This is a genomic window from Acinetobacter lwoffii, from assembly GCF_024129435.1.
Classification (GTDB): domain Bacteria; phylum Pseudomonadota; class Gammaproteobacteria; order Pseudomonadales; family Moraxellaceae; genus Acinetobacter; species Acinetobacter lwoffii_F.
In genome coordinates, this window is sequence record NZ_JAMXXN010000002.1 from 115,344 (window position 1) to 173,014 (window position 57,671).

Consider the following 57,671-nt stretch of genomic DNA (forward strand, 5'->3'; position numbering starts at 1 on the left):
ACCACGTGGAATACTCGCACCCAGACGTTTAAATTTGGTTGGATCTTTCAGGAAATCTACGATTTCAACGACTTCTTGCTTGGCTTCGTCACAACCAGCCACATCAGTGAAAGTGACTTTAATCTGGTCTTCAGACAGCATTTTGGCTTTAGATTTACCAAAACTCATTGGGCCGTTTTTACCACCTGCACCGCCACCCATGTTGCGCATAAAGAACATGAATAACAAAATGATTAAAAGTACAGGGAAACTTGCAATAAGCAACTGCATGAGCAAGCCTTGACGTTGTGGTGCTTCACCTTCAACCACAACATTATTTTTAATCAGGCTTGGCATCAGTTCAGGATCCTGAACTGCCGGACGGATACTTTCAAACTCTGAACCGTTCGATTTTTCGCCACGGATTCTTTCGCCGTCAATCACAACTTGTTTAATTTGGCCAGCATTGACCGCGGCAACAAACTCTGAGTAGTTCATTGTAGTCGGTTGATTGCGGTCACTGACGTTGCTGAAGATTAACACCAGCACACCCAGTATCACGAGCCACAATACGGCATTCTTAAAAAGATCGCTCAAAGCTTTATTCCCATTCCAATCTAATTTGATCATGCCCTGTTCAGGGTGACCTTAATACTTAAGCTGTAAATCAACTTACAATTATCTGAAAACGTACAAAATGCACAATTTTTAACGACTTGGCAAGTAGACTTATTTTAAAGCCTTCTTACGTCCCTGCCCGATCAGGAAAACTTCCTTGGAGCGAGCACGTGATGCCAAAGGTTTAGATGTTTTCAGAACATCAAAACTATCAACCACTTGCTTACGGAATTCGTCAAAACCTGAACCTTGGAAAACTTTTACCACAAATTGACCTTTAGGGCCTAGCACCTTGTTGGCAAAATCCAGTGCAAGTTCACACAAGTAAATCTGACGCGGTTGATCTACAGCCTTATTACCTGATGTATTGGGGGCCATATCTGAAATTACAACGTCTACAGTACGACCATCTAAAATTTCTAACAATTGCTGGAAGACTTCTTCTTCGCGAAAGTCACCTTGCAAGAAAGTCACATCAGGTAATGCATCCATTGGTAAAATGTCAGATGCAATCAATAAACCTTTGTCGCCGACCAACTTACCGGCGATTTGTGACCAACTCCCGGGAGCTGCACCCAAGTCGACCACGGTCATGCCGGGTTTGATGATCTTGTACTTTTCTTGCATTTCTAAGAGCTTATATGCTGCACGCGCACGATAGCCGTCCTTTTGTGCCTTTTTCACATAAGGATCGTCTAAATGCTCTCTCATCCAATCACGACTACTTTTAGATAACTTTTGGTTGGTAATGCGTGTAGCCATAACTCTCTAAATAAAAAAACGTCTAATTATTAATTGTACGTGAAAAAGACATATTTTGCAGTATACATGTGTATCTAAATCGAGGAGTTTTGCTCGTTATGAAGAGATATTGGAAATGATTATTTCCTGATAATTTAAAGCGTTTGTTTTTTGCTTTTGCTATACTAAGCCGTTTTAAAATTCAGGTTATCTCTCATGGCGTCTTTATCTATTCAGGAACGTAAGCGTTTACGTCAAATCGGACATGCTTTAAACCCGGTCGTTATGCTGGGTGACAAAGGCCTGACTGAAAATGTCATCGAAGAATTGGCGCGTGCTTTAAACGATCACGAACTGATTAAAGTAAAAATCGTAGCTGAAGATCGTGAAGCGCGTGCAGCATTGATTGCTGAAATTTCAGAAGCGACTGGTGCCGAAGTAGTTCAAACTATTGGTAAAATTGCGCTGCTTTACAAGAAAGCTGCGAAACAAAACCAAAAATTGTCCAACCTTGTCCGTTTCGCTCATCTGTCTAACTAAGTACAGGACTTATGGCAAGTTACGAACTTAGCGCATTTGATCGCCGTTTTCAGGCCATCTCTCTGGTTGCCGCCATTGAACAGCAAGGCCCATGCAATTTAAATGTGGGCTTCTGGATCCGTGATCCCAATCAGTACATCTTGTGGCCCGACATGGTGACGGCACATCCCCGTCAGGATTTCCTGTGGGAACAGACCTGCTTTGAAATTTTTATTGGGGTTCAGGGCGAAGATTTTTATCGTGAGATTAATCTTTCCCCCTCTCAGGCCTGGCAGGCTTATCAATTTGAAGAATACCGTTATCCTGAAGATATGCCACCGCAAGCTGCGGATGATATTGAGCTGAATCAGCTCAAACGTACGCATTATGGTCTTAATGTCAGTGTGGATCTGACTGATTTTATGGCAACACATAAACTGAAATGGGAAAACTTGTTCCTGGGTTTATCTGCTGTTTTAAAAACCTCACAAGGTGATCAATACTATGCCATGCAGCATAGTAGTCCTCAGGCAGATTTTCATAATAAACGTGACTGGTTGCATGTGTTTTAAATAGATTGACGCTGTGCATCAACTATTTAAATGTGTGGCAGGCGAATACAACGTGAGACTTAAAGTCTCACGTTTTTGTTTGTCGCTCAACAATGATTGATCCTCTGTATAATTATTTTAGATTTTTTATTGTTTTCAACGTTCATATTTTAATGATGTAGATGATGCTGCTCCTGAATAGATTTCACAGCAGCATAAAGAATAAAAGCAAAAGTAATGATCATCAGAAGAATGGTCCCAAACACCAGTCCCAGCACTCCCAAACATAATACGATTACACCCAGATAAAGTATGCGCCCCAATCCGCTTTCCAGATTCAGTAGCATGATCAATATCAGTAAAATAAGTACACCTACAAAATGCTGTTGCATCGTGACCCCCCTTTAATTGTTATTGTGAGTCCGTTTTGCTGCATAAAGACAAAGGAGAACATTTGATTGTTCTCCTTTTTAAATAGCGGCCTTTCAGCGCAGCCTAACTTTTCAGCTCAGGACTTTTGTCCGAGCTCTCTGTTTTCACCACGGGTTTGACTTTTTTCAGTACTTCAATGGTACTGTCCTTAGAACGTTTAAAAGTATCGGTCAGATGTTCCTTATGCTTGGTCGAAATCTGACTGACATCCTCTTTCAACTCTTTACCCAGATTAGATAAGTCTTCGAAGACAGCGTTGAATTCTGTCTTGATAAAGCTTTTCAGTTCAGTTAATTCTTTCTGCGAACCGAAAATCTGCTCCTTCAAAGTATCAATACGCTGTAACACCTCCTGCTTAAATTGACGCAATTGTTCCTGCACAGTGTCGCTTAACTGCTTGGCTTCAACTTCAAGCTTTTCCTTACTTTCCTCGATGGTTCCAATTGCCTGATCTTTAGCCTCGACTGCTACTTTTTCAAGCTTCTCGGCAGTTTCAGTTACCACGCTCGGAGTGATTTTTTTAGATGTAGTAGATTTAGGTGCTGTAGCCATTTGTCTTGTTCCTATTGTTATATCGACTAAGCTATATTAGTAGATTTGATAAAAATTAAGATTTGATTTGTCTGACAATTATTAATTGCTTACATTTTTTCACATTGCTTACAAAACAGACTTCCATGCAAAAAGCAAGCCATTTATCTCATACTTTCGCTGCAAAGCCGTTGGACTTTAGGGGTCATTCTGCGTATAATGCCGTGTTAAGTTCAAGCGAGCAGACATAGGAGGGTAGGTTTAAAAAATAGCCTTCCTTTTTTTTCGTCTTCTCGCTTTTTTACAGCCTAAATTTCAGGAGCTTTGGTTTGAGCACCCCAGCAATTTTAGCCCTTGCCGACGGAACTATCTTTAAAGGTACTTCGATTGGCGCATCGGGTAGTACGACTGGTGAAGTCGTTTTCAACACTGCCATGACTGGCTATCAAGAAATTTTGACTGACCCGAGTTATGCACAGCAACTTGTGACACTGACTTACCCACATATCGGTAACACAGGCTGTAATGAAGAAGACGCTGAATCAGGTCGTATTCATAAGGTTTGGGCGAACGGATTGATCATTCGTGACCTGCCTTTACTGCACAGTAACTTCCGTTCAACCCAATCATTAGCTGAATATTTGGTACAACACAATGTTGTGGCAATTGCGGATATCGACACGCGTAAATTGACACGTATCTTACGTGACAAAGGTGCGCAAAATGGCTGTATCCTTGCTGGCGAAAATATCACTGAAGTTGAAGCGCTTGAAAAAGCACGTGCATTTGGTGGTTTAAACGGTTTAGACCTGGCAAAAGAATGTTGCGACCCTGAAGGTTTTGAATGGACTGAAGGCTCTTGGACATTAGGCAAAGGTTTCTCTCAACCAGAAGCTAAATTCCATGTTGTTGCATACGATTACGGTGTCAAAACCAACATCTTACGTATGCTCGCAGACCGCGGTTGTAAACTGACTGTTGTGCCGGCGCAAACTCCTGCTGCTGATGTACTTGCACTGAATCCAGATGGCGTGTTCCTGTCGAACGGTCCTGGCGATCCGGCTGCATGTGACTACGCAATTGAAGCTGTAAAAACAATTGTAGAAACTACTGAAATTCCAGTATTTGGTATCTGTCTGGGTCACCAGATCCTTGCACTTGCAAGCGGTGCCAAAACGGTGAAAATGCCTCACGGCCACCACGGTGCGAACCATCCTGTACAAAATCTTGATAACGGTACAGTGATGATTACTTCTCAAAACCATGGCTTCGCAGTCGATGAAAGCAATCTGCCTGATGTGTTGCGTGTAACGCATCGCTCACTGTTTGATGGCACCAACCAAGGTATTCATCGTACAGACAAACCTGCGTTCAGCTTCCAGGGTCACCCTGAAGCAAGCCCGGGTCCACATGACTGCGCACCATTGTTCGATCATTTCATCGAACTTATCGAAGCATCTAAGAAGTAATTAAGGAAGCATCATGGCTAAACGTACTGACATTAAAAGTATCTTGATTATTGGTGCTGGTCCGATTGTCATCGGTCAAGCATGTGAGTTTGACTACTCAGGTGCTCAAGCATGTAAAGCCCTTCGTGAAGAAGGCTACCGCGTTATTTTGGTCAACTCGAACCCAGCGACCATCATGACCGACCCAACCATGGCAGATGCAACTTATATTGAGCCAATTACTTGGCAAACTGTTGCAGCAATTATTGAAAAAGAACGCCCAGACGCTGTTCTTCCGACCATGGGTGGTCAAACTGCATTGAACTGTGCCCTTGCCCTCGATGAGCACGGCATTTTAGAAAAATTCAATGTTGAATTAATCGGTGCAACCAAAGAAGCGATTGAAAAAGCTGAAGACCGCAAACTGTTTGACCAGGCAATGCGTAAAATTGGTCTTGAATGTCCAAAAGCTGACGTTGCTGAGTCAATGGAACATGCTTTAGAAATTCAAGCACGTTTCGGCTTCCCAGTGATTATCCGTCCATCATTCACCATGGGTGGTTCTGGTGGCGGTATCGCTTACAACAAAGAAGAATTCATCGAAATTTGTGAACGCGGTTTCGATCTTTCTCCGACTAAACAATTATTGATCGATGAATCTTTAATTGGTTGGAAAGAGTACGAGATGGAAGTTGTTCGTGACAAAAACGACAACTGTATCATCGTATGTACGATTGAAAACTTTGACCCAATGGGCGTACACACTGGTGACTCAATCACTGTTGCCCCTGCTCAAACGCTTACAGACAAAGAATTCCAGTTACTACGTAACGCTTCTTTAGCTGTACTACGTGAAATTGGTGTTGAAACTGGTGGTTCTAACGTACAGTTCGGTATTTGCCCAAATACTGGCCGCATGGTTGTAATCGAGATGAACCCACGTGTATCACGTTCATCTGCCCTTGCTTCTAAAGCAACTGGTTTCCCGATTGCGAAAATCGCTGCGAAACTGGCTGTGGGTTATACGCTTGATGAGTTGAAAAACGACATCACTGGCGGTACAACACCTGCATCGTTCGAACCTGCAATCGACTACGTTGTAACCAAGATTCCTCGTTTTAACTTCGAGAAATTCCCACAAGCTGATGCGACTTTAACCACACAGATGAAATCTGTCGGTGAAGTGATGGCGATTGGTCGTAACTTCCAGGAATCTGTACAAAAAGCCCTTCGTGGTCTTGAAGTGGGTGCTTCTGGTTTTGACGAAAAAATTGAAGTGGGTGCTGAAGGTGCGCGCGACAAGATCTTGCAAGAACTTAAAGTGCCAGGTCCAGAGCGTATTTGGTACGTGGGCGACGCATTCCGTCACGGCTTTACTTTAGACGAAGTATTCGCTGCAACGAACATCGACCGCTGGTTCTTGATTCAAATCGAAGACATCATCAAAACTGAAAACCAAATCAAAACTTTAGGTTTTGGCGACTTGAATGCGGATAACATCCGTTCGTTCAAACGTAAAGGTTTGTCAGATCTTCGCATTGCGGACTTGATGGGTATTTCACAAAAGCAATTCCGTAAACACCGTTGGAACCTGGGCGTAACGCCAGTTTACAAACGTGTCGATACATGTGCTGCAGAATTCGAATCTGATACAGCCTACATGTACTCAACTTACGATGAAGAATGTGAAGCCAATCCGTCTGCGAAAGACAAGATCATGGTGATCGGTGGTGGCCCTAACCGTATTGGTCAAGGGATCGAGTTCGATTACTGCTGTGTACACGCTGCCCTGGCTATGCGTGAAGACGGTTATGAAACCATCATGGTGAACTGTAACCCTGAAACAGTTTCAACGGATTACGACACTTCAGATCGTTTGTACTTCGAACCGATCACGCTTGAAGACGTTTTAGAAATCGTGCGTATCGAGAAGCCTAAAGGCATTATCGTTCAGTACGGTGGTCAAACACCTTTGAAATTGGCTCGTGCTTTAGAAGAAGCTGGTGCTCCAATCATTGGTACATCGCCTGACGCAATTGACCGTGCAGAAGACCGTGAACGTTTCCAGCAAATGATTCAACGTCTACAACTTCGCCAACCAAACAACAGCATCGTAAAATCTGCTGAAGAAGGTATGGCTGAAGCGTCTAAAGTAGGCTACCCACTTGTCGTACGTCCTTCTTACGTCCTTGGTGGTCGTGCGATGGAAATCGTGTACAACGATGAAGAACTTAAACGCTACTTACGTGATGCAGTTCAAGCATCTAACGAAGCGCCTGTTCTTCTTGACCGTTTCTTAGATGATGCGATCGAAGTTGACGTGGACTGCGTATCTGACGGTAAAGACGTGGTGATCGGCGGTATCATGCAGCACATTGAGCAAGCGGGTATTCACTCAGGCGACTCGGCATGTTCGATTCCTCCTTACTCTCTATCTAAAGAGATTCAGGACGAAATGCGCCGTCAAACCGTGGCTATGGCAAAAGAACTTGGCGTAATCGGTTTGATGAACGTTCAGTTTGCTGTAAAAGGTGAAGACGTTTACATCCTGGAAGTGAACCCACGTGCATCACGTACTGTGCCATTCGTTTCTAAATGTATCGGCGAATCTTTAGCGAAAGTTGCTGCACGTTGTATGGCGGGTCAATCTCTAGAATCTCAAGGATTCACCTCAGAGATTATTCCTGAGCACTTCTCTGTCAAAGAAGCCGTGTTCCCATTCAACAAGTTCCCTGGTGTTGACCCGATCCTTGGCCCTGAGATGAAATCGACTGGCGAAGTGATGGGCGTTGGTAAAACATTTGGTGAAGCGTTCTATAAAGCTGTTTTAGGTGCAAACGAGCGTTTACCAGGTCTTCCAACTGAAGGCGAAGTGAAACACGCATTTATCTCTGTACGTGACTCAGATAAACCACGTGCAGCGGGTATCGCAAAACAATTGATTGACCTAGGCTTCAAGATTCTTGCAACTGATGGTACATTTAAAGTGATTAGCGATGCTGGTCTGGAATGTGAACGTGTCAATAAAGTGACTGAAGGTCGTCCTAACATCGTGGACCGTATTAAGAACGGCGAAATCCACCTTGTGATTAACACGACTGAAGGCAAAAAGGCACAAGAAGACTCATTCTCGATCCGTCGTTCAGCCCTTCAAGGTAAAGTGTATAACACAACTACATTGAATGGTGCGGATGCAGTATGCCAAGCTTTAGCAATTAAATTGCCGATGGATGTATATCGTTTGCAAGACCTAACTAAAGGTTAATTCGCTTCCAAGAAGTCCCGCTACCTTCTTGGTGGCGGGCTTTTTTTTATTTATAGATTTTATATCTTTCAACTGACTTTTGAGGGACAACATGCAACGTTATCCTATGACACCTGAAGGCAAAATTGCCTTAGAGAAAGAATTACACCAACTGAAAACAGTGGATCGCCCACGTATCACCGCTTCGATTGCGGAAGCTCGTGAACACGGCGACTTAAAAGAAAATGCAGAATACCATGCAGCACGTGAACAGCAAGGCTTCTGCGAAGGCCGTATTCAGGATATCGAAGGCAAACTGGGTGCAGCCCAGGTGATTGATGTCAAAGAACTTGAACAGAATGGTCGTGTAGTTTTCGGTGTAACGGTCACGATTGAAAATCTGGATACTGAAGAGCAGAAAACCTATAAAATTGTAGGTGATGACGAAGCAGACTTTAAGATTAACAAGATCTCTGTGAACTCGCCGATTGCACGTGGTCTTTTAGGTAAAAACGAAGGCGACGATGTGAAAATCAATACACCAAATGGTGAAGTTGAATACGAAATTGTGAAAGTTGAATATCTTTAAAATTTAAAGCTGTTTAATTTAAAGCCCCTCGATTGAGGGGTTTTTTGCCCTTATCTGCTTCCTACAAACGAATTAGCTCTGTGCTTCTTTTAAAAACCCTGATGCAAATAAATTAAATGCATGTAAAGCCTCAGGCAGTACCTGCTCAGGATATTCGCTAGAAGCCACCCAGAGTGCTGCATTCATTGCAGCACCATTTAAAAATACCGCAGCAGCTTCCGGATCAACTGTTTTAATTCGGTCTGCTACCAATAATTGTTCAACACATTCACGCGTGGACTGCAAACATCTGTTTTGGCTTGGCCAATGTGCAGGATCACCTAGCACAGCCGGCCCATCACGTAACACAATGCGCTGGAATTCCGGATTTAAGGCATTTTGAATATAGGTCCGCCCTTCCAGCATCAATCCTTCCCACAGATCATCAGGCTGCTCCAGATGTTGCTGCGCAGATGAAGCCATTTCCGAATCGATTTGATCAACTACCGCAGCAAATAAGCCTTTTTTATCACCAAAATGGTGATACAACGCTCCACGAGTCAGCCCCGCTTCTGCCGTGAGTTTATCCATTGAAGTGTCTGCATAGCCATATTCAGCAAATGTACGGCGCGCTACTTTTATCAGTTTCTTACGGGTTTCCGCCATTTTTTGTTCACGAACAGACATGAATTACTTTACCTCATCATCATAAAAATTTTAATTGACATACGCTCCGTATGTCAATTATGTTTACATACGATGCGTATGTGAAAGTTAAGTTGCTTTCACTCACTTATAAATTAGATATTGAATGAGAATAGACATGACTAGAACTGCGATATTTCCCCAAGACCGCCATGCCCTCTATGAACAGCATGGTTATTCTGCTGCGATCAAATCGGAAGACTTACTTTTTGTTTCTGGTCAGGTCGGTAGCCGTGAAGATGGCTCTCCTGAACCAGATTTCGAGAAACAGGTAGAACAGGCTTTTAAAAATTTAGCTGCGACATTGGCAGCGGCTGGTTGTACTTTCGATGATATCGTCGATGTCACCACATTTCACACTGACCCCGAACGGCAGTTTGAAAGTATTATGAAAGTTAAGCAACAAGTGTTTAATCAAAAGCCTTACCCAAACTGGACTGCGGTGGGCGTGACTTGGCTGGCAGGTTTTGATTTTGAAATTAAAGTGACTGCCCGTATTCCTCGTAGCACTTAAGCAAGGTCAGCACGTGCTTTAATATTCGATTCGCTGGCTGAATTAAGATTGTTGATTCAGCTTAAAGTGCAATTCGGTATAATGGTGCATTCCTTGTGGTTATAGCCTCCTCATGTCTGAAAAGTTAATTAATTCTCTTGTGAATCACTGGTGTGAATTCGAGTTCATCTCAAAAACGGTGAAGAATCCAAATATTCATATCAGAGGGAATTATTCGTATTATTCAGCCTATTGGGATCAGGGCTTTGAGCGCTGTGTGGTGCGTTATTTACATGACAAGCCATCTACGTCTGAAAAACCGATTGATCAGCTTTATATTGGCAATTTCGTCTGTTTCGGCGCTGAATGCGTAATCATGATGGGTGGCAATCAATTACATCGTACCGACTGGATTTCAGCTTTTCCATTCGATACACGCAGTTTTGTGCCTACGGGTGATACCATGATTGGTGATGGTTGTTGGATTGGTTCTCGTGCCATGATTATGCAAGGGGTGACACTAGGTGAAGGTGCTGTGGTTGCCACAGGTGCTGTCGTAACCAAAGATGTACCACCGTATGCGGTTGTCGGTGGTGTTCCTGCAAAAATTATTAAATACCGCTTTCCACAGGAAGATATTAAAAAATTGCTTTCCCTCAAAATGTACGACATTGATGAAAAGCAGTTTCTAAAAATGCGTGAGCAGTTGCAGACGGATGATATTAGTTATCTAGTAGAATTTTTAAGCAATTAAAACTATCATTAAATCATTAAAATTTCAAAAGATTAAGCATGCAAAGTATTCTGAGTTTTGTAAGTGAAAATCCTATTTTCTTTACCGTATTATTCACTCTTACGAATATCTTATGGTTGATCTTCTCTTTTTACCAAAAACATAAAAATGATAAAGCTCTAATTGACTACAAAGCTGAAAAAGATAAAGAATTAGAAGGCTTAAAACATAATTTCGGATTAGAACTTGAAAGGAAAAAGAAAAATTTCGGTATAAAACAAGAAGTTTATGGGGAGTTTTTTAACAATTTAGATAAATTTCAATCAAAAGCTCAAATTGATTCACAAAAATCAATAAACCTTTATATGCATAACTTTTTGATTGACTTTGTTACAGCTTCAGAAATAAATGATACAGATGCAATGGCTAAAGCAACTGGCGAATATCATCAAAACCTTCAAAGCTTTTTTGCAAATTTGTTTGATGAACTTAATACCCTACAAAATGAATGTAATCGTTTGAAATTTTTTGCCCCTGAAGAGATTCGGATAAAATTAAAAGAAATAACCATAAGTTATGAACAAATTTTCAAAATGACTAATCAGTATGTCAGCAATATTTCTAACTTATTTTTTGACGAATCAGCACAAAATGAAATAACTAAAAAATTTACAGCCGATATTCAACCTATTTCAGATAAATTAAAAACAGATATGGATAATATTGAAAATCTACTAAGATCAGATTTATTTTCATAATTTTTAGAAAACATAAAAAAACCCACTCAATCGGAGTGGGTTTTTTCAGAATATGGTGGCTATGACGAGACTTGAACTTGTGACCCCCGCATTATGAGTGCGGTGCTCTAACCAACTGAGCTACATAGCCTTAAACTGTGCGCGCATTATGGGATTTTCTGTAAATCACGTCAACCCCATATTGTGCTGTTTGATCAAAATTTGTTGAAGTGAGCCGATAAGCCGGGTTCTGTCGTGAACGATCATTCCTCTAGGCGCACAATCACTCATGCGCTCAAGCGACCTACCCGAATCCAGCATGGGCCATGCCTAATGGATTCCTATTTGGTCTTGCTTCCGGTGGGGTTTACCTCGCCATGAACTGTTACCAGCCATGCGGTGCGCTCTTACCGCACCCTTTCACCCTTACCTCCGATTCCGATTGCTCGAAAACATAATGAAGGCGGTCTTCTCTCTGCTGCACTTGCCGTCGGTTTGCACCGCCCAGGCGTTACCTGGCACCTTGCCCTATGAAGCCCGGACTTTCCTCCCCTGCTTCAATCACGGAGATTTCCACAGCAGCGATCGTCTGGCTCACTTCGAGCGGCATAGTATCAAATATCGAGACTAATTGCTTGATGTTTTTTGAGCAGTCAGTTTTTCATACTTGGCTTGCAGCTGTTCCTGCGTTTCGACATGATTCGGATCCAGTGGAATACAATCCACCGGACAGAACAACTGGCACTGTGGTTGATCATGATGTCCGACGCACTCTGTACATAGGTCTGGATGAATCTCATAAATGAGTTCACCCATATAGATGGCCTCATTCGGGCATACAGGTTCACAGACATCACAGTTAATACATTCATCGGTGATATATAAAGACACGCTACCAACCTTGTTGAAGTTTACGCTCGAAGGCAGCAACCACGTTTGGTGGTACAAACTTGGTCACATCACCTCTTAATCGAGCAATTTCACGCACCAAAGTGGATGAAATAAAAGAATATTGCTCTGAAGGGGTTAAAAATACCGCTTCAAAGTGGGAGTCCAGCTGACGGTTCATATTCGCCAACTGAAATTCATACTCAAAATCAGACACTGCACGCAAACCACGCAATACAGCAGTCGCCTTTTGCTCACGGAAAAAATTGACCAGCAAACCGTCAAAACCTACAAATTCAACATTGTCCAAATGACTCAATGACTCTTTTGCCAATGCGACACGCTCTTCCAGACTAAATACCGGATTTTTATGATGACCGATGGCAATCGCTACCACAACTTCATCAAACATTCGCGCTGCGCGGGTTACCAAATCAATATGTCCATTGGTAATTGGATCAAAAGTCCCCGGATAAATCACACGAGTTTTAGACATCCATTTGTACTCTGTTTGTTATGTAGAATCTTATTTTAGCAAAAACTTGTTTTTTTGGTGAATAATCCTCATTAATTTAAAAAACTTCACCTTATTTCTAGTTGCGGTACAATAGCAGCACGTTTGGAAGTATCAGATTATGGCGAAAGCATCTATTGTAGTAAAAAAAAATAATGGCGGTACCATTGCACTAAATAAACGTGCCCGCCACGATTATTTTATTGAAGAGAAATTTGAAGCGGGGCTTTCATTAAAAGGCTGGGAAGTCAAATCAATGCGTGCTGGTCGTATGACCATCGTAGAAAGTTATATTACCTTTAAAAATGGTGAAGCGTTCTTGTTTGGTGCACAGGTTCAGCCCTTATTAAGCGCTTCAACCCATGTGGTGCCTGAAGCAACTCGTACCCGCAAGCTGTTGCTGAATCGCCGTGAAATTGAAAAGTTGATGGGTGCAATTAACCAGAAAGGTTATTCCTGCGTTCCATTGGCCTGCTACTGGAAAGGTCCACATGCCAAGCTGGAAATTGCTCTGGTGAAAGGTAAGCAGCTTCATGACAAACGTGCCACCGAAAAAGACCGTGACTGGCAACGTGATAAGGCGCGAATTTTCCATAAATAATGAATTAAAAGTTGAATATAAAAAAACCTCCGCATTTGGAGGTTTTATTATAACTTTAAGCTTTACCGCCCAGTCTTGCCAGAGTCAGGGCAATATATTCCCCAAACCAGAACGCGGTTTTTAAATCGCCTTCAGGTGGAGTCACTTCTACCGGTGCGTTATCTGACTGGGTCATTAAACCCAAAAAGCTCGACATCCGGTTTAGATCAGTCACGGCACGACCTGTCGGCATTAATGGTAAGCCACTCCATAGCATACCGTGCTGCATGGCGAACAGATTGATCTGCTGTAACACTGCCAGCTTATCGCCACTAAGTCCGCCACCATTGGTAAAAGCCGCTGCCAGTTTTCCCTGCCAGGTACGTGCCAACCAGCGCTTGGAAGACTGTTCCATAAATAGCTTCATGGCAGAGGTCAGGCTACCCATATAGGTCGGACAGCCAAATATAATTGCATCGGCGGCATCCAGTACATCCCAGTCTATATGTTCGACATTCATCATATGCACCTGAACACCGGTTTCCCGTGCACCATCGGCAATAAAATTTGCCACTTTAGCCGTGTGTCCATAAGGACTGTGATAAACAATCGCAACAGATTTGGAAGATAGGGACATAACGCTCAAAAGCCAAAAAATTCAGTTAAGTTTAACATTTTCATGTCATAAACACGAATGTCGCCATACGCCCTGTTTTTGGCTCACGGCGATAAGAAAAATATTCATGTGCTTGACGATAAGAACACTGATCCCCACCCAATACGGTATTTATGCCGTGTTGCTGCAAGATATAACGCGCAATCGCATACAGGTCGGCATAATATTTACCTGCCTGTTCACCGGCCTGAAATGCACTGTCCAGTTCAGGATATTTACTACAAAAAGCAGCTTTTACTTCAGCGCCAATTTCAAAACATGGCTGACTAATGGCCGCCCCGAGCCAGGCCCAAGTCGGCGGAGTTTGCATGGCTACAAGGGTATTTTCAATAATCCCACCGGCCAGACCACGCCAGCCGGCATGCAAATTGGCAACTTCCGTACCTTTCGCATTCCCCATTACCACAGGTAAACAGTCTGCAGTCATCATCATCAAGGCATGCGCCTTGCGCTGCGTCACCAGACCATCTCCGACCAGTGCGGTAAATGGCATCTGCTCATTAATGCTATGACAAATGGTGCTATGCGTCTGGGTCATCCAGGTAATTTTATCTACGCCAAAGGCAGCGAAATCCTGCAATAAAGCCATACGATGCTGTTGTACCCGTAGCGCATTATCCTGCACATGCAAGGCCAAGTTAAAACCTGCAAGCTCAGGCTGTGCGGATGGCTGTACTTTCGCATGGTGAACGCGAGTCTGGCCGACATACACACCTTGTGGAAGTCCTGGTACAAATTGCATCTCGATTCCTTGCTTTGACGCGAGCTAAATAAAAAGATTAATAGGCTTTGTTTTCGGTACGCAGCACTTCAACCAGATTGGTAAAGTCTTCCGGCCACGGTGCTTCAAAGGTCATTTCTTCTTTGGTACGCGGATGGGTCAGACCGAGTTGTACAGCATGCAAAGCCTGACGCTTGAAGCCACGCAAAGTATCATCTAATAATTGCGATGCACCTGCAGGCATACGGACACGTGGCATATACACCTGATCGCCCACCAAGCCAAAGCCGATATAGCTAAAATGCACACGGATCTGATGGGTACGTCCAGTTTCCAGACGGGCTTGAACACGGGTAAAATGCTGGAAACGCTCTTTGACATTGTAATGCGTCACCGCGTCTTTACCACCTGGAAGTACGGTCATTTTCACACGATCCACCGGATGGCGTTTGATTGGTTCATCAATGGTACCGCCAGCAATAATATTGCCGTAAACCACCAAGTCATACAGGCGATATACTGATTTTTTCTCAAGCTGTTTGCTTAAGGCAAATTGTGCTTCCAGATTTTTGGCGACGACTAACAGACCGCTGGTGTCTTTATCGATACGATGTACCAGACCTGCACGCGCCAGTTCAGCCGATTTCGGATAGTGATGCAATAAAGCATTCACCAAGGTGCCAGAACTATTGCCAGCGCCCGGATGTACCACCATACCGACTGGTTTGTTGATGACCATAATGTCATCATCTTCATAGATGATGTCCAGTGGAATATCTTCCGGCAGACTGCGCGTTTGCGCTTCAAGCTCAACATTTAAAGTCAGGGTTTCAAAACCATCACTTTTAAATTTAGGCTTAACCGGTTGACCATTCACCAATAAATTGCCATCTTTAATCCATTGCTTTAATTTTTCTCGAGAAAAATCGCTCCAGACCATTGCGGCAATCTGGTCGATCCGTTGCCCGATATAAGTTTCATCCAGTTGAAATTGCAACGATAAACGTGTTGCAGTTGCTTCTGAAGTATGGTTATCTGCATCCTCGGAATCTTCAAGTAAATTGAAATCAGTATCAGGGATATTAGAATTGGAAGATTGTGCTTGACTCATTTGCTCATTCAGACAAAAGTGGTTTAATAGTGCAATTGTAGCTCATTGCCCGTATTAACAGAGGAATTTTTATGTCGCTACCACATTATAAAATGACAATGCTTGCTGTGACATTAGGCATTGCATCGGCAATGGTAGGCTGTAGCAGTAATCCAAAAAAAGAAGTCGTGGATAAAGGTCCGGAATCTAGCGAACAGGTTTATATTCAAAAAGCACAGAAAGCGCTAGATCGTAATCAATATACCGATGCAGCAAAACAGTTAGAAGCGCTGGAAACTTATTTCCCGACCAGTCAGTATGCCCCGCAAGCGCAGCTTGAACTGTTGTATGTGAAATTCCAGCAAAAAGATTATGAAGGTGCGGTTGCACTGGCAGAGCGTTTTATCCGTCTGAACCCGCAACATCCAAATGTCGATTATGCTTACTATGTACGCGGTGTCGCCAATATGGAACAGAACTATAACGGCCTGCTGCGTTATACCTCGCTGAAACAGTCGCATCGTGATGTCAGCTACCTGAAAGTGGCTTACCAGAATTTTGTTGATTTCATTCGCCGCTATCCATCGAGTACTTATGCAGTTGATGCCGCACAACGTATGCAGTTTATCGGTCAGGAACTGGCTGAGCATGAAATGAACGCAGCACGTTTTAACATCAAGCGTAAGGCGTATCTGGCAGCAGTTGAACGTGGCTTGTGGGTGATTGAACATTATCCTCAAACTCCGCAGATTCCAGAAGCACTGGCAACGGTTGCTTATGGCTATGCTCAGCTAGGTGATAAAGCGACTTCTCAGCAATATGTGGATGTATTAAAGCTGAATTATCCGAATCTGGTGAAATCAGATGGGACGGTGAACCTGCGTGCAGCGCGTAGTGAAGGCAGCTTCTTTAACCGCGCGACACTGGGTATTTTTGGTAAAGAAGCCAAAACTGTAACCGACACCGATGCACAATCGGATACGCCAGAAACTGAAAAGCGTAGTATCACCAATCGCATTTCATTTGGCTTGCTGGATCGTCCTAAGACGGCTGAATAAAGCTAAATAAGCCAGCAGCATCAGCAAATAAGACAGCGCTTTACAGGTGCATTTTCCCCAAGGGCAAGGTATCATACTTGCCCTTTTGCGTTGTCTGGCCCAGGCTTGAACAAATCGTGCAAAAGGTATACAAAGGAACTTGAAATATTCAATGTTCAACCAGACTATTTTCATTTTTTCAGTGATTTAGACCTTAGATACCAGCACGAGAAGCTTAGCAAACCATGGCCATTCCTCAACATACGATTGATCAGATTCTCGATCGCACCGATATTGTCGATGTGATTGGTCAATTCGTAAAACTAAAAAAAACAGGCCGTACTTATTCAGGCTGCTGCCCTTTCCATCAGGAAAAATCACCGTCTTTCCACGTCTATCGCGATAAACAGTATTTTCACTGTTTTGGCTGTCAGGCCAACGGTAATGCCATTCGTTTTTTAATGGACATTGGCAGCCGTAATTTCGTCGAAGTGATGAAAGATCTGTCCAGTCAGACCGGCATCGAACTGCCTAAAGACAATACCGATTCCAATAAATTAAAATATAAACGTGAAGCAGCCAAGCCCAAAATTGCGCCTGCTCAAGCGGTACCACAAGCTCAGCCGCAACAAAATAACGCCCCAACAGAAAATAATAGTGCTGCATCTACGGCGAGTTTTGACCCATTTGCAGAGTTTCAGGCATCCGAACAGGATTTTTATGGTGACCCTTTTGCTTCATTTGAACACCTGCCCATGGCTGAAGTTCAGCAAGACGGTAATCTCTACGATCTGCTGGAAAATATTGCACAGTTCTATGAACGCCAGTTACCCAACAGCCCGAGTGCCCAACAATATTTTAAGCAACGTGGTCTGACTGCGGCAACCATAGCCTATTGGCGCTTAGGCTATGCCCCTGAAGACTGGCAACATCTGGAAAAAGCCTTTCCTCAGGATATTGAAGGCCTAAAACTCCTCGGTCTGATTCGCACCAGCGATAGTGGCCGTGACTTTGACCTGCTGCGTGAACGAGTCATTTTCCCGATCCGTGATACCAAGGGCCGTGTGGTCGGCTTTGGCGGCCGTGCCCTGAATGACGAGATCAAGCCGAAATACATCAACTCGCCAGATTCTGAAGTCTTCCATAAAAACCAGTTGCTGTACGGCCTCTATGAGGGCCGCAAACAGAAAGCCCAAGAATGGCTGATGGTCGAAGGCTATATGGATGTGATTGCGCTTCAGCAATATGGCATTCATGGCGCAGTGGCGACTTTAGGCACAGCGAGTAATACCGACCACCTGAATATTCTGTTCAAGCAGAGCAACCGGCTGACCATTGCCTTTGATGGGGATGCTGCCGGTCAAAAAGCAGCGCGCCGTACCTTGGACATTGCCCTGCCCCTGCTGAATGATGGCCGAGAGCTGAAGTTCTTTGTTTTGCCCGCTGACCATGACCCAGATTCATTGATCCGCCGTGAAGGGATAGAAAACTTCAGACGCTTGCTGGATCAGGCACCGTTGATGTCGGACTTCGTGTTTGCCCATCTGACCCAAAATCAGGATATCACCACCCCAGAAGGCAAGAGTCAGGTTATGGGTGAACTAAAAAATCTGACCGAATTACTGCCCAAACACGGCTCCTTCCGTTATCTGCTGCAGCAATTTTTCCGCGAAAAACTGGGCTTTAATCGTAAATGGCAACCTAAGGTCAATACAGATGCATCTTTAAGCTTTAGTACCAAAATTGATGCTGAAGAATATGTGATTGCGATCTTGATGAATCATCCTTATCTGTATATTCATTTTGAACCACTGCGCGCGCTAGTAGCGGAAGATCAGTTGCTGTTTAAGATTTTGAATATTCTGAATGTGATTTTTGATGACTTGCCAGATGATCCTGAACTGTCGATCTATTATGTGCTCGGTGCCTGCGCAGCCCATCATCATGAACTGCAGCATATTCTGCAGCATGCCAATGTCAGCGATTACACCTCATCGCCGGAACAGGCCGATAAGCTCGCGGCTGATTTTTCAACCAAGCTGCAATATCAGTGTTTAAAAAACAAGATTAAATCCAAGAAATTTAACAGTATTGCAGAAATGAAAAACCTGAAAATGCAGATTTATGAGATTGACCGCAAACGCTCAATGACCCTGTTAGAAGATTAATTTTTCAAATTATTGATTCTTTTGAATCCAATGAAGTCACTGCTAGCTCACATTATTATTTATAATTTTCTCAAATAATCAGGCTGGGTTTTATGTTGAAGTACAAATCAGCAAAGAACCAAGCTTCTCATCATGCTGATTAAAACGAATGCCTGGATTTACGACGCTTCGCGACTACATTGCCCAGTTCTTCCTGTAACAGCTCAAAATAGGTAGGATCTTCCGCTTTGGCCGCCTCACGCAGCACAATAGAAGTTGGATGCAACAGTTTTTGGGTTAAACGATGTGAAAACTCGGCCAGTACCGTTTCCGCCTTTTCGCCCTTGGCAATACGCTGCATTGCCAGTGACAATTCTTCCTGACGTAATGTTTCCCCGTGGTCACGATAGGCATGAATGGTCGCCCCGGCCTGTTTGACCTTTTGCTGGGTCATCAGTTCTGTAGCCAGCTGATTGACCATGATCTCAGCCTCAACAGCCGCTTGACGGCGCTGTGCCAGATTTTCCTCAATCACGCTTTGCAGGTCATCGACCCCATACAGATAAACCCCGTCCAGGCTTTCTACTTTGGCATCAATATCGCGTGGCACTGCCAGATCGACCAGCAGCATCTGCTGGTAACGGCGTTTCTTTAATGCTGCCTTGATATCAGGATAGTGAATCACCTGATGCAAACTGCCGGTACAACTGGAAATGACATCGGCACGATGCAGATTTTCTGCAAGCTGATCAAAATCTATAATTTCGACTTCAACTCGATGTGCAATTTCCTGTGCCAGAATGTCTGCACGTTCGCGGGTACGGTTACAGATGATGATCTTGCCCACACCCATTTCTGCAAGATGCTTAGCCACCAGACTGTTCATCTCTCCAGCTGCCACCACCATAATGGTCAGCTTGTCCGGGTGACTAAACACTTGCAAGGCAAGTTGTGCTACCGCATAGCCCATCGAGACCGCATGACTACCGACAGCCGTTTCCGAACGCACACGTTTAGCGGCATAAAAAGCATATTCAAAAATCCGGTTGAGATTGCGCGACACCGTATGAGAGTCTTTGGCCAGAGAAAGTGCGGTTTTGACCTGCCCCAGAATTTGTGGTTCGCCCAGCATCAGTGAATCCAGACCACTGGCGACGCGCATCAGATGCGTCACTGCCTGGGCATTTTCATAACGATAGACATGATGTTGCAGTTGTTTGACATCCACCCCATTTTTCTGGGCGAGCCAGTTTAGCACCATGTCAGCATTTTCAGACATGGCGTAAACTTCGGTCCGATTACATGTAGACACCACCACCATGTCGTTCAGTTCAGGGTGTTGGCTTTGCTCGGCAAGAATGGCACTTAACTTTTCAGGGTTAAAAGCTACCTGTTCGCGCAGTTCTACAGAGGCAGTTTGATGGTTGACACCCAATGCAAAGAAAGACATATCAGGTCATCATTTCACTAAATTTATGCTATTGTGCAACATCGGTGTCATAAAAAGCATTACTTGGATCAAGAAAAAATTGCGTCAAACAATTAGCCGTATCAACGGCCCTACAATTAAGCAATATTCTACCACATTCCTACTGGTGGGTAGCATGGCTTCGACTGCACATCTCTATGCAGCGGAAGCAGTTTACCATGCAAATCAAAATTATGATGCGATAAAACAAAGTATGATGGCTGAGTTTGCCATCGCTGCACATGACATTCCGACCGCTTTGCACAACTATACGGTGCTAGCGATCAAGAGCAATTCCACTTCAGTCAAGCAACGTGCGCTGAATGTCGCGCTGGAACATGATGATCTTCAGGCAGCACTAGATATCTCCACGCACTGGGTGGTACAAGAGCCGCAAGATGTCCCCGCTTTATTTTATTTATCACATATTGCCCTGAAAGCACATGAATATGAGCTGGCCGCTGAGACCTTAGAAAAAATCCTGCAAATTGATGACAGCGCCGATCTGGAAGAAATTCTCGCAGGGATTTCACCAGAAGGTACAGAAGACCGTACTTATCTGATTCAGGCCTTAAGTACCACCAAAGCCAAGGACAACCCGTCTATTCTGGTGCTGGTGGCCGGTCTGGAAGCGCAAAATGGTCAGCTCGAACAGGCTCTAAATACAGTTAACCGTGCCTTAAAAAAACGCCCGAATGCGACTGGATATATCCTGATGAAAGCCAATCTGCTCAATGCACTCGGCGATACTCAGGCGACACTGCAATGGTATGAAAAATCCAGCCGTAAACACCGCAATAATCTGGATGTGCGTCTGGCCGAAGTCAAATATCTGGTCAAGCTGAACGAAGCGACTTTGGCGCTAAAAAAACTGCAAGACATTCTAAAAAAATGGCCGACTGCCGAAGAAGCCCTGTTTATTGCCGGACTAACCAGTATCGACCTGGAAGAATACGAGAAAGCCGAAAAATATCTGGTCGAACTGCGTTATTCTGCGCAGTATCAAAATGAAGCATATTATTATCTGGCAGTGAATGCAGAACGCAAACAGCATTATGAAACGGCTAAAGCTTATTATCGTCTGGTCGATGGCAGTCTTTACACCGTCTCACGTCGCAACATGATCTCGATTTTCGCCCAGCAGGATAAGCTGCATGATGCGCTGCGTTTCTTAACACAGGAAAGAGTCAATTATCCACAACATGCCAGCTTCCTCTATCTGGCCCAGGCGGATATTTTGACGCGTATGCAGAATAAAAAAGCTGCTATTCGCCTGCTGGAAGAAGCCAGCAAAAACCTGCCCGATGACCCTGAACTGGTTTATTCGCAAGTCCTGTTGCTAGATCCCCATCAGGATCGCATCAAGCTGGATGAACTACTTAGCACTTTACTTAAAATTGAACCGAACAGTCCGACCTATCTGAATGCCTATGCCTATACCCTGGCGATGCAGAACCGTCGTCTCGAAGAAGCACGCCGCTATGTCGAACAGGCACTGGAATATGCACCGGAACAGGCATCCATTCTGGATACCTATGGTTATATCTGTTATTTACAGAATGACTTCGCCACAGCTGCGGACGTGTTATACAAAGCTTATCAGTTGAATCCGAATGTGAAGATTGGCGTGCGTTATGCCCGTTCCTTGTACATGAAAGGTGATCTACAACACTTCCATCAAGTGTTACAACAATTACAACAAAACCATCCAAATGACCCAGAATTGAAACAACTTAATTCGCTATTGTTAGCACCACAAACCAAAACGAGTTAATTAATTTATGCGCAATTTGAGCCAATTGGGCTGCTGTGCCTTTGCAGCCACTGCTTTATTTTTAACTGGCTGTCAGCAGATGATCAAGCCTCAAGCGCCTGCCACCCCGTCTGTACAGGCAGAGAATCAATTTCAGCTGCAAGGTAAAATTGGCGTTCGTACCCCTCAACAGACTGGCAGCGCATTCTTTACCTGGGTACAACAGCAGGAAGAATTCGATATTGAGCTCAGCGGTATCTTAGGTGTCGGTAAAACCCAGATTTCTGGCACACCGGGACAAGTGACCTTAAACAGCGCAAAAACCGGTGTGATTCAGGCAGCCAGTGCCGAAGAATTACTGCAACGTGCAACCGGCTGGCAAGCGCCGATCAGTTATTTAGTCGATTGGGTACAAGCCCGCCCTGCTACCACGACTGCCAAATTACAAAAAGATGATACACAGCGAATTAACCAGATTATCGAACAGGGCTGGACGGTCGATCTCAATTATAATGCGCAGGCCAAAATGCCAAACCGTTTGATTTTAAAGCAGTCACTTGGAAATGGTGCAGAAAACCGTATTACAATGATCATTGAAAACCGTTAATTGACCTGATTCCAGCCCATGATGATTCGTGTTCCCTCGCCTGCTAAACTGAATTTGTTTTTACATATCACCGGTCGCCGTGAAAATGGTTATCATGAGCTGCAAAGTATTTTTCAGCTGATTGACCTGTATGACTGGCTGGAGTTTGAACCAAGCGCCGATGATGCGATTCAGATTGAAGGTCTGGCCTCCGTCGATCTGCAACAGAATCTAATCTATCGGGCGATACAGTTGTTGAAGCCTTATGCCCAAACGCCGTGCGGACTAAAAATTCGTCTGGAAAAAAATATCCCGATGGGTGCAGGTCTTGGCGGTGGGTCTTCCAATGCAGCGACGACCCTGATTGTGATCAACCAGCTCTGGCAGTGCGGTTTAAATGTTGAGCAACTGGCAGATCTCGGGGTTAAACTGGGTGCAGATGTGCCGATATTTGTGCATGGTAAAAATGCCTGGGCTGAAGGTATTGGCGAACACTTAACATTCATAGACTTAGATCAAAAAAAATTCATTGTGTTAAAACCTGATTGTTTTATCAGCACTCAACTGCTTTTTTCGCAAAAAGCATTGACAAGAGACACGAAGAGCACTAAATTTTGCGCCTATCAGGAAACGCCATCTGATTTTGGAAATAACTTTGAGCCACTGGCAAGAAGCTTATATCCTGAAGTCGATGAAGCAATGCAATATCTCGACCAGTTCGGAAAAGCAAAGCTTACAGGTACAGGTGCTTGTGTGTTTATTGAAGTCACTGAAAATCTGAATATCGAAGATATTCTTGCAAATGCACCATGTAAAGCTTACCTGGTCAACAGTTTACAAGAATCACCTTTAGTTCAGTTTAAAGTGTAGATAGGGGTATCGCCAAGTGGTAAGGCACCGGGTTTTGATCTCGGCATCCGTTGGTTCGAATCCAGCTACCCCTGCCATTCTTCACCTGTAGATGTACTGTATATTAGGGGTATCGCCAAGTGGTAAGGCACCGGGTTTTGATCTCGGCATCCGTTGGTTCGAATCCAGCTACCCCTGCCATCTTACAGTTCATCAAATTTAGGGGCGTCGCCAAGTGGTAAGGCACCGGGTTTTGATCTCGGCATCCGTTGGTTCGAATCCAGCCGCCCCTGCCATTTTCTCGAAAAAAGACAGAACACTCATTTGCTGTAAGACTGTTAATTTACCTTGACACTTTACCGCAAAAATATTAAAGTTCTGCCGCATTAGGGGTATCGCCAAGTGGTAAGGCACCGGGTTTTGATCTCGGCATCCGTTGGTTCGAATCCAGCTACCCCTGCCATCTATTCCCATATATCCCAACCGCCAAGGGTGCTTCATGCCCAATCTTGTCGTTTTTAGTGGATCTGCGCATCCACAATTCGCTCAAAAAGTCGTAAGTCACTTACATATTCCTCTAGGCGCTGCCTCTGTAGGTCAGTTCTCTGACGGTGAAATTGCTGTCGAGATTACTGAAAACGTTCGTGGTAAAGACGTATTTATCGTACAACCTACTTGTGCCCCAACTAATGATAACCTGATGGAAATCTTAGTGATGGCTGATGCTTTGCGTCGTGCAAGTGCGGGTCGTATTACTGCCGTGATTCCTTATTTTGGTTATGCTCGTCAAGACCGTCGTCCACGTTCAGCACGTGTTCCAATTACTGCAAAAGTTGTAGCAGACATGCTCACTACTGTAGGCGTTGACCGTGTTGTGATGATCGACTTGCACGCTGACCAGATCCAAGGCTTCTTCGATATCCCTGTAGACAACATCTACGGTACACCAGCGCTACTTGCTGACTTGCGTCAACAATCGCATCACAATCTGATGGTGGTTTCACCTGACGTAGGTGGTGTCGTGCGTGCACGTGCTGTTGCGAAACAAATGGGCGATATCGATCTTGCAATCATCGATAAGCGTCGTCAAAAAGCGAATGAATCACAAGTGATGCATTTGATTGGCGATGTAAAAGATCGTGATTGTGTCATCGTTGATGACATGGTAGATACTGCTGGTACGCTTTGCAAAGCTGCTGATGCATTGAAAACTTTCGGTGCTCGCAAGGTTGTTGCATATGCAACGCATCCAGTACTTTCTGGTAAAGCGCTTGAAAACTTAAAGAATTCTGTGATTGATGAACTGGTTGTGACTGATACCATTCCTCTTTCTGATGAAGCTTTAGCACTGGGCAAGATTCGCCAGGTTTCAGTAGCCAGCATGGTTGCCGAAACGATTCGTCGTATTAACAACGAAGAATCTATTAGCGCAATGTTCGATTCTTATCTATAATAGAGCGCTGAATTTTCAAAGCCCTGCCATTTGGTAGGGCTTTTACTCACCAGACTGGTCGCAAGTCTGGTTCATTTAACTTAAATAGGATGTCTATCATGGCAAACTTCGTATTAAACGCAGCAGCACGTGAAGAAGCAGTTCAAGGGAAAGGTGCGAGCCGCCGCCTTCGTCTTCAAGCTAAAGTTCCTGCAATCATCTACGGTGGTGAAGCTGCTCCTGTAGCAATTACTGTTGAGCTTCGTCAGCTTGTTAAATTCTTAGAAAACAATTCATTCTTTGAAGAAGTTATCGAAATTGATGTAGACGGTAAAGTTGAAAGCGTGAAAATCCAAGCGTTACAACGTCACCCAGCTAAAAACACACCAATGCACGCTGACTTCAAACGCGCATAAGTGTTAATGGTGTAATTAGTGTCAAATATTTCACTGATTGTTGGTTTGGGTAACCCAGGTTCTGAGTATGCCCAAACCCGCCATAATGCAGGCTTCTGGTTTGTAGAACGCCTTGCAGACCAATATGGCATTACCCTCAAAAAAGACCCAAAATTCAATGGATTTAGCGGTCGTGGCAATATCGAAGGTCAAGACGTCCGTCTTCTTCTACCGACAACCTTTATGAACCTTTCCGGTAAAAGTGTTGTTCCTTTCGCCAAATTCTACAATATCGCACCTGAATCGATCCTGATTGCCCATGATGAACTGGACATGAATCCTGGTGTCATTCGCCTGAAAACTGGCGGTGGTCACGGTGGTCATAATGGTCTACGCGATATCGTGCCGCATATTGGTTCAAACTTCCATCGCCTGCGTATTGGCATTGGTCATCCTGGTGCCAAAGACCGTGTTTCCGGTCATGTACTCAGTAAAGCACCAAGCAGCGAACAGAATTTAATGGATGATGCAATTTCTCATGCCCTCGCCCGCACAAAAATGCTGGTGAATGGTGAAGTACAGCAAGCCATGAATCAAATCAACGCATATAAGCCGAACTAAACGTTCAAAAATTGCTGGACAATTCCGCTTGCCAGAAAGTTTATTTAAGCGCAAAATGCGTTTGCTCGATTGTTCACCATACAGCAAGCAAGATTGATTTAATCAAATGATCAAACTCTTAGGTCAACTCAGGGGACGCTAGCCATGCTATCTCGTTTATTAAAATGCAAAATTCACCGCGCTCACGTTACACATGCAGAACTACACTATGAAGGTTCATGTGCAATTGATGGCGTTTTGATGGATTTGGCTGGCATTCGTGAATACGAAGAAATTCATGTGTGGAACGTGACCAATGGTAAACGTTTTGCAACTTATGCAATTCGTGGCGAAGATAATTCAGGCATCATTTCAGTGAATGGTGGTGCTGCGCATCAGGCCGATGTAGGTGATATCGTGATTATTGCAACCTTTGGCGATTTCACTGAAGCTGAAGCGAATGCCCATCAGCCTCGTTTGGTTTATGCTACCCCAAACAATACAGTCAGCCACACCGCCAACTGTATTCCGGTACAAGTCGCATAATCTGATCAGACCAGATACCCAAAAGCTCGCACATTGCGGGCTTTTTTAATACCCGAATATTGACCTATTTAACTGCCCTCTCGCCAGCTTTTAGAGCTTTCACAGTTTAAGGGTTTTAATTGTTGATCCAGCAAATCAAATAACAAGGCCTTGCCATTTTCCTTCACTTTCAGCTCTGCAAATTTGGCGTTACGATAACAAGGCTCCAGACCCTCGGGGAACATGAAACTGTTAGCAGCAGGATACAAAGCCTCAAAAGTATTGCGTGGGTTTTTCAGCATTAATCGGGCTACACGTTCCGATTGATTGAGTGCACTTCGATCAAAACTGGTTTTAATAACTCTGCGCTGCTGATCCAGCTGCACATAACTCATTACATGTGATTGATTTTTAAAATCCTCAATCTTTATGTCAGAAACAGGCTGTTCGGAACCATTCTCCGCTGCCACTGCGCTAAAATGCAGATCATAGTTCAGTACCATATAATCCCCTTGCAGGATCGAACGCGGATCGACTGGTGCCAACTCGACAAAGATACTGTCGCTTTTGGCCAGATGCCATTCATGCTGGACAATTAAACCTACGAATAAAGCAATACTAAAAATACTCAGGTGCAGCGCCATAAACTTTTTCATCATGAGACCACTCCTGCTTTCAGCTGGAACTTCGGTGAACTCAACACATAAGCCAAAAGCAACACCAGCACACCTGAGGCAAAAATACTGACACTTTTAAATAAAAAACTTAGTCCCAGATTGTAATACAGCAGCCATAACCAGAAGATCAGTAGCAAAATGCTCAAGGCTTGTATCAGTCGTTGTTGATTCACCATTGCCCAGGCCATAAACACCAGAATGATAAAAATTTCAAAGTAACCCAATACAATTAGCAGAATTCCCACTGCTGGAATGAGCCAGAGTTGAATCCATGAAAATTGCTTCAGATGAATCCCGACAAAACTCAGCAGCCATATCGCTGGCAAAATATAGAAAATAATGGCTTCATCTATACCGCGTGGCTGCAATTGCTGAACCACACCAAATTGCAGTAAACATTGAAAAATAGCCGTCACCACCAAAATACTAATCATCCATAAATTCATGCTTTTGGCATAAGCTGAAGCGAGCCAGTATCTCGCAGTAAGCAAAGCTCCTGTCAGAATGCTGTAATTCAGCAGCATGATCCACGTCAGCAGGCGCTGATCCTGAAAAAATGCATGTTGGTCGACCAGAACTGCAATTCCCAGTATATGTGCAAGTAACAACTGCAACAGCACCACCAGCCAATGCATACGACTCATGATAGTCAGCAGCGTAATGCCGACTTGTATCAGCCAGATTAGCAATAGACTCTCTGTGAGTAATTGAGTATGAATCAATACCGCGGCCTGACCGCAAACCCATAAACAATAAGCCAATTGCCGCATAAAAACTGAGGGCTTGCTACGAATCAACCACCAGGCGACTGCGATAAAAATGATTCCCATCAGAATCGAAAAACTTTTCCAATAGGTCAGCAACAGCATGGCCAAGATCACACCAGCAATCCACGCGCCCAGAGCCAATGGAATGACCGAAAACCGGCTCTTGGGCAACAGCTTGATCAGCAGACCTGTAATAGCTGCGAACCAGCTGAATATCAGCAAAGCTAGTATCAATAAGCCAGCGGCAGAATCCTGTAAATATTGCTGAGTGAGATCAAAAATGAGAACACTAAAACTCAGGGCCAGTCCTGCAACAAGCAAACTGGTTTCAAGCTGTTGCTTTCGGGTATAGAAATAAACACTGAATAAAATAGGCAGAACCAGCACCGAAGCCAAATACCAGATCGAATCCGAGTCGATAAACCGGAACATACTTACTACTGAAATAAGCACCACGACAGCGATAAACAGATAGCGCAAAACCGGATAATAACGTAAGGCATAGATCATACTTAGCCCGGTCAACAGATTCAGACCGAGCAGATAAAGAGTTTCAGCACGCACCAGCCAAAAGCTTTGTTTAAAATAAAAATAGAGTGCTAACTGGCTGACCACACAAAATAATGCAAAGATCCCAATATTCGGCCGATACAGCCAAGGCAGCAACAGCAAAGCCCAAAGCAGAAATAACTGATAACTGTCAGCACCAGTCTGATAAATCTGTCCAATCACGGCCAGACTTAAGCCCAGCATTAGACCCGATACAGTATCCAGACTTTGTCTTAACTTTTCCCGCGCAGTGAAACGCACACTCAGCAATGCCGAACCCAGCAATAAAATTTGAGGAATAAACAGCTGGACAAATTTAGGCAACATCCACCAGTTTGCCGCCAGTAAATACACGATACTGACAGCGATCAGCGCCAGCCCAATGATGTAAAGAATTTGAATTACAGCAGGTTGAATAAATAACAGCGGGGAAAATGGACGGTCTGGCGATGGTACTGTTCTAGACATACTGATCTGTTCAATTTTTATTTGATTTCACCTTAGCATGATTTTTGCAGGATATGCCAGGCAGGAACAGTCCAAGTATGCTGTACATTTTTAAATCAGGATTTGATAAATTCCGTACCCTGCAATCATGAGCAGAATCATGCCGCACAATGCCAGCAAATGTGGATAGAGCCGAGAATGGGATAAGCGGTTAAAACCCAAATACACCACAGACAACGTCAAAAAATCCAGGATGATCCAGCTCAAAATCAGAATGATTAAACTTAAATCAAGATCCGAGGTAATTCCGATAAATTGCGGGAAAAAAGCCGCAAAGAAAATAATGTCCTTAGGATTGGAAATACCAACCAGAAAACCTTGTCGAAAACCGCCACGCACAGGAACTAGATTCCCCTGAGCTTGATCCTGCAGCTTAAAAATAACTTCACGGAAAATCTGCCAGCCCAGATAGCCAATATATAAACAGCCCAGCAGCTTAATGGCATCTAGCCATTGCTCATTAATGATCAACAAACCTTTCAAACTTAATACGGATAAAGCAATTAACACCAGAGAGGCGAAATTGGTACCAAAAATGGTTCTTAAAGCTGCCGTATAGCCACCTTTTAGACCGGCACTGGCCACCAGTAACATCACTGGGCCAGGTGTAGCGATCATCACCACAACAGCCAGACAATATAAGAAATATTCACTGATATTCATGCTATTCCCTCAGCTATTGTTGTTTTTGTGCATAAAAAAAAAGAGGACTTAGTCCTCCTCTTGTATATGAATCAGATGCTGACTGATGCCATCTGCCCGCAGAAAAGCCAGATCATAACTGGCGGTAGCCAAAGCCAAGATACGGCGCTCAAACTCATCCCACAACGGACGCACCTGCTTATAATGGATGCCCAAACCACTATCGTCGGTAAAATGCCGATTTTTTTCACACAGCTTTAAAGCATGATACAGTTTGCGCCCTTTGGAAGCATCATCACGCAAGCGTACCCGTTTCGACAGCACAAAGGCCTGCACTTTGACAAGATCAGCATGTGGCAACAGCGGCACCAGAATCTGATCCAGCTGCGCATCCAGTCGTTGCCACACAGCTCGATGCTGCTCAGCACTATACGTATTCCAGTGGATCACTTCATGATTAAAACGGCGACAACCACGACATACCGCATCACCAAATACGGTCGAGCAACGCCCTGCACATGGGGTTAAAGACGCAATACGACGATCTGAACTCAAAACACACTCCAAAGATACTGCAACTTTCAGTATCTGCATCACTGCACAAAATCCTGGGCCGGGCATGACTATACACCCTCTCCCCCATGAATTGAAGCCTGTTAAAAGACTTGCGTTTTACTCGCTTATTCACTCGAATCAAGCTAAAATATGCGCCTTTCAAATTATCATGCTACGTTGGAGTATTCCATGAACGCTACTGTAGAACAGCTTGCACCTGTAGAACAGCAAGCGACGACTGGTTGGGTTGTTGCCGCACTTTATCAATTCAAAGAAGTTCAAGATCCTGCCGATCTTCAGCAACGTCTTTTGGACCTGGTAAAATCCATAAACCTTTGCGGTACTCTAATTGTGGCAGGTGAAGGCATTAACGGTACGGTTGCAGGCGACCGTGCATCGATTGATCAAATTCACCAGTTCCTTCTGAATGAAGGTTTTAACGAAATGGAATACAAAGAATCAGACAGTTCTGAAAAGCCATTCCGTAAGATGAAAATTAAATTAAAAAAAGAAATCGTAACTTTAGGCGTGGAAGTGAAACCGCGTGATTTAGTCGGTCACTATCTTGATCCAAAAGAATGGAACGAACTAATTGCACGTGATGACGTGATTCTGGTCGATACACGTAACGATTACGAATATAAAGCCGGTACTTTCAAAGGGGCAATCGACCCAAAAACTGAAAGCTTCCGCGAATTCCCTGAATACGTGAAAAATAATCTGGAACAGCACAAAGACAAGAAAATTGCCATGTTCTGTACTGGGGGTATTCGTTGTGAAAAATCCACTTCACTTCTTCTACAAGAAGGTTTTACCGAAGTGTATCACCTCAAAGGCGGCATTCTAAAATACCTGGAAGAAACCCCGGCTGAAGAAAGCATGTGGGAAGGTGAATGCTTCGTGTTTGACGGTCGTACTGCCGTGACACATGGTGTTGAAGAAGGCCAAAACACCAAATGTCATGCATGTGGCTGGCCTTTACTTCCAGAAGAAGTTGCACTCCCAAGTTATGAACATGGTGTCTCTTGTGTGTACTGTATTGACAAAACCTCGGAGAAACAAAAAGAAGGTTTCCGTATGCGTCAATCACAAATTTTAGCAGCAAAACGCAAACGCCTCTAATTTGGCCTTTTGTAATGAAATATATAAAAACCCTCTTCGGGGGGTTTTTTGTTTACATAAAAATCACAACAGTAATAAAACTCTTACCAATTCCTTACCAAGAACCTCATTTTTTTCCAAACAAGATTGTTAGTCTAATGATACGGTAATTTACAAGCTAAGTCTTTCATTATTAACTGAAATTTTTAATTGAAAAGGAATATAAAATGGCAGGCTCACTTGCTCAAGATTCAGACAATCTGGTTCAATTTCAACCTAAAGAAAATATAAAGTTGCAACGGCTTCATCAAATTTCTGAAGAGCTTGAACAGCAGTCACATCTGTTCGTCGTTATCTTGGGAACCGTTATTGGCGCGATCTTGGCGCTTTTCATTGGTTACCATATCAATACCAGCATCATGCATTTTATCCTGCTGAGTATTTTGCCAATCTGCTTGGCCTATTTCTTACGTAAAGTTTATATTTATACCCTGACACATAGCTGATTCTGTCTGATCATTTATATTCCAAGACTTTACCGCACAAAAAATACTGCTTAGGATACAGGCAGTATTTTTTATTTTGCCAATCATATGAATCTGACTGAATGGATTATTTCCGTCATGGAGCAACTGGGCTACTGGGGCATTGCCCTGCTCATGTTCCTGGATAATGTCTTCCCGCCAATCCCTTCCGAAATTATTATGCCTTCCGCGGGCTATTCAGCCTCTCAGGGCGAGTTAATACTCGTCGGAGTGATCATGGCCGGCTGTATCGGCTCCCTGCTGGCAGCCGCCTTGCTGTACTGGATTGGCTATAAATTTAACCATGATTCTATTTTTAAATTTGTCGATCGTTATGGCAAATATTTATTTATTAAATCAGAGGATGTAAAAAAATCACTCAGTTGGTTTGAGCATTATGGTCATCGGATTGTGTTCTTTGGCCGCATGATTCCTGCCGTCCGCTCGCTGATCAGCATTCCTGCCGGCATGAGTCATATGCCCTTCTGGAAATTCATGTTCTATAGCGCACTTGGAACCATCATCTGGACCACATTTCTGGCCTGTGTCGGATTTTATTTTGGCGAAAACCAGCAGTTGATGCAGCAAATTTTTAGTAAAGTCAGTTATGTGATTATTGCCATTGTTGCGGTAATTATTATCTGGATTTTCTACCGTAGACAGCAGCGTAAAAATCGTCCATCCTGAGGAAGATCCCTTAAGGAGATTAAAACGATGTCGCATTATCTTAAATATTTTGCCACCGTTTATCTGACCTTGGTTCTACTGGTAGGCATACTCATCTATGTATTCAATCTAGGCGTCATTCTGCTGATTCCTGCCCTGATTGCTTCCGCCTTTCTCAGTGCCCGATACTTTGTTAAAAAAGAACTTCGTTTGCCGACTCAGGAAGAGAAAAGCAAACTGGTCTGGGGCTCTACTATCATTGCCATGACATTCGGGTTTATCTTTTTAGTTGTGGTCATCTGGATGAACCCGCAGACAGATGAGATTTATAGAACCATAGCCTATACAGGAAGAGGAACAAATTCATTCCTAGTGGCTGCAAGCATTGCCTTACATGCCTTGCTGTTCCATATCGCTTACAATGCTTATGCCCGTTATAGTCTGGCGAAGCGAACAGGCTTGGAAAGAAAATAGGATCGAGTAAATCTCAAAGATGCAAAAAGGCCAAAGCTAAAAAAAGCACCCTGCGGTGCTTTTTTTATGAATTATTCTGGAGTGTGATACATCAGATACAATTCATTTAAGTTTTCTGGAATTTCTTCTGCAAGCTCGTCCATTAACTGGCCATTGCGACGGAAAGTTTCCATTTGTGGATCTTCATCATCGATGCCACTGAAGACCATGATTGGCAGGGTTAAATCCACCAGTTGTTCTTCAAATTCTTCAGTAAACCAAGCGTCTTCGTTCAGGAACATGGCGTCTACAAAGCCCACACTCCAGTCACCCAAGCTTGATTCAGTATCTGCTTCTTCAATTTCAAACGGGAATGTAATCCCTTCTTCATTGGCTAAGCTTTGACGAATAGACTCTAACCATGCTTGCACCTGAATGATGATTTCTGCAGGCACTTTCTTTTGATTATTATCAAAAAGTTCGTCTAACCATTTGTCGAATTTTGGGCCTACTGCAATAGCACATAAGAAACCATGGGTTGCTGCGAAATCTAGACCATGTTCATTTTGGTCACCATCTAGATATTCACTCAACAGGTCTAAATCTAAAGCACTCATCTAACATCCAAACTTAGAAAACCGAAAGGTTTAGCATAGCATTTATTCAGGCTATGCTAAATCCGAATTCGTTAATCTTCGTCATCAAAATCGTCGTCATCGTCGAAGTCATAGTCAAAATCTTTGAGTTCGCGCTCTAAACGACGTTGGGTCAGCAGATCATCGATCAGACGACGTTTTTCCAACGACTCTTTAGCACTGAGCTTGCTAGAAGCCTCATCGAAATTAACATCATCTTCACCGAAGTTATCATCTAGTTCAAAATCTGTAGAAGACACTAAAACTTCCTCATGAGTGAAAAATGTAAAAGGATTTAAGCGCTATTTATCGTGCCTAAAATAACAAGTCAAGTTTTATTTGGATTTTCTTATTTTTAATTTGTAATTAGGGGTTTTTTCTGTCTCAATTGTGTGCCATGATATAATCCACCCTGCGTCCTTATGTTTTTTGATTCTCCTTTTTTGAGTCATAAACAGACACGCATGGGATGAACTTGAAAACAACAAATTCACCCCCATCTTAAATTACTGAATTTCATTTTAAATATTTTATCAGACAGCTTTCATGCTGAATTCTCTGATGAAATATATAGGCTATTCACTAAATTTAACGAGCTTAAATCGTGCAGCATTGTACGGTTTTTTACTGCCACAGATTCAACGAAGAGTAAGCAAAAGATGAGCGATATGACTTCCCCTACTTCTCAAGTAGCGGCTCTGATTAGCCGAGGCAAAGAACAAGGTTATTTAACCTTCGCTGAGGTTAACGATCATCTGCCGGACTCCATCACAGAAAGCGAGCAGATTGAAGACATCATTCAGATGCTGAATGATGTCGGTATTCCGGTACATGATCGCGCGCCTGAATCTGATGATACGATGTTCGAAGATACTGCAGAAGCGGCGGATGAAGTTGCAGAAGAAGAAGCTGCAGCCGTACTTGCATCGGTAGAAAACGAGCCAGGTCGTACCACTGACCCTGTACGTATGTATATGCGTGAGATGGGTACAGTAGAACTTCTGACTCGTGAAGGCGAAATCAGCATCGCAAAACGCATCGAAGAAGGTATTCGTGATGTTTTGCACTCGATTGCTTACTGGCCGAATGCTGTAGAAGTGGTACTGCAAGAATACAAAGATTATGAAGCGGGCGAACGCCGTCTTGCTGACCTTTTATCAGGTTATTTAGATCCTGAATCAGATGAAGAAATTCCTGAAGTTCTAGAAGAAGAAGCGGTTCTTGCTGAAGATGAGACTGACTCGAAAAAATCGACCAAAGACGTAAAACTGGACGATGATGAAGAGGAAGAAGAAGCAGACTCTGATGATGAATCAGAAGCAGATTCTGGTCCAGATCCTGAAATTGCCAAAGCGCGTTTCACTGAACTGGAAAATGCGTGGCTGAATACCAAAGCAACCATTGAAAAACATGGTCGTGACAGCAAACAGGCTGAAGAAGCTCTTCAGGCACTTGCAACTGTATTCATGATGTTCAAATTTACCCCGCGTCTATTCGATATCATTTCTGAAATGATTCGTGGTACCCATGACCAGATTCGTGGTGCAGAACGTGAAGTGATGCGCTATGCAGTACGTCGTGGCCGTATGGATCGTACCCAGTTCCGTACCAGCTTCCCGGGTCAGGAATCGAATCCAGCCTGGTTAGATGAGCAGATTGCGAAAACACCTGCAGACCAGAAAGCTTATCTGGAAAAAGTACGTCCAGACGTATTGGCCTTCCAGCAAAAGATTGCCGATATCGAGAAAGAGCTTGGCCTTGATGTAAAAGGCATTAAAGACATTGCCAAACGTATGGCCGTCGGTGAAGCTAAAGCACGTCGTGCCAAGAAAGAAATGGTTGAAGCCAACTTGCGTCTGGTAATTTCGATTGCGAAGAAATATACCAACCGTGGCCTGCAATTCCTGGATCTGATTCAGGAAGGTAACATCGGTCTGATGAAAGCCGTAGACAAGTTTGAATACCGTCGTGGTTATAAATTCTCGACTTATGCGACCTGGTGGATTCGTCAGGCGATTACCCGTTCGATCGCGGATCAGGCACGTACCATTCGTATTCCGGTACACATGATTGAAACGATCAACAAGATCAACCGTGTATCTCGTCAGCTTTTACAGGAAATGGGTCGTGAACCGACGCCTGAAGAACTGGGTGAACGTCTGGAAATGGACGAAGTTAAAGTACGTAAAGTACTGAAAATCGCCAAAGAACCAATTTCGATGGAAACACCAATTGGTGATGATGAAGATTCGCATCTGGGTGATTTCATTGAAGACAGCAACATCACGTCACCAATTGATGCTGCAACGTCTGAAGGCCTGAAAGAAGCGACACGTGAAGTTCTGGAAAACCTGACTGAACGTGAAGCCAAAGTCCTGAAAATGCGTTTTGGTATCGACATGCCGACTGACCATACTTTGGAAGAGGTGGGCAAACAGTTTGACGTAACACGTGAACGTATTCGTCAGATTGAAGCGAAAGCGCTGCGTAAACTTCGCCATCCATCGCGTTCAGAACACTTACGTTCATTCCTTGAGAATGATTAAGATTTGATGCTTATTCTGGAGACTTGAAATTTGATCATCAGTCTCCATTTAAGTAGCCAAGACAAACCCAAACGCCTGCATGATTGCAGGCGTTTCAAATCAGGGGGACTACCATGTTAGACCGTACACCATCTCGTGAACTTCAAGAACATCTTTGGGTTTTCCCTATGGATTATCCGATTAAACTGATTGGCCTTGCGGGCGATGAATTGCGTCATGCTGTCATCGATATTTTTCTAAAACATTTTCCAGATTTTGAAGGTGATAGCGTTAGTGTTACGCCATCACGTACTGGCAAATATCATTCGATTACTGCCCAGCTGCGTTTTCTAGAACTGGAACAGGTGCATGCAGTGTATGCAGATTTAGCCGCCTGCCCGCTGATTAAAACCGCACTCTAATCAAAAATGAAAAAGACACGCTTTCGGGCGTGTTTTTTTATGCTCATTCAAAGCTGAGCTAACGCTTAAATATTGCTGATCTCGCCCCTATTTCATGCCGAAGTCATTATAATTATGATCAGTTTTTATAATTACCAAGGACACTCCCTGTGACTGATGTGCTGCAAAAGCCCGAGCTGATCATTCGTCAATATCACGACCTCACACCTTATGAAGATCGTTTTCTGGAAATGAAAACATTTACGGAAACCCGTGATGAACATAGCCCGGATCAATTGTGGATTTTGCAACATCAGGATGTACTGACTCAAGGTCAGGCAGGCAAACCGGAACATATTCTAATGCCGAGCAATATTCCGGTGATTCAGACCGATCGTGGTGGTCAGGTGACCTGGCATGGTCCCGGTCAATTGGTGGCTTACTTCATGTTTGACTTGAATCGTCTGGGCTGGAATGTGCGCACGCTAGTGTCTTATGCTGAAAACTTGATGATTGACTTGCTGAAAAAATATGGCATTGATGCCTATGCCAAACCGGATGCGCCCGGCGTATATGTGACTGAGCGCAAAATTGGCTCACTTGGTTTTAAAATTCGCAAAGGCCGTAGCTATCATGGTTTATCCCTAAATCTGGATTGTGACCTGAGCGGATTCAACACCATCAATCCTTGTGGCTATGCAGGACTGGAAATGGTACGCATGAGTGACCTGCTCGAGCAACCACCCCAATTCAGCCAGTTGTGCACTGAAATTATTGAAACTTTGCGTCACAGCGGGTACTTTAAGCAAGTAACTGTCGAGCAAAGATAAAGCCTTTGCATTTTACCCCCAAATAAATTAGAGTATTTACTCTAAACTAATAATATTGAGATAGGGATCATCACGTGATTGCGACTAAATCCGTAAAACCCGCTTTGCAGCTTGCCTATGTCAAACTCATGATGGATGTGATTGGCCGAGGTCTGGTCATGGCAAGTCAGGTGGATGAAGAAATCAAACAGGAAGTGGCCCATTTTCCAGAAAATTTCACTCTTTCCATGAAAGTCTTTCCGCATGGCCCGGCCTTTGTGGCGCGGGTCACTGAGGACAAACAGCTGGAACTGGTCAAAAATCTGGAAAAAGCACCTGATTTGATCATTACCTTTAAACATCTGCACCATGCCTTTTTGGTATTTTCTTTTCAGGAAAGTACCTCTCAAGCTTTTGCCAATGACCGTATGATTGCTGATGGTGATATTTCCAATGCCATTCGTCTGGTACGCTGCCTGAATAAAATGGAAGCGCTGATTTTGCCGAAAATGGTGGCACAACTGGCAGTGAAAGAATACCCAAGCAATCTGAGCCTAAAAGAAAAACTAAGCGAAGCGAGCAGCATTTATCTGAAAATCGCTCAATCCTATTTGAAACGGAGTGTATAACATGGCTAAACCTTATTATGAATTTTTCTGTCCGGTCAAAGTAATTGCCGGTCATGCCGCGTTAGAACATATTCCGTTTGAGCTTGCGGCTTTGGGGGCCAAACGTCCGCTGATCATTACCGACAAAGGCGTCCGTGCCAACAACCTGCTAGCACCGATTGAAGCTGCATTTGAAATGGCAGATGCTGCAATTGTAGCGATTTTTGATGACGTACCACCCGACTCTAGCTTGGGTACAGTACGCAGTGCGGCAAAGCTGTATCGCGAAAATCATTGTGATGCGATCATTGCTGTGGGCGGTGGTTCAGTCATTGATACTTCCAAGGCAACCAATATTTTGGTCTCTGAAGGCGGTGATGACCTGCTGAAATATTCAGGTGCTCACAACCTGCCTAAACCGCTGAAACCGTTTTTTGTGATTCCAACTACGTCTGGTACAGGTTCAGAAGTGACCATGGTCGCTGTCGTGTCGGACACTGAAAAGAACGTCAAAATGCCGTTCGCCTCTTATTACCTGATGCCGCATGCTGCGATTCTGGATCCCCGCATGACCCAGACCTTGCCGCCGCATTTAACCGCCATGACCGCAATGGATGCGATGACCCATGCGGTTGAAGCTTATACCTGCATGGCAGCCAATCCAATTTCGGATGCTTATGCGACTGCAGCAGTTAAGAAGATCAGTGCCCATCTATTTAATGTGCTGGACAACCCTTCCGATGCACAAGGCCGTCTGGAACTGGCACAGGCATCGACCATGGCAGGAATTGCATTTTCCAACTCGATGGTCGGCATTGTGCATTCACTGGGGCACTCATTGGGTGCAGTGGTACACCTGCCGCATGGTTTATGCATGAACTTATTCCTGCCTTATGTGCTGGAATATAACAAAGAGGTCAATGGCGATAAAATCGCAGATCTGCTCCTGCCTTTGGCGGGTGCCGATATTTATGCACAAACGCCAGCGCATCTACGTGCTGACAAAACCATTGCGACGATTCTGACCATGCGTGACCGGATTTACAGTCTGACCAAATTACCACGCACATTACGTGAAACCGGTAAGATTTCTGAAGCCCAGATCGATGAAGTGGCAGAGAAAGCCCTGAATGATGGTTCCATCATTTATAACCCGAAAGAAGCCACCCTGGAAGATTTAAAATCTATCTTAAAAAAGGCTTGGTAATTATTGAAAAATAAGCCAATATAGCCGAAATTCTAGCCTGATGTTTTTTTAAGCATCAGGCTTTTATCTTGCATAAGAAAAAATTCGATTTCTATTTTTGAATGGCACATTTTATGCAGGACAAAAGTCAAAAAATAGCTAGCAAAAGCCGTTCTTTTCAAGTAGATTGGCGGACTTTTATAGAAAACTGTAGGGGGGATCGTTCGTCTCAAACGATCCTTATAAATATGACTGATCCTTGATCAACGATTAAGAGGATAACGCCGTTGACTAATATCTCTGGGACTCAATCGGCAGCTAAACTGCAAAAAACGCTGGGACTCTGGCACATCATTATTATTGGTTTAGCTTATATTCAACCCATGACCTTGTTTGATACATTTGGTCTGGTATCTGAAGAAAGTAACTTCCACGTTCCCACCTCTTACATTTTTGCACTGATTGCAATTTTGTTAACCTCCTTGAGCTATGGTCATATGATTCGTCGCTACCCTTCTTCGGGTTCGGCCTATACCTATGCGCAAAAATCCATCCACCCGAACGTAGGTTTCATGGTGGGTTGGTCATCCTTGCTGGATTACCTGTTATCGCCAATGGTCAATATCATTCTGGCGGTGATTTATCTGGAAGCACTTTTCCCAGACATGAACCATTGGGTTTGGGTCATTGGTTTAACCGCCTTTATGACCGCGATTAACCTTCGTGGTGCGAGATTTGTTGCCAACTTCAACAGTATGATTGTATTCGTACAATTGGGCGTCATTGCATACTTCACCTGGATGGTTTACCAACTTCTGGAAGGTGGCGTAAATGCAGACGGCACACTGGTCGATGCAAAGTACCAACTGTGGAGTTTAGAGCCATTCTGGAATGAGTTTACTTCTGTTGCTGCCCTGATTACCGGTGCAACCTTACTGTGCTTCTCATTCACAGGTTTTGACTCCTTAAGTTCTCTTGCTGAAGAAACTAAAGATACCGAAAAAACCTTACCTAAAGCGATTTTCTTGACTGCATTATTGGCAGGTATCATCTTTATCATCAGTACTTACTTCATGCAGATCTTCTTCCCGAATGATCCAAAAACTTACTTTGAAGATATCGCTGCAACACAGCCGGATATTTTACAAGCTGTCGGTGGCGTGGCGTTTAAAACAGTCGTACTTTACTTCGCGATTGTGACAGTTATGGCTTCTGGTATTTCAGCACATGCGGGTGTATCACGTCTGATGTATGTAATGGGTCGTGATGGCGTAATCAACAAGAAGATCTTCGGTCATATTAGCCCGAAAAACTATACACCTTCATACAACATCTTAATCGCTGGTGCAGTGGCTTTAACTGCTGGCTTTATGGATCTTGATTTTGTGGTGTCGTTGATCAGCTTTGGTGCCTTAACTGCATTCAGTTTCGTCAACTTGTCGGTGATTTCACGTTATGCATTACGTGATGGTCGTACCAAGAGTGCTAAAGAGATCATGAACTTTGTCGTGGTTCCTTTACTTGGCTTCATTTCAGTCTTTGCTCTGTGGCTAGAAGTCGATGAAGCTTCGCTTAAATATGGTCTGATCTGGGCATTTGGCGGTATCTTGTACTTAGGTTATAAAACCAAAGGCTTCAAGCACCCTGCTCCTCAGCACAATGAATTTGACGATAAATAATATCGTTTTGCTTCAAATAAAAAAGGCGCTTCATGCGCCTTTTTTATGTCTGTCATGTTTCGATTTTACTAATGCAGATAGCAATCAAAACCCATCTGGGTATTGACCCGATTATTTTCATAACCCAGTTTCTCAATAAACAGACTGCGATTAGACAATAACTTTTGCTCTTCCGGACCTAAACGGGCTTTATTCTTGACGGCCAGTTGATACATTTCATCCACGACATCTTGAAAAATATCACAGACTTCCTCACGCTTGGCAGGCTTTAATTTACGCCCCCGCCAAGTCCATTGAAAATCATCTGAATTCAGGCTCTGCCCCCATTTTTCAATACGCGTATCTAAGCGTTTCTGCATGTTTAGCAAACCCTGCTGTATTTCCGCTTGAGTAATGGGTTGAACTTCCTTTGTTGCCGATGTGGCGGCACTGCCCTCTTCCGCACTCACGGAAGCCGCAATAGATCCAAGGCAACATGCGATGATAAGTTTTAATAGAGGCTTCAAGGCTGCACCTTTTGTTATATTTGATGAAGTTATAAACTCAAGCATACAATGAAGTGAAAAGCAGTTTATCTATTTGTTACACAAAATAAAAAAGCCACCCAAAGGCAGCTTTTAGAATTACTACAAATATCAGCTTAAAGCGTTTTAAAACCCTGCTGACGCCAAGCTTCATACACAATCACTGCTGTGGCATTCGATAGGTTCAAACTTCGGGAGTTCTCTGCCATCGGTAAACGAATCCAGTGCTTTTGCGGAAACATTAGACGAACATGTTCAGGCAGACCACGAGTTTCCGGCCCCATTAACAAGGCCACAGGACGGTTTAAATCCGAAGTATGCGGTGTTTCAGAACCTTTGGTGGTCAATGGATAGATTGCATCCAGACCAATGCCTTTACTTGCCAGATCAGCCAGACAGTCTTCGATATTTTCCCAAATCTGCATATTGGCATATTCGTGATAATCCAGACCGGCACGTTTCAGTTTTTTGTCATCCAGTTCAAAACCCAGCGGCTTGACCAGATGCAACTGTGCTCCGGTATTGGCACACAGACGAATGATATTGCCTGTATTTGCAGGAATTTCAGGCTCATATAAAACAACGTGGATCACAGCTTACTCACTTAATATATTTAATTCAGACACGACATTCGTCTTGCGCTCGGGCAAAGCAGTGCTTTGCTTATCCTCGCTCATGCCATTGCAATTGTTCACGTAAGCGTACAACTTCACCAATAATGGTCAAAGTCGGGGCTTGAATCTGATGTTCGGACACTTTGGATGCAATATCAGCAAGCGTTCCTACTACAACTTTCTGTTCAGGCGTCGTACCTTTAGAAACCAAGGCCACTGGCATGTCGGCTCGCTGACCATGAGCGATTAATTCTGCACAGATTTTCTCCAGTCCCACCAACCCCATATAAAGCACTAAGGTCTGGTTTTCATAGACCAACTCACTCCAAGGCAATTCTGGCGAACCTTCTTTTAAGTGACCTGTCAGAAAACGCACACTTTGCGCATAATCACGATGGGTTAAAGGAATGCCGGCATAGGCTGAACAGCCTGAAGCTGCGGTAATCCCTGGAACCACTTGAAAAGTGACACCTGCCGCAAAAAGTTCTTCAATCTCTTCACCGCCACGCCCGAAGATAAATGGATCACCGCCTTTCAGACGACATACCCGCTTTCCTTCATTGGCATATTTCACCAACAAGGCATTAATCCCGTCTTGCGGAACCGCATGATTGGAACGCGCCTTACCAACATAGATCTTTTCCGCATCACGACGGCACAGCTCCATAATTGGCGCTGAAACCAGTCGGTCGTAAATCACCACATCGGCTTGCTGCATCAAACGTAAGGCTTTTAAGGTCAACAATTCTGGATCACCCGGACCCGCACCGACCAAGTAGACTTCACCTTTTGGCTTTTGCCATTCTTGTAATGCTTGCTCGATCAGGCGATCTGCTTCCGCGATATTGTCGTTGAACACCTGTTCTTTTAGCGGACTGGCATATAAATCTTCCCAGAAAATACGGCGTTCATCCGGATTGACAATTTTAGCCTTAACCGCACTGCGCCATTTTCCTGAAAACTCGGCCAACTTGCCCATACCATGTGGAATAGCGGCTTCTAACTGAGTACGGATCTGCCGCGACAATACGGGCGACGTGCCATTCGATGCCACCGAAATGACCAAGGGCGAACGGTCAATAATCGCAGGCACCATAAACCGGCAATGCGGCGGATCATCAACGCTATTGACCAGGACATTTTCCGCTTCACACAGTTCAAAGACCTGACGATTGGTCTCTGCATCGTCAGTCGCTGCAATAACCAGTCGATATGGACGTAACGCAACTTCAGGATGAAAAGCCGCCTGCACATATTGTCCTTGGCTATTTTGCACAATTCTCAACAGACTCTCTTCAATTTCAGGCGCAATCACATGAATGATCGCACCTGCTTTTTGAAGTAAAAGTGCTTTACGGTATGCAATATGTCCACCACCGACAATCAGACAAGGTTGCTGTTGCAACTTTAACGAGATTGGAAAAATATCCACGAACTACCTCAAAATTATAAATCTGACTGTCTATGCAATTTTCATGCACATTTAGGGATGCTGAGATCGACAATTAGTCGATATAAGTCACACCACCCATATATGGACGTAATACTTCAGGAATCTCAATCGAGCCATCGGCACGTTGATAGTTTTCCATCACTGCAAGTAAAGTACGACCCACGGCCAGACCTGAACCATTCAAGGTATGCACAAATTCAGTTTTCTTCTGATCAGCACGGTAACGCGCTTTCATACGACGCGCCTGGAAATCACCCATGTTTGAACAAGATGAAATTTCACGGTAAGTATTTTGGCTTGGTACCCAAACTTCCAAGTCATAAGTCTTGGTCGCACCAAAGCCCATGTCACCACCACAAAGTAAAATTTTACGATATGGAAGTCCAAGTGCTTGCAAGATGCCTTCAGCATGGCCAGTCAATTCTTCAAGCACTTGCATCGAAGTTTCAGGCTTCACAATTTGAACCATTTCGACTTTGTCGAATTGGTGCTGACGGATCAAACCGCGGGTATCACGACCATAAGAACCTGCTTCACTACGGAAACATGGCGTATGCGCTGCATATTTCAGTGGCAGACGGTCTGCATCAATAATTTCATCACGTACGAAATTCGTCACTGGCACTTCAGCAGTCGGAATCAGATAAAACTCTTTTTCGCCCTGCAGCTTAAATAGATCTTCTTCAAATTTAGGTAGTTGACCTGTACCGCGCAATGAATCTGCATTGACCAGATAAGGCACATAGGCTTCAGTATAGCCATTTTGGTCTGTGTGTGTATTCAGCATAAACTGGGTAATGGCACGTTGTAAACGCGCCAATGGACCTTTCAATACACTGAAGCGTGAACCAGTTAATTTGGTCGCGGTTTCAAATTCAAGACCGCCCATCATTTCGCCCAGATCCGTATGGTCTTTGATTTCAAAATCAAATTCACGCGGTGTACCCCATTTCAGGATTTCCACGTTATCGCTTTCGTCTTTACCTTCAGGCACAGCTTCATCGGGCAAGTTTGGAATAGATAATAATTTTTCTTCAAGCTCAGCTTGCAGTTCAGCCAGTGCTGCTTCAGCAGCTTTGATTTCATCACCAATCGCAGACATGCGTGTCATGATTTCAGATGCGTCACCACCTGCTTTTTTAATTTGACCGACTTGTTTGGCACCGGCATTACGTTCAGCTTGCAGGGTTTCTGTCTTGGACTGAATCTCTTTACGGCGTGCTTCTAGGGATGCCCACTCTTCAACATTGAGTTGAACACCACGTTTTGCCAAGGCTACATTTACAGCCTCAATATTATTTCTGAGTAATTTCGGGTCGATCATAATCAATCTTTGCAGAAGAAAAAAACTGGCTATAGTGTAAGCTCTTAGCATTAAAAAATACAGTGACCAAGACCACGGTTGCGTCCTATTAGCACAATATTTAGGAAGCTGTCTGCTGCAAAATGGCTAAATATTCAGGGCGAATCACTTCATTTAAATCCGCATATGACACTTTTAATTCAGGCATTCCTGCTGCTGCCGGAGCTAGTTCGCCTGCCGGATACACCATCACCAGACCTGTTGTATCAAAATAATAGTTATCACTCAATTTTAACTGCTGTTGTTGAATACCCTGCGTATTCAGCCATTGAGTATTGGTTCGATACATCGCATTCAGCAGTTTCTGCTCACCGCCATTTAATAACAGTTGATACAAAGCCAAACGTTTGTTCTGTTTTAGATCAAAATTGATATATTCCACATGTTTCAGAGAAGCATTTTTATTCCTTGCCAGATTGGAACTTTTTAAAGCAAAAGTCGCCAGATGGGCACGCTGACCGACAAATTCCGCTTTGATAAAGCGCTGATCCAGATAATGCGGTTCATCGGCTTTTTTAGGATTTTTCTGGATAACTTTGGTGAATGCAACAGGTTCGGTATGCTGAATGCGCTCAATAAAATATTGATTAATCCAGTCAATATTGCTGTCCACCGTTTGTAGATCAAAGCGTACACAACCTTCTATTTCACATACCACTTTAGCTGCCCCTTTCACAGGAACGGTCTTGCCTTCAATCTGCACAACCCGATCTGTTTGCGCCAGCGTTGCCACTGAGCTAGATTGAGGCTGACAACCCAACATACCTACAGTGAGTAATAAAACAGCGTAAATTTCAGCAGTTTTAAATAGATTAATCTTCATCCTGAGCTCCCAAAATTTTGCAATTTCATTGACTCGACTTTTATTTATTCTAAGACGCTCTGCTGTCTAGATATAGCTGAACCTTGTAGCCTGTCCAAAACAATCCCGATGATTGGCAATAAAAAAGCAACCTCGAAAGGTTGCTTTTTCAGTTGGTTCATATTGATGCTTATTGATCAATGATGTCCGTACCTTTTGGTGGGGTAAAATTAAAGGTAGAGGCTGGAATACTGTTATTTACTTTTACATTGCTAAATTTGATATTGGTGGTTTGTCCCAATGAATCCTGCAAGATCATCAAGCTTGGTGCTTTGTTCGCGCCAAAGCTAATGGTCAGGCTTTCAAACACACCATCGGTATTTTTAGGATACAGCGTGTAATAGGTTTTGCCTTTATTTGGCTGAGTCACCCGGTAAGACTGCATAATCTGGCTGGTGTTTCCTGACAGCAATAAGGCCGGTGTATTAGCAACCTGCTCATCTAAGCTTTGACGAACGGCTTGTTGCAAGTCAGGATCATAAATCCATACGGTTTTACCCGTGGTTGCAATGACTTGCTTCGACGGTGCGGTCGTTTCCCAATAGAATTTACCCGGACGCTCAACTTTCATCACCCCTTTAAAGGTTTGATTCATATGTTGTGCGGTCAAACCTTTTTTCTGGGTCGCTCTTGGATTGGTTACCTTGGTACTTTGTTCGAAATTTGCCGTCATGCTACGCACATGATTGAGCTGTTTGACCAGACTGGCTGTTGCCTGTTGCTCCGAAGCTGCCACAGGTGCAGCAAACACGGTTGTACTCATCACCGGTGCTAAAGTCACTGCACCCAGAGCCATAGCACAGACGGTTTTACGAAGCATATTCATAATTTCACCCTTATATTTTGCTTGATCGCAATTTATTTGATAGCTCATCTTAAACGAAAATTAAAAGCTAAAATGATAGAAAATAAGAACTTTTGTATTGTTATTAATTCGAAACCGGTTTTTTTGTTCATCATTATGAAGATTTCAGGACAATTTTTACATTATGGAATGTCGCTTAATCTGCCTATTAATTTTCAGGCATAAAAAAACCCACAATAACTGTGGGCTTTTTTCTATCTCAGCGAATTACGCGTCAACAGATACGTAGCGACGGCCGAATTGACCTTTCACTTCGAATTTTACTACGCCATCAGCAGTAGCAAATAATGTATGGTCACGACCCATACCAACGTTTTGACCAGCGTGGAATTCAGTACCACGTTGACGAACGATGATGTTACCTGCAGTTACAGTTTGACCACCGTAAACTTTAACACCTAACATCTTAGGATTCGAATCACGACCGTTCTTAGTCGAACCACCGGCTTTTTTAGTTGCCATGTCTATTTACTCCTCGTAATTAGCCTGAAATAGCTGTAATTTTCAACTCAGTGAACCATTGACGGTGACCTTGTTGTTTACGGTAGTGTTTACGACGACGCATTTTGATGATGCGGATTTTGTCGTGACGACCATGGCTAACTACTTCAGCAGTTACAGTAGCACCAGCAACAACTGGAGCACCGATTTGAATGCTTTCACCGTTAACAAGCATCAATACGTCATCAAACGTAATAGTCGCGCCAGTTTCAGCTTTCAATAATTCTACTTTAAGGGTTTCACCCTCAACTACACGGTGCTGTTTACCACCGCTTTGGATTACTGCGTACATAATGTACTCCAAACAAGCCCGTGTCGTCGTGCCGATAAAGGAATATATCGAACTTAAGACGTACGCCACTGGGGGATATCTAAGGGCGAGGATTTTAAGGGATATTCAAAAAAACAACAAGCCATTTTACTGAAATAATAATGAGCAGGATGCGCTAATTATTTAACTATTAAATAATTTCTATCAAATCAAATACTCAAGATATATTCAGCAACAAAATAATACAGCAGAAATCCGGCCAGTTTGATTAATATACTCAGCCTGACGAATAGGGCGATGCCCTGACCTTTCCTGATTTTTTATGGCTCGAAATATGGATCGAATCTACATAATATCTATAAAAAGCTGATTTTTAGTGGAGTTTATGCATTTCTTAGGTTTCACTCATGTTATAAATTGTTAAACTACGCCCAGCGATTTACCAGACTAGAGGTTTTCTTTCACATGACCATCGACTTTAAGCAAGACATTCTCGCGCCTGTTGCTAACGACTTTGCTGCGATGGACACATTCATTAATGAAGGAATTACCTCAAAAGTTGCATTAGTGATGGCTGTCAGCAAACATGTGGTAGAAGCGGGTGGCAAACGTATGCGCCCGATTATGTGCCTTTTGGCCGCCAAGGCGTGTGGTGCTGAAAATTTAGAACCGCACCGCAAACTGGCTGCAATCATTGAGATGCTGCATACCGCAACACTGGTGCATGATGATGTGGTGGATGAGTCTGGCCTGCGCCGTGGCCGCCCGACGGCCAATGCGACCTGGAATAACCAGACTGCGGTTTTAGTCGGTGACTTTCTGATTTCACGTGCTTTTGATTTGCTGGTCGATCTGAACAACATGGTGTTGCTCAAAGATTTTTCGACCGGTACCTGTGAAATTGCTGAAGGTGAAGTCCTGCAACTGCAGTCCCAGCATCAGCCGGAAACCACTGAAGCGACTTATTTGAATATTATTCATGGCAAGACCTCGCGCCTGTTTGAACTGGCCACCGAGGGTGCTGCCATTTTGTCGGATAAAGATGAATTCCGTCAGCCTTTAAAAACCTTTGCCGGACATTTCGGCAATGCTTTCCAGATTATTGATGACATTTTAGATTACACCTCCGACGCGGACACGCTCGGAAAAAATATCGGTGATGATCTCATGGAAGGCAAGCCTACCCTGCCATTGATTGCGGCACTGAAAAACACCACCGGTGAGCAACATGAAATCATCCGTCGCAGTATTGCGACTGGCGGTACGGAACATCTGGAACAGGTCATTCAAATTGTCAATGAATCTGGTGCGCTGGATTATTGCCGTCAACGTGCTACAGAAGAAACTGAAATTGCAATTGATGCCTTACAGGCATTACCTGACTCCGAATATCGTCAGGCCCTGATTAATCTGGCCAAACTGGCCCTACACCGAATTCAGTAACTTTTAAACTCGCCTATGCATATTAATTTTCTAGATCTTTTTCAAAACATGCAACACCAGCTTGAACAACCTCGGGCGGTGCTGGATGAAAATCTTCTGATTGAACTGGTTGAAAGAATCAGACCAGAAGACAGCAGAAATACCGAAGAGATCGAAGCGAAATTCAATGCATTTATCCGGGCTTTATTACTCACCCCGAATGCGGTTGCCACGCTTCAAACCTTTACCCTGCGGATCATTAACCGCTATAAACAAACCGGTCTGTTTTCCGATACCGGTATTTTATCTCTGGATGGGTTCTGGAACCAGCTGAATCAGCGCCTTGGCGCGCATGTCTTACCGCTGATTCCCGACCATCAGCAACTCCAGGAATTATTCCGCAAGGTTTTTTATCAGCGTACCGATAAATACTGGCTAGATTATTTTGATGAAGATGACTGGCAACGTTTATTTTCAGTCCTGAATCAGGAACATTCCAATCAGCCTGAAAAAACCCGAATTAAAGACCAACTGATCAAGGCATTGACCATTTTGTCTTACCGGATCAGTGGTATTGGTCTGCACCCTGAATTTATTAATGCCCAGCCTGAACTGATGGAATATGAATCTCCTTTTCTGGTGCAGAATCGTGAGATTAACGAGTTTATTCAGGAATATAAAAAGCGCTATAACACAGTCACCCTGGTCGATTCGATCACGCCCCCCGATGCATCACAAGCGCTGGTGATGCTGGAACAATGTCATGATGTCGTGGCCAAGATTCGCCGTTCTACCAAGCGGACTGGCGTCAGTGTCAGCCTGACTTATATGCTGGCACTGCTAGAACAGTGTCTGGAACGGGTCGAAATCCTGCTCAATATGGTCATGGATGACGATGATCTGCGTTATCAATCCATTGGCCTATTTATGGCGGACATTACTGAAGCAATTTATAGCGAACGCAGTGTACGGGCTCTGCTGGCCACCAATAGTGAACTTTTGGCTTTACAGGTAACTGAAAATGCCAGCAAGACCGGTGAGCATTATGTGAGTACCGACAAACAAGGCTTTCTGGCCATGTATAAATCGGCTGCAGGTGCTGGTGCCATCATCGCGACGATGGCCACCTTAAAAGTTCTGATGACACGCCTCACCATGGCCCCTTTGATGCAGGCCTTTAGCTATAGCATGAACTATTCGCTAGGTTTTATGCTGATTCATGTCCTGCATTTTACCGTAGCGACCAAACAGCCGGCGATGACTGCTGCCGCACTGGCGGCTACCGTACAGCAGCGTAAAGGCTCGAAAATGGCTCAGATTGCCGAGCTGGCCGCGCTGATTGTAAATATCATCCGCACCCAGTTTGTCGCCATTTTGGGCAATATTTCTATTGCAATTCCCGTAGCAGCATTGATTACCCTGCTGTGGGATTTTGCGCTGCATGAACCTTTAATGAATCATGCCAAGGCTGCCAAAACCCTGCATGACCTGAATCCGTTTACTTCATTGGCGATTCCACATGCAGCGATTGCCGGAGTATGTTTATTCCTGTCCGGATTATTGGCCGGTTATTTTGACAATATGGCCGTTTATCGCAAAGTCGGCCCGCGACTGAAAGCCCATGTGCGTTTATCGCAGCTGATGGGGCAAGAGCGTCTTTACCGTTTTGCTGACTATATTGAACGTAATCTGGGTGCACTGGCGGGTAATTTTATTTTCGGGATCATGCTCGGCAGTATGGGCACCATTGGTTTTATTCTCGGTCTGCCACTGGATATTCGCCATATCGCCTTTGCCTCTGCCAACTTTATTCAGGGTCTAATTACGATCAATGGTCCCGATATCGGCTTGATCGTAGTGTCTTTTCTGGGTGTGTTACTCATTGGCCTGACCAACTTGTTTGTCAGTTTCACTCTGACGATTATTGTAGCCTTACGCGCACGCCGGGTGCGTTTTGAACAGTGGAAACCTTTGGCAAAACTGGTCATGACGCACTTCCTGACCCGACCTAGTGATTTCTTCTGGCCACCCAAGCAAAGCATTGAAATTGACGAAAATCATACATCGACAAAAACTCAAAACTGAGATAATTACACTATATTTAGCAACAAATTCCTTACGAAAAAAATGGAATTCGCATAAAATACGCACACTTGAAAAAAAGTGTACTGACAAGTACACTTTGGTTCAGACAATTGGCCGATCTGCGAACGGTTAAAAGGACAAGGATTTTTGGCATGCATTACTTGTTACTTTTTGTCGGTATTTTATTTTTAATTTTCAGTGTGTTGATCCTGAATATTCCCGCTTTAAACGAGCTCGACTTGCAAGCTGTGGAATGGATGAGTCTGTATCGCACCGAGTTTTGGAATCAAATTACTCAGTCCTTATCCTTAATAGGTGGCATGCCATTTGTATTATTTTTATCCACGCTATGGTGTATTGCATTGCTGTGGTATAAAAAGTATACAAACGCAATTTTTATATGTATCGGAATTATCGGAGGAATTCTCCTAGCTTGGCTGTTGAAATTTGCAATTGCCCGACCCCGACCACCAGAATCCTTGCATCTGGTTGAAAGCTTTGGAAGTTCCTTTCCAAGTGCCCATAGTCTATATGCGGCCTGTCTGGCTTGTCTGGCAATTTACATCCATCGGCAACATTCCCGTTATACCCTCATCGTGATCGGTGCAGTGGTATGGATGCTGATGATGGGGATCTCAAGAGTTTATCTGGGCGTACATTTTCCTTCAGATGTCATATCCGGCTGGAGTATCAGTTTTATTTGGATTTCGTTGTGGTATATGGTCTGGATCAGATATTGCGCGGCTCACAAATAAGAAAATTTAGATATAAATCTAATTAGAGGTGGAATAATGATGTCTGCAAAGCTTTGGGCACCTGCCCTGACTGCTTGCGCATTGGCAACAAGTCTTGCACTTGTTGGTTGTAGCAAAGATCCTAAAGAGGGCCAGCAAGCTGGTGCTCAACAACAAATGCCACCGACTGAAGTCGGTGTTCTTGTTGCACAACCGCAAAGTGTAGAGCAGTCTGTAGAGCTCTCAGGTCGTACAACAGCATTTGAAATTTCAGACGTACGTCCACAAGCCAGTGGCGTGGTGCTTAAACGCTTGTTCACGGAAGGCAGCTATGTGCGTGAAGGTCAGGCCTTATATGAAATCGATTCAAGCACCAACCGCACTACAGTAGACAATGCCCGTGCAGCGATTGCCCGTGCTGAAGCCAATCTGGGCGTATTGCGTGTGAAGGAAGGCCGTTACCGTCAACTGGTCGGTACCAATGCCATTTCCAAACAGGAATATGATGACATCGCGGCACAGGTCAAACTGGCTGAAGCTGATTTGAATGCCAATCGCGCAACTTTGCGTAATGCAGAAATCAACTTGGGCTATTCGACTGTACGCGCGCCGATTTCAGGCCAGACCAACCGTTCGTCTGTGACGGCGGGTGCTTTGGTAACAGCGAATCAGCCAGAGCCATTGGTAACGATTCAGCGTCTAGATCCCATCTATGTAGATATCAACCAGTCAAGTGCCGAGCTTTTACGTTTACGTCAACAGCTTAATCAAGGCAGCTTGAACAGCTCTAACAATACCAAAGTCAAGTTAAAGCTTGAAGATGGCAGTATCTACCCGGTTGAAGGCCGTCTTGCATTCTCTGATGCTAGCGTGAACCCGGAAACAGGTACCGTGACTTTACGTGCGGTATTCCCGAACAAAAATCATCTGCTTCTTCCAGGTATGTTTGCCACTGCGCAAATCGTACAGGGTGAAGTACCGAATGCGTTCCTGATTCCGCAAGCAGCTTTGACCCGTACCCCAACAGGTCAGGCGATGGCGATGCTGGTCGGTGCTGACAATAAAGTGACGCCACGTCCAGTGACTACCGTTGGTTCCCAAGGCAGCAACTGGATTGTGACCGAAGGTCTGAATCCAGGTGATAAAGTGATTGTGGATGGTATTGCGAAAGTAAAACCTGAACAGCAAGTTGTACCAAAACCTTATCAACCTCAAGCTGCTGCGCCACAAGGTGCTGCACCGCAACAGCCTGCAGCGAGCGAGAAAAAGGCAGATGATGCTAAAGAGAAACCTGAACAAAAACCTGCTGCAAATGCATAAGGAGTAATGGTTCATGGCTCAATTCTTTATTCATCGCCCGATTTTCGCTTGGGTGATTGCATTGGTCATTATGCTGGCGGGTATTTTAACCATCAGCAAAATGCCGATTGCACAATATCCAACCATCGCACCACCGACCGTCACCATTTCTGCGACTTATCCGGGTGCATCTGCTGAAACTGTTGAAAATACAGTGACCCAGATCATCGAGCAGCAAATGAACGGTATGGATGGCTTGCGCTATATCTCGTCTAACAGTGCGGGTAATGGTTCTTCGTCTATTTCCTTAAACTTTGACCAGGGTGTCGATCCTGATATCGCACAGGTTCAGGTTCAAAACAAATTACAGTCTGCGACTGCCCTGCTGCCTGAAGATGTACAGCGTCAGGGTGTGCGGGTGACCAAATCGGGTGCCAGCTTCCTGCAAGTTTTGGCATTCTATTCGCCTAATAGCAGCCTGACCGCAGATGACATCAAAGACTATGTTAACTCGAATATTGCTGAGCCTTTAAGCCGTGTGGCCGGGGTCGGTGAAGTTCAGGTCTTTGGTGGTTCTTATGCGATGCGTATCTGGCTGGATCCAGCCAAGATGGCCAGCCTGCAAGTAACGCCAAGTGATATTGCTACTGCAATCCGTACCCAGAATGCACAGGTTGCGGTAGGTCAGTTGGGTGGTGCGCCTGCAGTTCAAGGACAAGTGTTAAATGCGACGGTAACGGCTCAAAGTCTGTTACAAACGCCGGAACAGTTCAGCAATATCTTCCTGAAAAATGCCACTTCTGGTGCACAGGTTCGCTTAGGTGATGTTGCACGAGTTGAACTTGGTGCAGATAACTATCAGTTCGATTCTAAATTTAATGGCAAACCGGCTGGTGGTGTAGCTATTAAGCTCGCGACTGGCGCCAATGCCCTGGATACCGCACAAGCAGTTGAAGAGCGTTTAAAACAGTTACGTCCAAACTATCCACAAGGCATGGTCGACCAACTGGCGTTTGACACCACACCATTTATTGAACTGTCGATTAAGAGTGTAGTTAAAACCTTGATCGAAGCGATTATTCTGGTGTTCCTGGTGATGTTCCTGTTCCTGCAGAACTGGCGTGCCACCATCATTCCAACCATGGCGGTTCCAGTCGTCGTATTGGGTACTTTTGCCGTCATTAACATCTTTGGCTTCTCGATTAATACCCTGACCATGTTTGCCATGGTATTGGCGATTGGTCTTCTGGTCGATGACGCGATTGTTGTGGTCGAGAACGTCGAACGGGTCATGGTGGAAGAACATCTGGATCCGGTTGCTGCAACTGAAAAATCGATGAAACAGATTTCTGGCGCATTGATTGGTATTACCTCGGTGCTGTCGGCAGTATTCGTTCCAATGGCTTTCTTCGGTGGAACCACCGGGGTCATTTATCGCCAGTTCTCGATTACGCTGGTAACAGCGATGGTCTTGTCACTGGTGGTTGCCTTAACCTTTACTCCTGCCCTGTGTGCGACCCTGCTGAAACAGCATGATCCGAACAAGCCGGAAAGTAATGGTATTTTTGCGCGTTTCTTCCGCTGGTTTAATAGCAGTTTTGACAAGGTCTCTGTGAAATATCAGGGCGGCGTCAACCGCATGACCCACAGCAAGATTTTCTCTGGTGTGGTGTATGCCGTGGTACTGGGTATTATTGTGCTGTTGTTCCAGAAACTGCCTTCTTCGTTCCTACCGGATGAAGACCAGGGCGTGGTCATGACGCTGGTTCAGTTACCGCCAAATGCAACTTTGGAACGTACCGACAAAGTGGTCAGCACTATGACCAACTATTTCTTAGAAAGCGAGAAAGAGCATGTCGAGTCTGTCTTTAGTGTGGCAGGTTTCTCCTTCACGGGTGTTGGACAAAACGCAGGTCTGGCATTTATTAAACTGAAAGACTGGTCAGAGCGTCACAGTCCGGAATCTCAAGTCGGTGCCATTATTCAACGTGGTATGGCGCTAAACATGATTATCAAAGATGCGTCTTACATCATGCCACTGCAATTACCTGCAATGCCTGAACTGGGTGTGTCGGCTGGCTTTAACTTACAGCTCAAAGCTGCAAGTGGTCAAAGTCATGACCAGCTCCTGGCAGCACGTAATACGATTCTCGGTCTAGCAGCACAAGACTCGCGTCTGGCAGGCGTACGTCCAAACGGTCAGGAAGATACTCCTCAGTACCGTGTCATTGTGGATCATGCGCAAGCAGGTGCACTGGGTGTCAGCGTTGCCGAAATTAACAGCACCATGGGTATTGCTTGGGGCGGTTCATATATCAATGATTTCATTGATCGTGGTCGTGTCAAGAAAGTCTATGTTCAGGGTGAAGCTGGCTCGCGGATGATGCCGGAAGATCTGGATCAATGGTATGTGCGTAATAATCGCGGTGAAATGGTGCCATTCTCGGCATTTGCCACAGGCGAATGGACCTACGGTTCTCCACGTCTTGAGCGTTATAACGGCGTATCGTCCATGAACATTCAGGGTACACCTGCTCCGGGTATCAGCTCGGGCGATGCGATGGTGGCCATGGAAGAAATTGTAGCGAAGTTACCAGAAATGGGCTTGCAAGGTTTCGATTTCGAATGGACAGGTCTATCTTTGGAAGAGCGTGAATCTGGTGCGCAAGCTCCGTTCCTGTATGCCTTGTCACTGCTGATTGTCTTCCTGTGTCTGGCAGCCCTGTATGAAAGCTGGTCGATTCCGTTCTCGGTTCTACTGGTGGTGCCATTGGGTATTTTCGGTGCATTATTACTCACCTTTGGTGGAATGGTGCTGCTGCAAAATCCAAACCTGTCGAATAACATTTACTTCCAGGTAGCGATTATTGCCGTGATTGGTCTTTCTGCGAAAAACGCGATCTTGATTGTCGAGTTTGCGAAAGAATTGCAGGAACAAGGTGAAGAGTTATTTGAAGCGACCTTGCATGCGGCAAAAATGCGTTTACGTCCAATTATCATGACCACATTGGCCTTTGGTTTTGGTGTATTACCGCTTGCCCTGGCTTCAGGTGCAGGTGCAGGTAGCCAGCACTCAGTCGGTTATGGTGTACTCGGCGGCGTGATCAGCTCGACCTTGTTAGGTATCTTCTTTATCCCGGTATTCTACGTGTGGATTCGAAGTGTCTTTAAATACAAACCAAAACAACAAAATCAGGAGTATAAGTCGTAATGCAAAATGTATGGTCTATTACAGGTCGTAGCATTGCGGTATCTGCCCTTGCGCTTGCTTTGACGGCCTGTCAAAGCATGCGCAGTCCAGAGCCGGTTGCGCAGGCAGATATCCCGAGCAGCTATACCAATGCGTCTGGTACTTCTGTAGCAGAACAGGGTTATAAAAACTTTTTTGCCGATCAGCGCCTGTTACAGGTGCTGGATCTGGCATTAAACAATAACCGTGATTTGCGTATTGCTGCCCTCAATATTCAACGAGCTCAGCAACAGTATCAGATTACTGAAAACAACCAGTTACCGACGATCGGTGCCAGTGGTAGCGTATTACGCCAGGACACCATGAATTCCCAGAATCGTGGTGCAGTGACGACTTATAATGTCGGACTGGGTGTAACTGCGTATGAACTGGATTTTTGGGGACGTGTCCGCAGCTTGCGTGACAATGCGCTAGATAACTTCTTAGCGACCCAAAGTGCTCGAGATGCGACGCAAATTGCCTTGATTGGTCAGGTGTCTCAGGCTTGGCTCAGCTATTCGTTTGCCAATGCCAATCTGGCTTTGGCTGAACAAACACTAAAAGCTCAGCTTGAATCTTTCAATCTGAACAAGAAACGTTTTGATGTCGGGATTGATAGCGAGCTTCCAGTGCGTCAGGCGCAAATCTCGGTTGAAACAGCACGTAATGATGTTGCGAATTACCGCACTCAGGTAGCACAGGCACAAAACCTGTTAAACCTGCTGGTCGGTCAGCAAGTGCCTGCGAATTTATTACCAGCACAACGCGTGACCCGCATCACTTCAAATACTGCATTGGGTTCAGGCTTGCCAAGTGATCTATTGGTTAACCGTCCAGATGTTCGTGCAGCAGAATACCGCCTGTCTGCGGCAGGTGCCAATATTGCGGCAGCACGTGCGCGTCTGTTCCCGACAATTAGTCTGACCGGTTCAGCAGGTTATGCCTCTACTGATTTAGGCGACCTGTTTAAATCAGGTAGTTTTGCCTGGTCATTTGGTCCGAGTCTGGATATTCCAATTTTTGATTGGGGTACCCGTCAGGCCAATATCCGTATTTCTGAAACCGATCAGCAAATTGCCTTGTCAGATTACGAAAAGTCGATTCAGACTGCTTTCCGTGAAGTGAATGATGCTTTGGCGGTACGTCAGAATATTGGTGATCGTCTTGCAGCTCAGCGCCGTCTGGTCGAAGCAACCAACACCACCTATCGCTTGTCGCAGGCACGTTTCCGCGCCGGGATTGACAGCTATCTGACTGTACTGGATGCACAGCGTGCGTCTTATGCAGCAGAACAAGGTTTGTTATTGCTTGAACAGGCCAATCTGAACAATCAGGTTGAAGTCTACAAAACCCTGGGGGGCGGCTTGAAAGTCAATACGACGGATACCTTGCCGAATACACCGCCTGTATCTGAACAGCGCCGTGCGGCAGAACAACCAGCGCAATAAATTCCAGACAGATCAGGAAAAGCTCACTTCGGTGGGCTTTTTTTTATTGCATTTTCGAGGCAGTTTTCCTATTGTCATAGTCCAGCAATTTATTTAGAAAACATGCACATGTTACTTAGCAATCTGGAATCTGTACCGGGACATACCATTCGCCAGC

Annotated in this window: 60 protein-coding genes, 5 tRNA genes and 1 other RNA gene (2 of these 66 cut by a window edge); 39 read left to right on the plus strand and 27 right to left on the minus strand. The window is 44.3% G+C overall.

All coding sequences use genetic code 11. The features are described from left to right. Together ftsH and rlmE are read right to left on the minus strand one after the other, a co-directional pair. On the minus strand, positions 1–576 hold the 5' portion of the coding sequence (gene ftsH / locus NI455_RS01825; protein WP_004280565.1) for an ATP-dependent zinc metalloprotease FtsH. The gene continues 1,314 nt to the left of window position 1, outside the view; the window shows 576 of its 1,890 coding nt (coding positions 1–576); its start codon is at positions 574–576; the stop codon falls past the left edge of the window. 132 nt (positions 577–708) lie between these two features. Further along, positions 709–1,359 (minus strand): 23S rRNA (uridine(2552)-2'-O)-methyltransferase RlmE, encoded by a 651-nt coding sequence (gene rlmE, locus NI455_RS01830; protein WP_004645756.1) that lies wholly within the window; start codon positions 1,357–1,359, stop codon positions 709–711. Between the two features lie 195 nt (positions 1,360–1,554). On the opposite strand from rlmE, the gene yhbY reads away from it, so the two are divergent. Beyond that, positions 1,555–1,878, plus strand: a complete 324-nt coding sequence (gene yhbY / locus NI455_RS01835) for a ribosome assembly RNA-binding protein YhbY (RefSeq protein ID WP_004280569.1) — start codon at positions 1,555–1,557, stop codon at positions 1,876–1,878. 11 nt (positions 1,879–1,889) lie between these two features. Continuing rightward, positions 1,890–2,429, plus strand: a complete 540-nt coding sequence (locus tag NI455_RS01840; protein ID WP_004280571.1) for a DOMON-like domain-containing protein — start codon at positions 1,890–1,892, stop codon at positions 2,427–2,429. 149 nt (positions 2,430–2,578) lie between these two features. Here NI455_RS01840 and NI455_RS01845 read toward each other — a convergent pair whose 3' ends face one another. Continuing rightward, complete coding sequence (locus NI455_RS01845; protein WP_004280572.1) at positions 2,579–2,800, minus strand: hypothetical protein; 222 nt, start codon at positions 2,798–2,800, stop codon at positions 2,579–2,581. Positions 2,801–2,903: 103 nt separating this feature from the next. Continuing rightward, positions 2,904–3,392: a hypothetical protein gene (locus tag NI455_RS01850; RefSeq protein WP_044109436.1), complete on the minus strand. Its 489-nt coding sequence runs from the start codon at positions 3,390–3,392 to the stop codon at positions 2,904–2,906. A gap of 308 nt (positions 3,393–3,700) precedes the next feature. On the opposite strand from NI455_RS01850, the gene carA reads away from it, so the two are divergent. The 3 genes from carA (at position 3,701) to greA (ending at position 8,652) form a co-directional block, all read left to right on the plus strand. Further along, entirely contained in the window at positions 3,701–4,840 is a 1,140-nt protein-coding gene (gene carA, locus NI455_RS01855) for a glutamine-hydrolyzing carbamoyl-phosphate synthase small subunit (protein WP_253112134.1), read from the plus strand. A gap of 13 nt (positions 4,841–4,853) precedes the next feature. Then, positions 4,854–8,084 (plus strand): carbamoyl-phosphate synthase large subunit, encoded by a 3,231-nt coding sequence (gene carB, locus NI455_RS01860; RefSeq protein WP_253112135.1) that lies wholly within the window; start codon positions 4,854–4,856, stop codon positions 8,082–8,084. A gap of 91 nt (positions 8,085–8,175) precedes the next feature. Then, on the plus strand, positions 8,176–8,652 hold the full coding sequence (gene greA / locus NI455_RS01865) for a transcription elongation factor GreA (protein WP_004645764.1): 477 nt from the start codon (positions 8,176–8,178) through the stop codon (positions 8,650–8,652). Between the two features lie 72 nt (positions 8,653–8,724). Here the strand turns inward: greA and NI455_RS01870 are convergent, their stop codons facing one another. Continuing rightward, positions 8,725–9,318 (minus strand): TetR/AcrR family transcriptional regulator, encoded by a 594-nt coding sequence (locus NI455_RS01870; protein WP_253112136.1) that lies wholly within the window; start codon positions 9,316–9,318, stop codon positions 8,725–8,727. 136 nt (positions 9,319–9,454) lie between these two features. Between NI455_RS01870 and NI455_RS01875 the strand changes: the two genes are divergently transcribed. From NI455_RS01875 to NI455_RS01885, 3 genes are all read left to right on the plus strand, one after another. After that, positions 9,455–9,850 (plus strand): RidA family protein, encoded by a 396-nt coding sequence (locus NI455_RS01875; protein WP_253112137.1) that lies wholly within the window; start codon positions 9,455–9,457, stop codon positions 9,848–9,850. Positions 9,851–9,962: 112 nt separating this feature from the next. Further along, positions 9,963–10,583, plus strand: coding sequence for a CatB-related O-acetyltransferase (locus NI455_RS01880; protein ID WP_253112138.1), 621 nt, complete (start codon positions 9,963–9,965; stop codon positions 10,581–10,583). Positions 10,584–10,621: 38 nt separating this feature from the next. Further along, entirely contained in the window at positions 10,622–11,320 is a 699-nt protein-coding gene (locus tag NI455_RS01885) for a hypothetical protein (RefSeq protein WP_071850737.1), read from the plus strand. Positions 11,321–11,373: 53 nt separating this feature from the next. Here NI455_RS01885 and NI455_RS01890 read toward each other — a convergent pair. From NI455_RS01890 to coaD, 4 genes are all read right to left on the minus strand, one after another. Next, a tRNA-Met gene (locus NI455_RS01890) sits at positions 11,374–11,450 on the minus strand. Between the two features lie 72 nt (positions 11,451–11,522). Continuing rightward, an RNA gene (gene rnpB, locus NI455_RS01895) (RNase P RNA component class A) lies at positions 11,523–11,900 on the minus strand. 26 nt (positions 11,901–11,926) lie between these two features. Further along, positions 11,927–12,190: a YfhL family 4Fe-4S dicluster ferredoxin gene (locus NI455_RS01900; RefSeq protein ID WP_004280584.1), complete on the minus strand. Its 264-nt coding sequence runs from the start codon at positions 12,188–12,190 to the stop codon at positions 11,927–11,929. Between the two features lies 1 nt (position 12,191). Further along, positions 12,192–12,683 (minus strand): pantetheine-phosphate adenylyltransferase, encoded by a 492-nt coding sequence (gene coaD / locus NI455_RS01905; protein WP_004280585.1) that lies wholly within the window; start codon positions 12,681–12,683, stop codon positions 12,192–12,194. A 139-nt stretch (positions 12,684–12,822) separates the two neighbouring features. Between coaD and smpB the strand changes: the two genes are divergently transcribed. After that, on the plus strand, positions 12,823–13,302 hold the full coding sequence (gene smpB / locus NI455_RS01910) for an SsrA-binding protein SmpB (protein WP_004280586.1): 480 nt from the start codon (positions 12,823–12,825) through the stop codon (positions 13,300–13,302). A gap of 55 nt (positions 13,303–13,357) precedes the next feature. Here the strand turns inward: smpB and NI455_RS01915 are convergent, their stop codons facing one another. Genes NI455_RS01915 through rluD form a run of 3 tightly spaced genes read right to left on the minus strand, consistent with a single transcriptional unit; the run spans position 13,358 to position 15,789 of the window. Further along, on the minus strand, positions 13,358–13,918 hold the full coding sequence (locus NI455_RS01915; RefSeq protein WP_004280587.1) for a flavodoxin family protein: 561 nt from the start codon (positions 13,916–13,918) through the stop codon (positions 13,358–13,360). Positions 13,919–13,958: 40 nt separating this feature from the next. Next, positions 13,959–14,699, minus strand: coding sequence for a peptidoglycan editing factor PgeF (gene pgeF / locus NI455_RS01920; protein ID WP_044108723.1), 741 nt, complete (start codon positions 14,697–14,699; stop codon positions 13,959–13,961). 37 nt (positions 14,700–14,736) lie between these two features. Continuing rightward, positions 14,737–15,789, minus strand: a complete 1,053-nt coding sequence (gene rluD, locus NI455_RS01925) for a 23S rRNA pseudouridine(1911/1915/1917) synthase RluD (RefSeq protein ID WP_121979622.1) — start codon at positions 15,787–15,789, stop codon at positions 14,737–14,739. A gap of 71 nt (positions 15,790–15,860) precedes the next feature. Here rluD and NI455_RS01930 point away from each other — a divergent pair, with 71 nt between their 5' ends. Together NI455_RS01930 and NI455_RS01935 are read left to right on the plus strand one after the other, a co-directional pair. Beyond that, complete coding sequence (locus NI455_RS01930; RefSeq protein ID WP_153566840.1) at positions 15,861–16,826, plus strand: outer membrane protein assembly factor BamD; 966 nt, start codon at positions 15,861–15,863, stop codon at positions 16,824–16,826. Between the two features lie 224 nt (positions 16,827–17,050). Next, entirely contained in the window at positions 17,051–18,973 is a 1,923-nt protein-coding gene (locus NI455_RS01935; protein WP_253112139.1) for a DNA primase, read from the plus strand. Between the two features lie 139 nt (positions 18,974–19,112). Here the strand turns inward: NI455_RS01935 and hemA are convergent, their stop codons facing one another. Further along, complete coding sequence (hemA, locus tag NI455_RS01940; protein WP_253112141.1) at positions 19,113–20,402, minus strand: glutamyl-tRNA reductase; 1,290 nt, start codon at positions 20,400–20,402, stop codon at positions 19,113–19,115. A 79-nt stretch (positions 20,403–20,481) separates the two neighbouring features. Between hemA and NI455_RS01945 the strand changes: the two genes are divergently transcribed. From NI455_RS01945 to panD, 11 genes are all read left to right on the plus strand, one after another. Continuing rightward, positions 20,482–22,194, plus strand: a complete 1,713-nt coding sequence (locus tag NI455_RS01945) for a tetratricopeptide repeat protein (RefSeq protein WP_253112143.1) — start codon at positions 20,482–20,484, stop codon at positions 22,192–22,194. Positions 22,195–22,201: 7 nt separating this feature from the next. After that, positions 22,202–22,780, plus strand: coding sequence for a lipoprotein insertase outer membrane protein LolB (gene lolB, locus NI455_RS01950; RefSeq protein ID WP_004645779.1), 579 nt, complete (start codon positions 22,202–22,204; stop codon positions 22,778–22,780). A 21-nt stretch (positions 22,781–22,801) separates the two neighbouring features. Beyond that, positions 22,802–23,629 (plus strand): 4-(cytidine 5'-diphospho)-2-C-methyl-D-erythritol kinase, encoded by an 828-nt coding sequence (gene ispE / locus NI455_RS01955; RefSeq protein ID WP_253112220.1) that lies wholly within the window; start codon positions 22,802–22,804, stop codon positions 23,627–23,629. 2 nt (positions 23,630–23,631) lie between these two features. Then, positions 23,632–23,706: transfer RNA gene (locus NI455_RS01960), tRNA-Gln, on the plus strand. A gap of 28 nt (positions 23,707–23,734) precedes the next feature. Further along, positions 23,735–23,809, plus strand: a tRNA-Gln gene (locus NI455_RS01965). A gap of 20 nt (positions 23,810–23,829) precedes the next feature. Further along, positions 23,830–23,904: transfer RNA gene (locus NI455_RS01970), tRNA-Gln, on the plus strand. A 92-nt stretch (positions 23,905–23,996) separates the two neighbouring features. Next, positions 23,997–24,071: transfer RNA gene (locus NI455_RS01975), tRNA-Gln, on the plus strand. 36 nt (positions 24,072–24,107) lie between these two features. Beyond that, the gene (locus NI455_RS01980; RefSeq protein ID WP_005103975.1) at positions 24,108–25,061 is read left to right on the plus strand and encodes a ribose-phosphate pyrophosphokinase; all 954 of its coding nucleotides are present in this window, start codon (positions 24,108–24,110) and stop codon (positions 25,059–25,061) included. 98 nt (positions 25,062–25,159) lie between these two features. Further along, the gene (gene rplY / locus NI455_RS01985) at positions 25,160–25,456 is read left to right on the plus strand and encodes a 50S ribosomal protein L25 (RefSeq protein ID WP_004645781.1); all 297 of its coding nucleotides are present in this window, start codon (positions 25,160–25,162) and stop codon (positions 25,454–25,456) included. Positions 25,457–25,474: 18 nt separating this feature from the next. Further along, a complete protein-coding gene (gene pth / locus NI455_RS01990) occupies positions 25,475–26,056 on the plus strand; it encodes an aminoacyl-tRNA hydrolase (protein ID WP_004645783.1) in 582 nt (193 codons plus the stop codon). A gap of 144 nt (positions 26,057–26,200) precedes the next feature. Next, positions 26,201–26,581: an aspartate 1-decarboxylase gene (gene panD / locus NI455_RS01995; RefSeq protein WP_005265888.1), complete on the plus strand. Its 381-nt coding sequence runs from the start codon at positions 26,201–26,203 to the stop codon at positions 26,579–26,581. 68 nt (positions 26,582–26,649) lie between these two features. Here panD and NI455_RS02000 read toward each other — a convergent pair whose 3' ends face one another. The 4 genes from NI455_RS02000 to NI455_RS02015 form a co-directional block, all read right to left on the minus strand. Beyond that, complete coding sequence (locus NI455_RS02000; protein WP_253112222.1) at positions 26,650–27,216, minus strand: GDYXXLXY domain-containing protein; 567 nt, start codon at positions 27,214–27,216, stop codon at positions 26,650–26,652. Continuing rightward, entirely contained in the window at positions 27,216–29,021 is a 1,806-nt protein-coding gene (locus NI455_RS02005; protein ID WP_253112145.1) for a DUF2157 domain-containing protein, read from the minus strand. The genes NI455_RS02000 and NI455_RS02005 overlap by 1 nt, the downstream gene beginning before the upstream one ends. 90 nt (positions 29,022–29,111) lie before the next feature. Then, positions 29,112–29,723: a LysE family translocator gene (locus NI455_RS02010; protein WP_253112147.1), complete on the minus strand. Its 612-nt coding sequence runs from the start codon at positions 29,721–29,723 to the stop codon at positions 29,112–29,114. A gap of 48 nt (positions 29,724–29,771) precedes the next feature. Then, positions 29,772–30,257 carry a DUF1289 domain-containing protein gene (locus tag NI455_RS02015; RefSeq protein WP_005252584.1) on the minus strand — a complete coding sequence of 162 codons (486 nt, stop codon included), beginning with the start codon at positions 30,255–30,257 and terminating at the stop codon, positions 29,772–29,774. A 189-nt stretch (positions 30,258–30,446) separates the two neighbouring features. On the opposite strand from NI455_RS02015, the gene trhO reads away from it, so the two are divergent. From trhO to NI455_RS02035, 4 genes are all read left to right on the plus strand, one after another. Next, complete coding sequence (gene trhO / locus NI455_RS02020) at positions 30,447–31,379, plus strand: oxygen-dependent tRNA uridine(34) hydroxylase TrhO (protein ID WP_004645789.1); 933 nt, start codon at positions 30,447–30,449, stop codon at positions 31,377–31,379. 206 nt (positions 31,380–31,585) lie between these two features. Beyond that, positions 31,586–31,864 (plus strand): FUSC family protein, encoded by a 279-nt coding sequence (locus NI455_RS02025; RefSeq protein ID WP_253112148.1) that lies wholly within the window; start codon positions 31,586–31,588, stop codon positions 31,862–31,864. An 87-nt stretch (positions 31,865–31,951) separates the two neighbouring features. Beyond that, positions 31,952–32,569 (plus strand): DedA family protein, encoded by a 618-nt coding sequence (locus NI455_RS02030; RefSeq protein WP_253112150.1) that lies wholly within the window; start codon positions 31,952–31,954, stop codon positions 32,567–32,569. A 27-nt stretch (positions 32,570–32,596) separates the two neighbouring features. Further along, positions 32,597–33,022 carry an ABZJ_00895 family protein gene (locus NI455_RS02035; RefSeq protein ID WP_253112152.1) on the plus strand — a complete coding sequence of 142 codons (426 nt, stop codon included), beginning with the start codon at positions 32,597–32,599 and terminating at the stop codon, positions 33,020–33,022. Between the two features lie 71 nt (positions 33,023–33,093). Here NI455_RS02035 and NI455_RS02040 read toward each other — a convergent pair whose 3' ends face one another. Continuing rightward, complete coding sequence (locus NI455_RS02040) at positions 33,094–33,618, minus strand: YecA/YgfB family protein (protein WP_253112154.1); 525 nt, start codon at positions 33,616–33,618, stop codon at positions 33,094–33,096. A gap of 71 nt (positions 33,619–33,689) precedes the next feature. Continuing rightward, positions 33,690–33,896, minus strand: a complete 207-nt coding sequence (locus NI455_RS02045; RefSeq protein ID WP_004280622.1) for a PA3496 family putative envelope integrity protein — start codon at positions 33,894–33,896, stop codon at positions 33,690–33,692. Positions 33,897–34,247: 351 nt separating this feature from the next. On the opposite strand from NI455_RS02045, the gene rpoD reads away from it, so the two are divergent. From rpoD to NI455_RS02075, 6 genes are all read left to right on the plus strand, one after another. Beyond that, positions 34,248–36,182 carry an RNA polymerase sigma factor RpoD gene (rpoD, locus tag NI455_RS02050; protein ID WP_224215688.1) on the plus strand — a complete coding sequence of 645 codons (1,935 nt, stop codon included), beginning with the start codon at positions 34,248–34,250 and terminating at the stop codon, positions 36,180–36,182. A gap of 113 nt (positions 36,183–36,295) precedes the next feature. Beyond that, complete coding sequence (locus NI455_RS02055) at positions 36,296–36,583, plus strand: YbeD family protein (protein WP_253112155.1); 288 nt, start codon at positions 36,296–36,298, stop codon at positions 36,581–36,583. A 149-nt stretch (positions 36,584–36,732) separates the two neighbouring features. Beyond that, the gene (gene lipB, locus NI455_RS02060) at positions 36,733–37,392 is read left to right on the plus strand and encodes a lipoyl(octanoyl) transferase LipB (RefSeq protein ID WP_253112156.1); all 660 of its coding nucleotides are present in this window, start codon (positions 36,733–36,735) and stop codon (positions 37,390–37,392) included. 74 nt (positions 37,393–37,466) lie between these two features. Continuing rightward, positions 37,467–38,000, plus strand: a complete 534-nt coding sequence (locus tag NI455_RS02065) for a hypothetical protein (protein WP_005106305.1) — start codon at positions 37,467–37,469, stop codon at positions 37,998–38,000. A gap of 1 nt (position 38,001) precedes the next feature. Continuing rightward, the gene (locus tag NI455_RS02070; RefSeq protein ID WP_253112157.1) at positions 38,002–39,186 is read left to right on the plus strand and encodes an iron-containing alcohol dehydrogenase; all 1,185 of its coding nucleotides are present in this window, start codon (positions 38,002–38,004) and stop codon (positions 39,184–39,186) included. 266 nt (positions 39,187–39,452) lie between these two features. Then, on the plus strand, positions 39,453–40,844 hold the full coding sequence (locus NI455_RS02075; RefSeq protein ID WP_004280630.1) for an APC family permease: 1,392 nt from the start codon (positions 39,453–39,455) through the stop codon (positions 40,842–40,844). Positions 40,845–40,912: 68 nt separating this feature from the next. Here NI455_RS02075 and NI455_RS02080 read toward each other — a convergent pair whose 3' ends face one another. The 8 genes from NI455_RS02080 to rplU form a co-directional block, all read right to left on the minus strand. Continuing rightward, complete coding sequence (locus NI455_RS02080; protein ID WP_004645798.1) at positions 40,913–41,395, minus strand: hypothetical protein; 483 nt, start codon at positions 41,393–41,395, stop codon at positions 40,913–40,915. 89 nt (positions 41,396–41,484) lie between these two features. Further along, positions 41,485–41,961: a tRNA (cytidine(34)-2'-O)-methyltransferase gene (locus tag NI455_RS02085; RefSeq protein WP_004280633.1), complete on the minus strand. Its 477-nt coding sequence runs from the start codon at positions 41,959–41,961 to the stop codon at positions 41,485–41,487. 70 nt (positions 41,962–42,031) lie between these two features. Further along, complete coding sequence (cysG, locus tag NI455_RS02090; protein ID WP_253112158.1) at positions 42,032–43,414, minus strand: siroheme synthase CysG; 1,383 nt, start codon at positions 43,412–43,414, stop codon at positions 42,032–42,034. 73 nt (positions 43,415–43,487) lie between these two features. After that, complete coding sequence (gene serS / locus NI455_RS02095) at positions 43,488–44,759, minus strand: serine--tRNA ligase (protein ID WP_005106300.1); 1,272 nt, start codon at positions 44,757–44,759, stop codon at positions 43,488–43,490. Positions 44,760–44,859: 100 nt separating this feature from the next. After that, the gene (locus tag NI455_RS02100) at positions 44,860–45,621 is read right to left on the minus strand and encodes an RsiV family protein (protein ID WP_253112159.1); all 762 of its coding nucleotides are present in this window, start codon (positions 45,619–45,621) and stop codon (positions 44,860–44,862) included. 169 nt (positions 45,622–45,790) lie between these two features. Next, on the minus strand, positions 45,791–46,486 hold the full coding sequence (gene lolA / locus NI455_RS02105) for an outer membrane lipoprotein periplasmic chaperone LolA (RefSeq protein ID WP_253112160.1): 696 nt from the start codon (positions 46,484–46,486) through the stop codon (positions 45,791–45,793). Positions 46,487–46,732: 246 nt separating this feature from the next. Next, a complete protein-coding gene (gene rpmA, locus NI455_RS02110) occupies positions 46,733–46,987 on the minus strand; it encodes a 50S ribosomal protein L27 (RefSeq protein WP_004280639.1) in 255 nt (84 codons plus the stop codon). Between the two features lie 19 nt (positions 46,988–47,006). Next, the gene (gene rplU, locus NI455_RS02115; protein ID WP_004280640.1) at positions 47,007–47,318 is read right to left on the minus strand and encodes a 50S ribosomal protein L21; all 312 of its coding nucleotides are present in this window, start codon (positions 47,316–47,318) and stop codon (positions 47,007–47,009) included. A 444-nt stretch (positions 47,319–47,762) separates the two neighbouring features. On the opposite strand from rplU, the gene sdsA reads away from it, so the two are divergent. The 7 genes from sdsA to NI455_RS02150 all read left to right on the plus strand — a co-directional run. Then, a complete protein-coding gene (sdsA, locus tag NI455_RS02120) occupies positions 47,763–48,740 on the plus strand; it encodes an All-trans-nonaprenyl-diphosphate synthase (RefSeq protein ID WP_004280641.1) in 978 nt (325 codons plus the stop codon). Positions 48,741–48,755: 15 nt separating this feature from the next. Then, entirely contained in the window at positions 48,756–50,804 is a 2,049-nt protein-coding gene (locus tag NI455_RS02125) for a site-specific recombinase (protein ID WP_253112161.1), read from the plus strand. Positions 50,805–50,956: 152 nt separating this feature from the next. Next, positions 50,957–51,559, plus strand: coding sequence for a phosphatase PAP2 family protein (locus NI455_RS02130; protein WP_253112163.1), 603 nt, complete (start codon positions 50,957–50,959; stop codon positions 51,557–51,559). 36 nt (positions 51,560–51,595) lie between these two features. After that, positions 51,596–52,858, plus strand: coding sequence for an efflux RND transporter periplasmic adaptor subunit (locus NI455_RS02135; RefSeq protein WP_004731916.1), 1,263 nt, complete (start codon positions 51,596–51,598; stop codon positions 52,856–52,858). A gap of 13 nt (positions 52,859–52,871) precedes the next feature. Then, the gene (locus NI455_RS02140) at positions 52,872–56,048 is read left to right on the plus strand and encodes an efflux RND transporter permease subunit (protein ID WP_253112165.1); all 3,177 of its coding nucleotides are present in this window, start codon (positions 52,872–52,874) and stop codon (positions 56,046–56,048) included. Beyond that, positions 56,048–57,514: a multidrug efflux RND transporter AdeIJK outer membrane channel subunit AdeK gene (gene adeK / locus NI455_RS02145; RefSeq protein ID WP_253112167.1), complete on the plus strand. Its 1,467-nt coding sequence runs from the start codon at positions 56,048–56,050 to the stop codon at positions 57,512–57,514. The genes NI455_RS02140 and adeK overlap by 1 nt, the downstream gene beginning before the upstream one ends. Positions 57,515–57,622: 108 nt before the next feature. Further along, positions 57,623–57,671, plus strand: the start of a protein-coding gene (locus tag NI455_RS02150; RefSeq protein WP_005104015.1) for a YbjQ family protein. It continues 308 nt past the right edge of the window; 49 of the gene's 357 nt are visible here — the first part of the coding sequence; the start codon lies at positions 57,623–57,625; its stop codon lies beyond the right edge, outside the window.

Excerpts from the sequence above, each read along its gene's own strand:
- rlmE (WP_004645756.1), bottom strand. The coding sequence starts at position 1,359 with ATGGCTACACGCATTACCAACCAAAAGTTATCTAAAAGTAGTCGTGAT.
- yhbY (WP_004280569.1), top strand. The coding sequence starts at position 1,555 with ATGGCGTCTTTATCTATTCAGGAACGTAAGCGTTTACGTCAAATCGGA.
- NI455_RS01840 (WP_004280571.1), top strand. The coding sequence starts at position 1,890 with ATGGCAAGTTACGAACTTAGCGCATTTGATCGCCGTTTTCAGGCCATC.
- NI455_RS01845 (WP_004280572.1), bottom strand. The coding sequence starts at position 2,800 with ATGCAACAGCATTTTGTAGGTGTACTTATTTTACTGATATTGATCATG.
- NI455_RS01850 (WP_044109436.1), bottom strand. The coding sequence starts at position 3,392 with ATGGCTACAGCACCTAAATCTACTACATCTAAAAAAATCACTCCGAGC.
- carB (WP_253112135.1), top strand. The coding sequence starts at position 4,854 with ATGGCTAAACGTACTGACATTAAAAGTATCTTGATTATTGGTGCTGGT.
- greA (WP_004645764.1), top strand. The coding sequence starts at position 8,176 with ATGCAACGTTATCCTATGACACCTGAAGGCAAAATTGCCTTAGAGAAA.
- NI455_RS01870 (WP_253112136.1), bottom strand. The coding sequence starts at position 9,318 with ATGTCTGTTCGTGAACAAAAAATGGCGGAAACCCGTAAGAAACTGATA.
- NI455_RS01875 (WP_253112137.1), top strand. The coding sequence starts at position 9,455 with ATGACTAGAACTGCGATATTTCCCCAAGACCGCCATGCCCTCTATGAA.
- NI455_RS01880 (WP_253112138.1), top strand. The coding sequence starts at position 9,963 with ATGTCTGAAAAGTTAATTAATTCTCTTGTGAATCACTGGTGTGAATTC.
- NI455_RS01885 (WP_071850737.1), top strand. The coding sequence starts at position 10,622 with ATGCAAAGTATTCTGAGTTTTGTAAGTGAAAATCCTATTTTCTTTACC.
- coaD (WP_004280585.1), bottom strand. The coding sequence starts at position 12,683 with ATGTCTAAAACTCGTGTGATTTATCCGGGGACTTTTGATCCAATTACC.
- smpB (WP_004280586.1), top strand. The coding sequence starts at position 12,823 with ATGGCGAAAGCATCTATTGTAGTAAAAAAAAATAATGGCGGTACCATT.
- NI455_RS01915 (WP_004280587.1), bottom strand. The coding sequence starts at position 13,918 with ATGTCCCTATCTTCCAAATCTGTTGCGATTGTTTATCACAGTCCTTAT.
- pgeF (WP_044108723.1), bottom strand. The coding sequence starts at position 14,699 with ATGCAATTTGTACCAGGACTTCCACAAGGTGTGTATGTCGGCCAGACT.
- rluD (WP_121979622.1), bottom strand. The coding sequence starts at position 15,789 with ATGAGTCAAGCACAATCTTCCAATTCTAATATCCCTGATACTGATTTC.
- NI455_RS01930 (WP_153566840.1), top strand. The coding sequence starts at position 15,861 with ATGTCGCTACCACATTATAAAATGACAATGCTTGCTGTGACATTAGGC.
- NI455_RS01935 (WP_253112139.1), top strand. The coding sequence starts at position 17,051 with ATGGCCATTCCTCAACATACGATTGATCAGATTCTCGATCGCACCGAT.
- hemA (WP_253112141.1), bottom strand. The coding sequence starts at position 20,402 with ATGTCTTTCTTTGCATTGGGTGTCAACCATCAAACTGCCTCTGTAGAA.
- lolB (WP_004645779.1), top strand. The coding sequence starts at position 22,202 with ATGCGCAATTTGAGCCAATTGGGCTGCTGTGCCTTTGCAGCCACTGCT.
- ispE (WP_253112220.1), top strand. The coding sequence starts at position 22,802 with ATGATTCGTGTTCCCTCGCCTGCTAAACTGAATTTGTTTTTACATATC.
- NI455_RS01980 (WP_005103975.1), top strand. The coding sequence starts at position 24,108 with ATGCCCAATCTTGTCGTTTTTAGTGGATCTGCGCATCCACAATTCGCT.
- rplY (WP_004645781.1), top strand. The coding sequence starts at position 25,160 with ATGGCAAACTTCGTATTAAACGCAGCAGCACGTGAAGAAGCAGTTCAA.
- panD (WP_005265888.1), top strand. The coding sequence starts at position 26,201 with ATGCTATCTCGTTTATTAAAATGCAAAATTCACCGCGCTCACGTTACA.
- NI455_RS02000 (WP_253112222.1), bottom strand. The coding sequence starts at position 27,216 with ATGAAAAAGTTTATGGCGCTGCACCTGAGTATTTTTAGTATTGCTTTA.
- NI455_RS02005 (WP_253112145.1), bottom strand. The coding sequence starts at position 29,021 with ATGTCTAGAACAGTACCATCGCCAGACCGTCCATTTTCCCCGCTGTTA.
- NI455_RS02010 (WP_253112147.1), bottom strand. The coding sequence starts at position 29,723 with ATGAATATCAGTGAATATTTCTTATATTGTCTGGCTGTTGTGGTGATG.
- trhO (WP_004645789.1), top strand. The coding sequence starts at position 30,447 with ATGAACGCTACTGTAGAACAGCTTGCACCTGTAGAACAGCAAGCGACG.
- NI455_RS02025 (WP_253112148.1), top strand. The coding sequence starts at position 31,586 with ATGGCAGGCTCACTTGCTCAAGATTCAGACAATCTGGTTCAATTTCAA.
- NI455_RS02030 (WP_253112150.1), top strand. The coding sequence starts at position 31,952 with ATGAATCTGACTGAATGGATTATTTCCGTCATGGAGCAACTGGGCTAC.
- NI455_RS02035 (WP_253112152.1), top strand. The coding sequence starts at position 32,597 with ATGTCGCATTATCTTAAATATTTTGCCACCGTTTATCTGACCTTGGTT.
- NI455_RS02040 (WP_253112154.1), bottom strand. The coding sequence starts at position 33,618 with ATGAGTGCTTTAGATTTAGACCTGTTGAGTGAATATCTAGATGGTGAC.
- NI455_RS02055 (WP_253112155.1), top strand. The coding sequence starts at position 36,296 with ATGTTAGACCGTACACCATCTCGTGAACTTCAAGAACATCTTTGGGTT.
- NI455_RS02070 (WP_253112157.1), top strand. The coding sequence starts at position 38,002 with ATGGCTAAACCTTATTATGAATTTTTCTGTCCGGTCAAAGTAATTGCC.
- NI455_RS02080 (WP_004645798.1), bottom strand. The coding sequence starts at position 41,395 with ATGCTTGAGTTTATAACTTCATCAAATATAACAAAAGGTGCAGCCTTG.
- serS (WP_005106300.1), bottom strand. The coding sequence starts at position 44,759 with ATGATCGACCCGAAATTACTCAGAAATAATATTGAGGCTGTAAATGTA.
- NI455_RS02100 (WP_253112159.1), bottom strand. The coding sequence starts at position 45,621 with ATGAAGATTAATCTATTTAAAACTGCTGAAATTTACGCTGTTTTATTA.
- lolA (WP_253112160.1), bottom strand. The coding sequence starts at position 46,486 with ATGAATATGCTTCGTAAAACCGTCTGTGCTATGGCTCTGGGTGCAGTG.
- rpmA (WP_004280639.1), bottom strand. The coding sequence starts at position 46,987 with ATGGCAACTAAAAAAGCCGGTGGTTCGACTAAGAACGGTCGTGATTCG.
- rplU (WP_004280640.1), bottom strand. The coding sequence starts at position 47,318 with ATGTACGCAGTAATCCAAAGCGGTGGTAAACAGCACCGTGTAGTTGAG.
- sdsA (WP_004280641.1), top strand. The coding sequence starts at position 47,763 with ATGACCATCGACTTTAAGCAAGACATTCTCGCGCCTGTTGCTAACGAC.
- NI455_RS02125 (WP_253112161.1), top strand. The coding sequence starts at position 48,756 with ATGCATATTAATTTTCTAGATCTTTTTCAAAACATGCAACACCAGCTT.
- NI455_RS02130 (WP_253112163.1), top strand. The coding sequence starts at position 50,957 with ATGCATTACTTGTTACTTTTTGTCGGTATTTTATTTTTAATTTTCAGT.
- NI455_RS02135 (WP_004731916.1), top strand. The coding sequence starts at position 51,596 with ATGATGTCTGCAAAGCTTTGGGCACCTGCCCTGACTGCTTGCGCATTG.
- NI455_RS02140 (WP_253112165.1), top strand. The coding sequence starts at position 52,872 with ATGGCTCAATTCTTTATTCATCGCCCGATTTTCGCTTGGGTGATTGCA.
- adeK (WP_253112167.1), top strand. The coding sequence starts at position 56,048 with ATGCAAAATGTATGGTCTATTACAGGTCGTAGCATTGCGGTATCTGCC.